General features: G+C 61.0%; 49 protein-coding genes and 1 tRNA gene (2 of these 50 only partly in view). 25 read left to right on the top strand and 25 right to left on the bottom strand.

Annotated features, from left to right (window positions below):
• The 3 genes from flgA to OKB77_RS03650 all read left to right on the top strand — a co-directional run.
• Nucleotides 1-481 carry the 3' portion of a flagellar basal body P-ring formation chaperone FlgA gene (gene flgA, locus OKB77_RS03660; protein WP_005334175.1) on the top strand. It extends 203 nt beyond the left edge of the window, so 481 of the gene's 684 nt are visible here — the last part of the coding sequence; its start codon lies beyond the left edge, outside the window; its stop codon occupies nucleotides 479-481.
• Between the two features lie 91 nt (nucleotides 482-572).
• Nucleotides 573-893 carry a flagellar biosynthesis anti-sigma factor FlgM gene (gene flgM / locus OKB77_RS03655; protein WP_005334177.1) on the top strand — a complete coding sequence of 107 codons (321 nt, stop codon included), beginning with the start codon at nucleotides 573-575 and terminating at the stop codon, nucleotides 891-893.
• Nucleotides 890-1,306, top strand: coding sequence for a flagella synthesis protein FlgN (locus OKB77_RS03650; RefSeq protein ID WP_040066163.1), 417 nt, complete (start codon nucleotides 890-892; stop codon nucleotides 1,304-1,306). Before flgM ends, OKB77_RS03650 begins: the two co-directional genes overlap by 4 nt.
• A gap of 36 nt (nucleotides 1,307-1,342) precedes the next feature.
• On the opposite strand, the gene yfcE is transcribed toward OKB77_RS03650, so the two are convergent.
• Nucleotides 1,343-1,885 carry a phosphodiesterase gene (gene yfcE, locus OKB77_RS03645; RefSeq protein WP_270816938.1) on the bottom strand — a complete coding sequence of 181 codons (543 nt, stop codon included), beginning with the start codon at nucleotides 1,883-1,885 and terminating at the stop codon, nucleotides 1,343-1,345.
• 10 nt (nucleotides 1,886-1,895) lie between these two features.
• Entirely contained in the window at nucleotides 1,896-3,533 is a 1,638-nt protein-coding gene (locus OKB77_RS03640) for a peptide ABC transporter substrate-binding protein (RefSeq protein WP_270816937.1), read from the bottom strand.
• A 156-nt stretch (nucleotides 3,534-3,689) separates the two neighbouring features.
• Between OKB77_RS03640 and OKB77_RS03635 the strand changes: the two genes are divergently transcribed.
• Nucleotides 3,690-4,589 (top strand): DMT family transporter, encoded by a 900-nt coding sequence (locus OKB77_RS03635; RefSeq protein WP_108542279.1) that lies wholly within the window; start codon nucleotides 3,690-3,692, stop codon nucleotides 4,587-4,589.
• Between the two features lie 19 nt (nucleotides 4,590-4,608).
• On the opposite strand, the gene rsuA is transcribed toward OKB77_RS03635, so the two are convergent.
• Nucleotides 4,609-5,301: a 16S rRNA pseudouridine(516) synthase RsuA gene (gene rsuA, locus OKB77_RS03630; protein ID WP_069555270.1), complete on the bottom strand. Its 693-nt coding sequence runs from the start codon at nucleotides 5,299-5,301 to the stop codon at nucleotides 4,609-4,611.
• Between the two features lie 168 nt (nucleotides 5,302-5,469).
• Between rsuA and OKB77_RS03625 the strand changes: the two genes are divergently transcribed.
• Entirely contained in the window at nucleotides 5,470-6,669 is a 1,200-nt protein-coding gene (locus OKB77_RS03625) for an HD-GYP domain-containing protein (RefSeq protein WP_270816936.1), read from the top strand.
• An 18-nt stretch (nucleotides 6,670-6,687) separates the two neighbouring features.
• Here the strand turns inward: OKB77_RS03625 and OKB77_RS03620 are convergent, their stop codons facing one another.
• Together OKB77_RS03620 and fsa are read right to left on the bottom strand one after the other, a co-directional pair.
• A complete protein-coding gene (locus OKB77_RS03620; protein WP_005344504.1) occupies nucleotides 6,688-6,867 on the bottom strand; it encodes a hypothetical protein in 180 nt (59 codons plus the stop codon).
• Between the two features lie 132 nt (nucleotides 6,868-6,999).
• Nucleotides 7,000-7,653, bottom strand: a complete 654-nt coding sequence (fsa, locus tag OKB77_RS03615) for a fructose-6-phosphate aldolase (protein ID WP_213389129.1) — start codon at nucleotides 7,651-7,653, stop codon at nucleotides 7,000-7,002.
• 128 nt (nucleotides 7,654-7,781) lie between these two features.
• Here fsa and OKB77_RS03610 point away from each other — a divergent pair, with 128 nt between their 5' ends.
• The 4 genes from OKB77_RS03610 to OKB77_RS03595 all read left to right on the top strand — a co-directional run bounded on the left by OKB77_RS03610 (nucleotide 7,782) and on the right by OKB77_RS03595 (nucleotide 13,934).
• Nucleotides 7,782-8,678 (top strand): glycyl-radical enzyme activating protein, encoded by an 897-nt coding sequence (locus OKB77_RS03610; RefSeq protein WP_159163280.1) that lies wholly within the window; start codon nucleotides 7,782-7,784, stop codon nucleotides 8,676-8,678.
• Between the two features lie 4 nt (nucleotides 8,679-8,682).
• On the top strand, nucleotides 8,683-11,115 hold the full coding sequence (locus OKB77_RS03605; protein ID WP_270816935.1) for a formate C-acetyltransferase/glycerol dehydratase family glycyl radical enzyme: 2,433 nt from the start codon (nucleotides 8,683-8,685) through the stop codon (nucleotides 11,113-11,115).
• A gap of 94 nt (nucleotides 11,116-11,209) precedes the next feature.
• Nucleotides 11,210-11,956, top strand: a complete 747-nt coding sequence (locus OKB77_RS03600; RefSeq protein WP_149153217.1) for a DeoR/GlpR family DNA-binding transcription regulator — start codon at nucleotides 11,210-11,212, stop codon at nucleotides 11,954-11,956.
• A 127-nt stretch (nucleotides 11,957-12,083) separates the two neighbouring features.
• Nucleotides 12,084-13,934: an extracellular solute-binding protein gene (locus OKB77_RS03595; RefSeq protein WP_270816934.1), complete on the top strand. Its 1,851-nt coding sequence runs from the start codon at nucleotides 12,084-12,086 to the stop codon at nucleotides 13,932-13,934.
• A 94-nt stretch (nucleotides 13,935-14,028) separates the two neighbouring features.
• On the opposite strand, the gene OKB77_RS03590 is transcribed toward OKB77_RS03595, so the two are convergent.
• A complete protein-coding gene (locus OKB77_RS03590; RefSeq protein ID WP_005334204.1) occupies nucleotides 14,029-14,421 on the bottom strand; it encodes a DUF2750 domain-containing protein in 393 nt (130 codons plus the stop codon).
• 159 nt (nucleotides 14,422-14,580) lie between these two features.
• Entirely contained in the window at nucleotides 14,581-15,129 is a 549-nt protein-coding gene (locus OKB77_RS03585) for a hypothetical protein (RefSeq protein ID WP_270816933.1), read from the bottom strand.
• A gap of 245 nt (nucleotides 15,130-15,374) precedes the next feature.
• On the opposite strand from OKB77_RS03585, the gene OKB77_RS03580 reads away from it, so the two are divergent.
• A complete protein-coding gene (locus tag OKB77_RS03580; protein WP_005334209.1) occupies nucleotides 15,375-15,623 on the top strand; it encodes a TIGR02647 family protein in 249 nt (82 codons plus the stop codon).
• Here the strand turns inward: OKB77_RS03580 and OKB77_RS03575 are convergent.
• The 11 genes from OKB77_RS03575 to OKB77_RS03525 all read right to left on the bottom strand — a co-directional run bounded on the left by OKB77_RS03575 (nucleotide 15,610) and on the right by OKB77_RS03525 (nucleotide 29,348).
• Nucleotides 15,610-15,915, bottom strand: a complete 306-nt coding sequence (locus tag OKB77_RS03575) for a hypothetical protein (protein ID WP_167564980.1) — start codon at nucleotides 15,913-15,915, stop codon at nucleotides 15,610-15,612. The two genes, OKB77_RS03580 and OKB77_RS03575, sit on opposite strands and share 14 nt — an antisense overlap.
• 90 nt (nucleotides 15,916-16,005) lie before the next feature.
• A complete protein-coding gene (locus OKB77_RS03570; RefSeq protein ID WP_005302803.1) occupies nucleotides 16,006-16,215 on the bottom strand; it encodes a cold-shock protein in 210 nt (69 codons plus the stop codon).
• 208 nt (nucleotides 16,216-16,423) lie between these two features.
• Nucleotides 16,424-17,524 carry a dihydrolipoamide acetyltransferase family protein gene (locus tag OKB77_RS03565; RefSeq protein ID WP_270816932.1) on the bottom strand — a complete coding sequence of 367 codons (1,101 nt, stop codon included), beginning with the start codon at nucleotides 17,522-17,524 and terminating at the stop codon, nucleotides 16,424-16,426.
• On the bottom strand, nucleotides 17,521-18,507 hold the full coding sequence (locus tag OKB77_RS03560) for an alpha-ketoacid dehydrogenase subunit beta (RefSeq protein ID WP_021231077.1): 987 nt from the start codon (nucleotides 18,505-18,507) through the stop codon (nucleotides 17,521-17,523). The genes OKB77_RS03565 and OKB77_RS03560 overlap by 4 nt, the downstream gene beginning before the upstream one ends.
• Nucleotides 18,500-19,588 carry a pyruvate dehydrogenase (acetyl-transferring) E1 component subunit alpha gene (pdhA, locus tag OKB77_RS03555; protein WP_270816931.1) on the bottom strand — a complete coding sequence of 363 codons (1,089 nt, stop codon included), beginning with the start codon at nucleotides 19,586-19,588 and terminating at the stop codon, nucleotides 18,500-18,502. The genes OKB77_RS03560 and pdhA overlap by 8 nt, the downstream gene beginning before the upstream one ends.
• Nucleotides 19,589-19,873: 285 nt before the next feature.
• Nucleotides 19,874-20,743 carry a hypothetical protein gene (locus OKB77_RS03550; protein ID WP_270816930.1) on the bottom strand — a complete coding sequence of 290 codons (870 nt, stop codon included), beginning with the start codon at nucleotides 20,741-20,743 and terminating at the stop codon, nucleotides 19,874-19,876.
• Nucleotides 20,740-24,729 carry an amino acid adenylation domain-containing protein gene (locus tag OKB77_RS03545; RefSeq protein WP_270816929.1) on the bottom strand — a complete coding sequence of 1,330 codons (3,990 nt, stop codon included), beginning with the start codon at nucleotides 24,727-24,729 and terminating at the stop codon, nucleotides 20,740-20,742. The genes OKB77_RS03550 and OKB77_RS03545 overlap by 4 nt, the downstream gene beginning before the upstream one ends.
• Nucleotides 24,730-24,854: 125 nt before the next feature.
• A complete protein-coding gene (dhbA, locus tag OKB77_RS03540; protein WP_201951563.1) occupies nucleotides 24,855-25,616 on the bottom strand; it encodes a 2,3-dihydro-2,3-dihydroxybenzoate dehydrogenase in 762 nt (253 codons plus the stop codon).
• Nucleotides 25,613-26,560, bottom strand: coding sequence for an isochorismatase family protein (locus tag OKB77_RS03535; RefSeq protein ID WP_201951565.1), 948 nt, complete (start codon nucleotides 26,558-26,560; stop codon nucleotides 25,613-25,615). Before OKB77_RS03535 ends, dhbA begins: the two co-directional genes overlap by 4 nt.
• Entirely contained in the window at nucleotides 26,557-28,203 is a 1,647-nt protein-coding gene (locus tag OKB77_RS03530) for a (2,3-dihydroxybenzoyl)adenylate synthase (protein WP_201951569.1), read from the bottom strand. The genes OKB77_RS03535 and OKB77_RS03530 overlap by 4 nt, the downstream gene beginning before the upstream one ends.
• Nucleotides 28,200-29,348, bottom strand: coding sequence for an isochorismate synthase (locus OKB77_RS03525; protein WP_270816928.1), 1,149 nt, complete (start codon nucleotides 29,346-29,348; stop codon nucleotides 28,200-28,202). The genes OKB77_RS03530 and OKB77_RS03525 overlap by 4 nt, the downstream gene beginning before the upstream one ends.
• A 266-nt stretch (nucleotides 29,349-29,614) precedes the next feature.
• On the opposite strand from OKB77_RS03525, the gene OKB77_RS03520 reads away from it, so the two are divergent.
• Entirely contained in the window at nucleotides 29,615-31,567 is a 1,953-nt protein-coding gene (locus OKB77_RS03520) for a TonB-dependent receptor domain-containing protein (RefSeq protein WP_150388806.1), read from the top strand.
• Nucleotides 31,568-31,693: 126 nt separating this feature from the next.
• The gene (locus tag OKB77_RS03515) at nucleotides 31,694-32,758 is read left to right on the top strand and encodes a 3-deoxy-7-phosphoheptulonate synthase (RefSeq protein ID WP_058056024.1); all 1,065 of its coding nucleotides are present in this window, start codon (nucleotides 31,694-31,696) and stop codon (nucleotides 32,756-32,758) included.
• 73 nt (nucleotides 32,759-32,831) lie between these two features.
• On the opposite strand, the gene OKB77_RS03510 is transcribed toward OKB77_RS03515, so the two are convergent.
• The 3 genes from OKB77_RS03510 to OKB77_RS03500 all read right to left on the bottom strand — a co-directional run bounded on the left by OKB77_RS03510 (nucleotide 32,832) and on the right by OKB77_RS03500 (nucleotide 38,513).
• Nucleotides 32,832-33,830, bottom strand: coding sequence for a LacI family DNA-binding transcriptional regulator (locus OKB77_RS03510; protein WP_058056023.1), 999 nt, complete (start codon nucleotides 33,828-33,830; stop codon nucleotides 32,832-32,834).
• A 177-nt stretch (nucleotides 33,831-34,007) separates the two neighbouring features.
• Nucleotides 34,008-35,909, bottom strand: coding sequence for a transglycosylase SLT domain-containing protein (locus OKB77_RS03505; RefSeq protein ID WP_201951575.1), 1,902 nt, complete (start codon nucleotides 35,907-35,909; stop codon nucleotides 34,008-34,010).
• A gap of 99 nt (nucleotides 35,910-36,008) precedes the next feature.
• On the bottom strand, nucleotides 36,009-38,513 hold the full coding sequence (locus OKB77_RS03500) for a putative bifunctional diguanylate cyclase/phosphodiesterase (protein WP_199415888.1): 2,505 nt from the start codon (nucleotides 38,511-38,513) through the stop codon (nucleotides 36,009-36,011).
• Nucleotides 38,514-38,881: 368 nt separating this feature from the next.
• Between OKB77_RS03500 and hpf the strand changes: the two genes are divergently transcribed.
• The gene (hpf, locus tag OKB77_RS03495) at nucleotides 38,882-39,220 is read left to right on the top strand and encodes a ribosome hibernation-promoting factor, HPF/YfiA family (RefSeq protein WP_005334257.1); all 339 of its coding nucleotides are present in this window, start codon (nucleotides 38,882-38,884) and stop codon (nucleotides 39,218-39,220) included.
• Between the two features lie 111 nt (nucleotides 39,221-39,331).
• Here the strand turns inward: hpf and OKB77_RS03490 are convergent, their stop codons facing one another.
• Nucleotides 39,332-39,841, bottom strand: coding sequence for a VC2046/SO_2500 family protein (locus OKB77_RS03490; RefSeq protein WP_201951582.1), 510 nt, complete (start codon nucleotides 39,839-39,841; stop codon nucleotides 39,332-39,334).
• Nucleotides 39,842-39,965: 124 nt separating this feature from the next.
• On the opposite strand from OKB77_RS03490, the gene OKB77_RS03485 reads away from it, so the two are divergent.
• Nucleotides 39,966-40,050: transfer RNA gene (locus OKB77_RS03485), tRNA-Tyr, on the top strand.
• A 176-nt stretch (nucleotides 40,051-40,226) separates the two neighbouring features.
• Here OKB77_RS03485 and tamB read toward each other — a convergent pair.
• Together tamB and tamA are read right to left on the bottom strand one after the other, a co-directional pair.
• Nucleotides 40,227-44,027 carry an autotransporter assembly complex protein TamB gene (tamB, locus tag OKB77_RS03480; RefSeq protein WP_201951585.1) on the bottom strand — a complete coding sequence of 1,267 codons (3,801 nt, stop codon included), beginning with the start codon at nucleotides 44,025-44,027 and terminating at the stop codon, nucleotides 40,227-40,229.
• 61 nt (nucleotides 44,028-44,088) lie between these two features.
• Entirely contained in the window at nucleotides 44,089-45,864 is a 1,776-nt protein-coding gene (gene tamA / locus OKB77_RS03475; protein ID WP_139429391.1) for an autotransporter assembly complex protein TamA, read from the bottom strand.
• 514 nt (nucleotides 45,865-46,378) lie between these two features.
• Between tamA and OKB77_RS03470 the strand changes: the two genes are divergently transcribed.
• The 10 genes from OKB77_RS03470 (at nucleotide 46,379) to mltB (ending at nucleotide 56,233) form a co-directional block, all read left to right on the top strand.
• Complete coding sequence (locus OKB77_RS03470) at nucleotides 46,379-46,753, top strand: hypothetical protein (protein WP_058056020.1); 375 nt, start codon at nucleotides 46,379-46,381, stop codon at nucleotides 46,751-46,753.
• A gap of 122 nt (nucleotides 46,754-46,875) precedes the next feature.
• Nucleotides 46,876-47,154: a peptidylprolyl isomerase gene (locus OKB77_RS03465; protein ID WP_005334269.1), complete on the top strand. Its 279-nt coding sequence runs from the start codon at nucleotides 46,876-46,878 to the stop codon at nucleotides 47,152-47,154.
• Nucleotides 47,155-47,333: 179 nt separating this feature from the next.
• Nucleotides 47,334-48,008, top strand: a complete 675-nt coding sequence (locus OKB77_RS03460; protein WP_201951589.1) for a DUF1499 domain-containing protein — start codon at nucleotides 47,334-47,336, stop codon at nucleotides 48,006-48,008.
• A gap of 25 nt (nucleotides 48,009-48,033) precedes the next feature.
• Complete coding sequence (locus tag OKB77_RS03455; protein WP_042080231.1) at nucleotides 48,034-48,615, top strand: carboxymuconolactone decarboxylase family protein; 582 nt, start codon at nucleotides 48,034-48,036, stop codon at nucleotides 48,613-48,615.
• A complete protein-coding gene (locus tag OKB77_RS03450; protein ID WP_201951592.1) occupies nucleotides 48,615-50,768 on the top strand; it encodes an FAD-dependent oxidoreductase in 2,154 nt (717 codons plus the stop codon). Before OKB77_RS03455 ends, OKB77_RS03450 begins: the two co-directional genes overlap by 1 nt.
• A gap of 17 nt (nucleotides 50,769-50,785) precedes the next feature.
• Nucleotides 50,786-51,994, top strand: coding sequence for an ABC transporter substrate-binding protein (locus OKB77_RS03445; RefSeq protein WP_201951595.1), 1,209 nt, complete (start codon nucleotides 50,786-50,788; stop codon nucleotides 51,992-51,994).
• A 77-nt stretch (nucleotides 51,995-52,071) separates the two neighbouring features.
• On the top strand, nucleotides 52,072-53,706 hold the full coding sequence (locus OKB77_RS03440) for an ABC transporter permease (RefSeq protein ID WP_201951598.1): 1,635 nt from the start codon (nucleotides 52,072-52,074) through the stop codon (nucleotides 53,704-53,706).
• 23 nt (nucleotides 53,707-53,729) lie between these two features.
• Nucleotides 53,730-54,380, top strand: coding sequence for an ATP-binding cassette domain-containing protein (locus OKB77_RS03435; protein WP_201951607.1), 651 nt, complete (start codon nucleotides 53,730-53,732; stop codon nucleotides 54,378-54,380).
• A 14-nt stretch (nucleotides 54,381-54,394) separates the two neighbouring features.
• A complete protein-coding gene (locus OKB77_RS03430) occupies nucleotides 54,395-55,036 on the top strand; it encodes a CDP-alcohol phosphatidyltransferase family protein (protein WP_201951610.1) in 642 nt (213 codons plus the stop codon).
• A gap of 105 nt (nucleotides 55,037-55,141) precedes the next feature.
• A complete protein-coding gene (gene mltB / locus OKB77_RS03425; RefSeq protein WP_100654094.1) occupies nucleotides 55,142-56,233 on the top strand; it encodes a lytic murein transglycosylase B in 1,092 nt (363 codons plus the stop codon).
• A gap of 48 nt (nucleotides 56,234-56,281) precedes the next feature.
• Here mltB and OKB77_RS03420 read toward each other — a convergent pair whose 3' ends face one another.
• Nucleotides 56,282-56,764, bottom strand: a complete 483-nt coding sequence (locus OKB77_RS03420; RefSeq protein WP_005334289.1) for a MarR family winged helix-turn-helix transcriptional regulator — start codon at nucleotides 56,762-56,764, stop codon at nucleotides 56,282-56,284.
• A 95-nt stretch (nucleotides 56,765-56,859) separates the two neighbouring features.
• Here OKB77_RS03420 and OKB77_RS03415 point away from each other — a divergent pair, with 95 nt between their 5' ends.
• Nucleotides 56,860-57,276: the start of a DMT family transporter gene (locus tag OKB77_RS03415; protein WP_201951613.1), read on the top strand. Its footprint extends 465 nt past the window's final position; only the first 417 of its 882 coding nucleotides appear in the window; it begins with the start codon at nucleotides 56,860-56,862; the stop codon falls past the right edge of the window.

Genomic DNA, 57,276 nt, shown 5'->3' with positions numbered 1-57,276 from the left:
TATCAGCTTACCAGCAAAAATGGAAATTCGCCGTAATACAACAGTTTACCTTAAATGTGAGGAAGAGAGGCCCTGGGACGTCTATCTCCCGGTGCGGGTCAGCATTCAAAAGCCCTATGTCACTGTGACCAACCCCATCGCCAAGGGGGACCTGCTGAGTGAAAGCCAGCTAGTGTTGGCCTATCAGGATCAGACCCTGATCCGCGGCGACTACCTGACTGACACAGCCCCTCTTGTCGGAGTACGCAGCAAGCGGGAGCTAAAACCTGGGCAACCCATCCGTTTGAGTCAGGTTTGTGTCGTGTGCAAAGGGGATCAGGTCACCCTGACGGCAGAAAATAGCAACTTCCAGATCAAAACCATGGCCCGAGCCTTGCAAGATGGCAGCTTCGGAGAGATCATCAAACTCGTCAATATTCGCTCCGGCAAAACCGTTGAGGGTAAAGTCAGTGCAGTAGGTGCCGTATCAGTCACTTTTTAAATCCGGATCCTTGACAACTTTTTTCTAAAGTTTTGATCTGCCGCACCGATAAACAGGTAAGCAAACCTTAAAGCAGACGAAGGTAACTAAAATGGCCATCAACAATATCAACAACTTGGCGAATAATCGGTTGCAAAATACCGCTAATAGCCAGGGGACAGGCAGCAAGTCAGTCACCTCATCGCCCGAAAACAAAGCGGCTACTGTCAAGCTGGACTCCGTCTCCTTGACCAGTGAGGCGCAACAATTGCAAAAGATGCAACAAAACCTCAATACCGCCTCGACAGGCAATGAGAGCAAGGTCGAACGGCTGAAAAAAGCCGTCGCGAGTGGCGAATATCAGGTTAACAGCGACGCGGTGGCCAAGAAGATGTTCAGTTTCGAGGCCAATCTGGACAAAGTTCTGGGATGATGGACTTACCTTCGTTACTGCACACCCAAGATGATTACCTCAGCCAGATGCAAGGCATTCTGGAAGAGGAGTTCAGCTTGCTCGAACAGCATCAGGCACTGGCCCTGCCCGCACTGACCGAGCGCAAACAGCAGTTGCTTGCTGCGATAGAAACTCTGGACAAGACACTGGCAGAGATGCCGGAACTGGCACTGCAGTTGGCAGCCTATCCCGACGAGATGGCACAGCTTCGTGCAAAACTGGATGCTTGCCAGGCACAAAATGATATCAACGGTCGCTTGCTTGAATTGAGCATCGTCTCAAACCGTCGTCTGGCAACCTTTCTGAGTCAGCTGCGCGATCGCAACAGCCTGACCTATGACGCCAAGGGCAACACTCGCTCTGGCACCCGCTCCTACGGTATCAAGGCCTGACATCTCTTATCAGGCCTTGCATTTTTGCACTCCGTTTTAACGCACCAGTCGCAACAACTCTCGCCCGTCCTCACACGCATTGACGCGCAGTACCCCGTCCTCATAGCTCCCGTAACTGGCAGGCAACTCGCCGCGCGGGAAACAGATCGACCCCGGGTTCATCAATACCCGCTCCCCCTGCCACTCCAGCACCGGCACATGGGTGTGACCGCTCAGGAACAGACTACCCGGCGGTAGCTGAACCTCGTCCGGGCGATAAAGATGGCCGTGGCTAACAAACCAGCGCCGCTCGTCGATCAGCAACTGGTTGTAGGGGGCGGTGATGGGAAAGCGCAACAGCATCTGATCTACTTCGGAATCACAATTGCCCCGCACCGCGATGATTTGCGGAGCCAACTCGTTGAGCCGATCGGCCACAGCGGCCGGGTTATACCCTTCCGGCAGAGGATTGCGCGGGCCATGGTTGAGCAGATCGCCGAGCAGCAGGTAGTGGTCGGGCTGCCAGGTGTCCAACCGTGACAGCACCTGATCCAGTGCCGTGATGCTGCCGTGAATGTCGGAAATAATGGCAAGTTTCATTAGGTGCTCCTTACAGCGGGCCGAAATAGAGATCCTTGGTGGCAATCGTCCCTTTCAAATTCTGGCTGGGCAGCCCTCGCAGCGCGGGATCGACCAGTCTCATCTGATTGTAATGATACACGGGGAGGATCGGCGCCTCCTCAAGCAGCAACTGTTCGGCATGCCGGTAGAGTTCAACCCGGCTCGCGCTGTCCAGCGTATTGGCAGCCTGCTCCAGCAACAGATCAAAGTCGGGATTGCAGTAGCCGCTCTCGTTGCGCAGATCCTGACAACGGAAGCTGCCCAGCATGGCTGATGGCTCCACGTAATCGCCAAACAGGAAGCTTCTGGCCACCTGGAAATCACCGCTATCCTTGGCCACCTGATAAGCTACCCACTCCAGACTGTTGAGGGTGACCTGTACCCCCAGCTTCTGCCACATGGCGGCAATGGCCATCGCCATCTGCTTGTGGGTTTCTGCGCTGTTGTAGGTAATGCTCAGCTTGAGTGGATTCGCACTGTTATACCCGGCCGCTGACAACAACGCTGCCGCTTTGGCTTGGCGGGTTGGCATATCTTCAAGCGCCACAGGCAATATCACCCGGGGGTAACCCGGCATCTCCGGCAACAGCGACCATGCCGCCTGTTCATCCTGCCCGCTCACCGATCCAATGAGCTGCTGTCGATCAACCGCCATGGAGAGCGCCTGACGCACCCGCACATCCTGCAGTTCGGGGCGCTTCAGATTGAACGCATAGAGATAGGTGCCAAACAGCGGCAAGCCCCACAGCCGCTCCGGAGATTCGCGCTTCATCTTCTGGTAATAGCCGAGGGAGACCTTGTTGGTGAGCTGGATTTCACCAGCCTCATAGCGCAGCCGTTCGGCATGTTGCGAAGTGATAGGCAGATAGGTGACCCGTCCGATACGGGTGTGAAGGTCATCCCAGTAGTGAATATTGCGCTCGGCTTCGATCCGCTCGTTTGGCGTCCAACTTGCCAGCCGGTAAGCACCATTGCTCACCAGCTTGCCGGGCTCGGTCCACTGCTTGCCAAATTTGGCTATCGCCTTCTGGTTGACTGGCACAAAGGGGCGCTGACTGATGAGTTGCAGGAAATAGGGAGCCGGCCGCTCCAGGGTGATTTTCAGGATCTGATCGCTTTGCGCTTCAATGCCCAGATTGCCGAGCTCCAGTGCGCCGGCATAGATGGATTGCGCATTGTTGATCCCCGTGGCCAGCAGCAATCCGGCAGAAGGAGAGTTGATGGCCGGATCGAGCAGACGGCGCCAGGCATAGACAAAATCAGCGGCCACCAGCGGCTCGCCATTAGACCACTTCAGTTGAGGGCGTAGGAAAAATCGCCACTCCAGCCCATCTTCACTCACCTCCCAGCGCTGGGCCTGAGCGGGGACGATATGCCCCTGCCCATCTTCGCTGACCAGCCCTTCAAACAGATCGACCAGCACGGCCTCCCCCGGAAAACCGGAGCGCACCAGCGCCGGATCCAGCGACTCCGGCTCGGCACCGTTGCCCTTTACCAAGGTTTGCCGATCGGCAAGCAAAGGCTGCTGCTCTACGGTGGTGGCATGGGCCAGGGGCCCAGCCAGCACGGCAAGCAATAGCGGGGAGAGCCAGCGTTGCGCCAGCTTGGGGAAGAAACCATACCTCATGACAAAACCTCGAATAACACCACTGCAGGAGGGGAAGGCCGACGGCGCGCCTGATGAATGCCTAATGCCGCTCTTGTTATCCCCGAAAACGCCCCGTATTGTATCGGGCTTGCCCGGGAGATGGAGTCTTTCGGGTTAATTTTTTCAGGAGTTTTTATGGGTTATGAGTGGCTGGCCCTCGCGTCGGCCAGTTTATGGGCAATTGCAGCGCTAATTTCGGTCAAACCGGCCCGTCATCTCGGCGCATTTGCCTACAGCCGCTGGCGCATGTTTCTGGTCAGCCTGATGCTCGGCACCATGAGTCTGCTCACCGGTGGCTGGCAAACCCTCACCGCAAGCGCCCTGCCTCTGCTCGCCATCTCGGGGCTGGTCGGCATCTTCGTGGGCGATACGGCGCTGTTTGCCTGCATGAACCGGTTGGGGCCAAGGCGCAGTGCCCTGCTCTTCTCCTGCCATGCGCTGTTTTCCGCCCTGCTTGGGCTATGGCTCTTTAATGAACAGCTGACGGGCTGGCGACTGCTGGGGGCCATGCTGGTCTTTGCCGGCGTGATGCTGGCAATCCTGTTTGGCAGACGCAGTAGCAGCAACGAGTGGGAGCAGATCCGTGGCAATCTGGCGCTGGGAATTGGCCTTGGCCTGACGGCGGCACTGTGTCAGAGCGTGGGAGCCATCATCGCCAAGCCGGTGATGATGAGTGGTGAGGTGGATGCGGTGAGTGCATCGGGTATCCGGATGGGCAGTGCCCTGCTGGCCCACTGCGTCCTTCGGCTGGGGCGCTTGCCGCTGGCCATGCCGCTCAAACCGGTCAATCGCCAGATCCTCGCCATGATTGCCACCAACGGTTTTCTGGCGATGGGGCTGGGGATGACGCTGATCCTAATGGCGTTGCGGCAGGGCGAGGTGGGCATGGTGGCCATTCTCTCCTCCACCACGCCGGTACTGCTGCTGCCGCTATTGTGGTGGCACTCGGGGGAGCGGCCATCCATTGCCGCCTGGGCGGGGGCACTGATTGCCACCCTGGGCACCGCGCTGGTGCTGGGCTTCAGCACTCACTGACACCCGGCACCATCCCAGATCAGAACAGGGCAATCTCCTCAACGGTCAGCTCGCGGTATTCACCGGGTGCCAACTCTTCATCCAGCGTCAGGCCGCCCACCCGCTCGCGATGCAAGCCAACGACCTTGTTGCCGATGGAGGCAAACATCCGCTTGACCTGATGGTACTTGCCTTCATGAATGGTCAGGCGGGCCTCGCACTCGCCTAGAATTTCCAGCTGGGCAGGACGAGTTTTATCGGTCTCGTTACGCAGGTAGACCCCTTCGGCGAACAGCGCGATCGCATCCGGGCTTACCGGATCGGCCAGCCAGACGTGATAGGTCTTGGCACACTCGTGACGCGGTGAGGTGATGCGGTGGGACCATTGACCATCGTCGGTCACCAGCACCAGACCCGTGGTATCGAGGTCGAGGCGACCCACTACGTGCAGCTTGCCCATCGCCGGTTCATCCATCAGGAAGAAGACGGTCGGGTGATCCGGATCCTCGTTGGAGCAGACATACCCTTCCGGCTTGTGCAGCATGAAATAGCGGTTGCGCTGCTCCAGCGTCAGCAGCACGCCGTCAAACTCGATCTGGCTCTGTTCATTGATATGAAAGGCGGGCTGCTTGACCACAATGCCATCCACCATGACCTCGCCCTGACGGATCAGTTTGCCTGCCAGCGAGCGGGTCAAATCGGAACAATCGCACAGAAATTTATCAAGCCGCATTCACAACCTCGGAGTCCAACAAGTAAAGGGGCGTCATTATATCGGGCGGGGGCGACAACGCCACTGTTAAGGGGTTGCCAATTATGACGAACTGGTCATCCGATGTTACACTTCTCCGGTGTGACCCATCCGAACGATACTCATAATAATAAGAGTCAGGAAGCCCTCATGAAGTCTCAAGCATCCTATCCCGTCATTCCCGTCAACCAGCTGAAACCCGGCATGTATGTCATTGCTATCGCCAGCCAGACAGGTGGGATGGAGATCGCCCAGATGGGCTTGGTGACCAGCGTGGCGCAAATTGCCAATCTGGTGCGTCAGGGGGTGCTCACGGTACGCATCGATCTGGCCCGCAGCAAGCTGGGCAGTGCCGAGAGTGACGCCGTTGCCTCCCCCGATCTCAATGCCAACAGCGCCCAGGTAGGGCGCCGTGCCAGTGCCAACGGCGAAGGACGGGAGCTTAAAATCCGCCGCCTCTATCAGGAAGCGCGCGAGCTGCAAGGCAAGTTCATTCGCCATCTCAAAGCGGGTGAACCCATCGACATCACCCCGCTGGCCGAAGTCGCCGAAGAGATGGTGGACACCATGTTCACCCACGGCGATGCCATGCTCTGTCTGGCCCGTATTCGCGCCAAGGATGCCTACCTGATGGAGCACTCCATGAACGTGGCCATTCTGCTGGCCAACTTCGGCCGCTATCTGGGACTGGAACGCAGCGTGCTCAAGGAGCTGACCCTGGGTGGCCTGCTGCACGACGTGGGCAAGATCATGACCCCGGACGAGGTGCTCCACAAACCGGGCAAGCTGACCGATGAGGAGTTCGCCATCATGCGTCAGCATGTGGTGCACAGTTACGAGATCCTCAGCAATACCCCTGGCATTACCCCCACCATGCTGGAGGTGGCCGCCAACCACCACGAGCGCCTCGATGGCTCCGGCTACCCGCAGCGACTCAAGGGGGAACAGCTCTCCCTCTATACCCGGATGAGCGGCATCGTCGATGTCTATGATGCCATCACTGCAGATCGGGTCTACAAAGCAGGTATGCAGCCGACCCAGGCCTTCCGCATTCTGCTCAAGGGGATCAATCAGCACTTTGATGCCGAACTGGTCACCAAGTTCATCAAGTGCATGGGAGTCTATCCGGTGGGAACCCTGGTACAGCTCTCAAACCAGCGCCTGGCTATCGTGATGCAGCGCAACGAGCAGCAGCCTCTCAAGCCGGTGGTCAAGGTGATCTATCACGCCACCCAGCGTCACTACCTCGACGTACAGTGGCTGGATCTGGCCAAGTCAGGGGTGCAGGAGAGCATCGAAAACACGGTCGACCCCAAAGAGTTTGGCATCAACCTCGCCAACTTCTTCTAAATCTCTCACCTCGGATATTCATGATTGGCGCTGGCTGTCGAGCCAGTGCCGGATCAGAAACTCCTCATCCAGCGGCGAGAGATCAAAACGCAGGCTGGCCTCTTCAATGGCGGCGATATCGTGCTGATGATGCTCGCTGAGCCAAAGCACCGCACGACGCAAATCTTCACCATGGGGGAGCAGCAGATGGTCGCTCATGGGATACCTCCGGTAGACTGCAGGGCGGCCAGCGAATGTAGCCACCTCTTTCCAGTCTAGTCGCTCAATCCCCATCACCCGCGCTTCTTCACCCTCCCCCTCTCAATCACGGCAATCAGCTTGTCACCGGGATCAGCGACCGAAGGCGCGCTGCCAATCCTGATCAAACTTCGCCAATGCCGCATCCACCGCAGGCACATTCAGCAACTGCTCGGCCACATCGAGCGGCAAGGTGATCGATTGGCAACCCGCCAGCAGGCAGTCAAGCGCCTGACGGGGAGTGCGGAATGACGCCGCCAGCACCTTGCTGTTCGGGACGTGCAGCGCAAGCAGCTGTTGCAGCTCCTGCACGGTGGCGATGCCATCGCCCCCCTGAGCATCCAGCCGGTTAACGTAGGGCGCGACATATTCCGCCCCCGCCACCGCCGCCAGCCAGCCCTGCAGCGGGGTATAGACAGCGGTGCCCAAGGTCGGCACACCGTTGGCTGTCAGGCTCTTGATGGCAGCCAGCCCTTCTGCGCACACCGGGATCTTGATCACCAGATCCGGGTCCAGCTCACGCAGAGCGAACGCCTCGCGCACCATCTCGGTTTCGGTTTTGGCCATCACCTGGGCAAACAGGCGCGCCTTGGGGCCCAGCACGTCGCGCAGGGCGGGCAGCAGCTCACAGAGCGGCAATCCCCCAGCGGCAGTAATGGAAGGATTGGTGGTGACACCGGCCAACGGCAGGATCCGTGACCAGCGACGCACTGCCGCCACATCGGCGGTATCGAGATACAGCTCCATCTCTAACTCCTTAACGGGATGTTCAATATGTCGCCATTCTAGCGATAAAACATCTGCAAATAGCTTGATCGAAATCAAATCAACTTTCGAATGAAAGCAAATAGAATGCAAATACAAAAGGAGGCGGTATGATTTTCGACCTGCAACGATATTCAACTCACGATGGCCCCGGCATTCGCACCCTGGTATTTCTCAAGGGGTGCTCGCTGGCCTGTCGCTGGTGTCAAAACCCGGAAAGCCGCTCTCCCAAGCCGGACATACTACTCGACCGGCGTCAGTGCATCGAGGGATGCCAGCTCTGCAGCCAGGCTTGTCCGGCAATCTTGCGTGACAGCGAGGGCATCCAGCTCAGGCGTTCTGCCCTCAAGGCCGATGATATGGAACGGCTGCGCGGCCTCTGCCCCAGCGAAGCGCTGCAGGTGTGCGGCCGGGATGAAACGCTGGACACCCTGATGGACACCATCCTGCGGGATCGCCCCTTCTTTGAGCGCAGCGGCGGTGGCGTCACCCTCTCCGGTGGCGAGCCGTTTATGCAGCCCGACTTTGCCGCGTCCCTGCTGGCCCGCTGCAAGGCCGAAGGGCTGCACACCGCGGTCGAGAGCTGCCTGCATGTGCCCTGGCATCAGATTGAGCCAAGCCTCCCCTCACTGGATCTGGTGCTGGCGGATCTCAAACACGTTGATAAAGAACGCTTCTTCCACTGGACCCGCGGCAAGGTGGAGCTGCCCATCGCTAACCTCAAACGCCTCGCCGAGCACGGCGTGCCGATGCAGATCCGGGTGCCGCTCATTCCCGGCTTCAATGCCGACCGCGCATCGATCAGCGCCATCACCGACACCGCTGCCAGCCTCGGCACGGTGCAGGAGATCCACTTCCTCCCCTACCACACCTTAGGCGTGGGCAAATATGCCCTGCTGGATCTGCCCTATCAGGCGCCAGAGACACCGCTCGAGGACCCCGATTTACTCCACTTTGCCCATGCATACGCCCAACGTCAGGGGCTGACCCCTGTGACCAGAGGATAAGATCATGACCCAGCTCGACCTCAATACCCTCAGCCCGCGGATCCGCGCCCACAAAGAGAGCCTGATCCACATCGTTCAGCCGCCGGTCTGCACCGAGCGTGCCCGCCACTACGCCGAGGCCTATCAGGCTCATCTCGCCCGGCCGCTGCCGGTGCGCCGCGCCCTGGCGCTGGCTCATCACCTCAAGGAGCGCACCATCTGGATCAAGCACGACGAGCTTATCGTCGGCAATCAGGCCAGTCAGGTACGGGCGGCCCCGCTCTTTCCCGAATACACGGTGAGCTGGATTGAGAAGGAGATCGACGAGCTGGCAGACCGTCCCGGCGCCAGTTTTGCAGTCAGCGAAACCGACAAGGAGATCATCCACGCCCTCACCCCCTTCTGGCGCGGCCAGACGGTGCAGGATCGCTGCTTCGGCCTCTTTACCGACGAGCAAAAAGCGCTGCTGGAGAGCGGCATCATCAAGGCCGAGGGCAACATGACCTCAGGGGATGCCCACCTCGCGGTCAACTATGAGGAGCTGCTCACGCTGGGTCTCGATGGCTTCAAGGCCAAGGTGGCCGAGCGCCGCAGTCGGCTGGATTTGGCGGATTGGACCGATCTGCAGCGCGAGCAGTTCCTGCACGCCGTCGCCATCACTCTGGATGCGGTCAGCGCTCACATCGGGCGCTACGCTGCCCTTGCCCGTGACATGGCAGCACAAGAATCTCGCCCCGAGCGCCGAAACGAGCTTGAGACCATCGCGCTCAACTGCGCCCACATCGCCCACCAGTCCCCCGAGACCTTCTGGCAGGCGCTGCAGCTCTGCTACTTTATCCAGCTCATCCTGCAGATCGAATCCAACGGTCACTCGGTGTCGTTTGGCCGGATGGATCAGTACCTCTACCCCTGGTATCGCCGCGAGGTGGAATTGTCGGAATCCCTGCCTCGGACGCACGCCATCGAACTGCTGCAAGGGTGCTGGCTCAAGTTGCTGGAGGTGAACAAGATCCGCTCCGGCACCCACTCCAAGGCCTCCGCCGGCAGCCCGCTCTATCAGAACGTCACCATCGGCGGCCAGAACTGGCGGGATGGTGCAGCCCATGACGCGGTCAATGGCCTCTCCTACGCGATTCTGGAGTCCTGCGGCCAGCTGCGATCCACCCAGCCCAACCTCTCGGTGCGCTACCATGCCGGGATGAGCGAGGATTTCCTCGACGCCTGCATTCAGGTGATCCGCTGCGGCTTTGGCATGCCCGCCTTCAACAACGACGAGGTGGTGATCCCCGAGTTCATCAAGCTCGGGGTGAGTGTGGAAGATGCCCACCACTACGCCGCCATCGGTTGCATCGAGACTGCTGTGCCCGGCAAGTGGGGCTACCGCTGCACCGGCATGAGCTTTATCAACTTCGCCCGCATCCTGCTGGCGGCGCTGGATGGCGGCCGCGATGCCACCACAGGCAAGGTATTCCTGCCCCAGCCCCAGTCGCTGCGAAACGGAAGTTTTGGCAACTTTGACGAGGTGATGGCCCGCTGGGATGAGCAGGTGCGCTACTTCACCCGCAAATCCATCGAGATCGACTGCGTGGTCGACAGCGTGCTGGAAGCTCAAGCCCACGACATCCTCTGCAGCACCCTGGTGGATGACTGCATCGAGCGCGGCAAAACCATCAAGGAGGGGGGCGCCGTCTATGACTGGGTCTCTGGTCTGCAGGTGGGGATCGCTAACCTCGGCAACAGTCTGGCAGCTCTGAAGAAACTGGTGTTCGAACAGAGGGTGGTGGATCAGCACGAGCTGGCTGCCGCCCTGGAGCAAGACTTTGCCGGGCTGGCGGGGGAGCAGCTGCGCCAGCGCCTCACCAATGCAGCCCCCAAATATGGCAACGATCTGGACGAGGTAGACATGCTGCTGGTACAGGCCTACCAGAGCTACATCGACGAGCTCAAGGGACTGCACAACACCCGCTTCGGCCGCGGCCCCATCGGCGGTACCTACTATGCCGGCACCTCCTCCATCTCCGCCAACGTGCCCTTCGGTGCCGCCACCATGGCCACCCCGGATGGTCGCCATGCCCGCACGCCGCTGGCGGAAGGGGCCAGCCCCTCCTCGGGGTCGGATCGTCTCGGCCCGACGGCAGTATTCAACTCCATCGGCAAGCTGCCCACGGCGGCCATCCTCGGCGGGGTGCTGCTCAACCAGAAGCTGAGTCCGGCGAGCCTTGAGAACGAGCGGGACAAGGCCAAGCTGATGAGCCTGCTGCGCACCTTCTTCGAGGTGCACAAGGGGTGGCACGTGCAGTACAACATCGTCTCGCGGGAGACCCTGCTGGCGGCCAAGGCCAATCCGGATCAGTACCGGGATCTGGTGGTACGGGTGGCGGGCTATTCAGCCTTCTTCACCGCCTTATCCCCGGATGCGCAAGATGATATCATCGCCCGCACCGAGCACAGTCTCTGACGGGGCGCACCCATGGCGCCAGTGACGTCATATGATTGGCAAGCCACCCCACGGGTGGCTTGCCGCTATCCACCACCTTGCATGTGAGCGCCCCATGAATCCACGCCACCAACTGATCCTCACTCTGGTCCATCAGGCTCGCAAGATGAGCGTGAGTGAACTCTCCCGACACACAGGTGTGTCTGAGGTGACGGTGCGCAACGACCTCACCGCGCTGGAGAAACAGGGATTGCTCAGACGGGTACACGGCTCGGCCATGGCGCTGGAGACCGATGACCCGGATGCCCGGATGAATATCAACTATCTGCTCAAGGAGCGCCTCGCCGAGCGGGCCGCCCAGCTGGTGGAAGATGGCGAGACGGTCTTTATCGAAGGGGGCAGCGCCAACGCCATGCTGGCGCGCCATCTGGCCCTGCACAAACGGGTCACCATCATCACCATCAGCAGCTATATCGCCCATCTGCTCAAAGATACCCAGGCTCAGGTGGTGCTGCTCGGCGGGCTTTTCCAGCATCAGAGCGAGAGCGTGGTGGGGCCGCTCACTCGCCTCTGCATCGAGCAGGTGCACTTCTCCAAGGCCTTTATCGGGGTCGACGGTTTTCATCCCGAGATGGGTTTTACCGGCCGCGACATGATGCGGGCCGATGTGGTCAACAGCGTGCTGGCCAAGGGGATGACCAATGTGGTGATCACCGACAGCAGCAAATTTGGCGCCATCCACCCGAGCCAGCTTGGCGCGCCGGGCCAGATCAACGTGCTGGTTACCGACGATGCCCTGCCCGCCCCCATGCGGGCAGCCATCGCGGCCAAGGGGATCACCCTGCACTGCGTTGCGGCCTAGGCCACCCGCTAATTCACGCTATTTCATTGACCTGACAGGATAAAATTTCCATGATGAGCCAGTCCCCATCGGGACTGACATCACCAGTGCGTGATCTGCAGGAAGCAGACTTCAGGAGAGCAAGGACATGCCATCGACCATCACCGCCGGGGAGCGCCGACTCTCCCCTATCATTCGCGCCACCGCCATCACCCTGGCCCTGTGCTGGAGCCCGTTTGGCTGGAGTGCCACGCTGCCCGCCGACTTGAAGTGGGAGAGCAACAACCAGGATCCTCTCTATGCCGATCCGGCCGCCAAGCGCGGCGGCACCTTTCGCACCTTTATGACCAGCTTCCCCCTTACCCTGCGCAAATATGGCCCCGACTCCAACGGCGGCTTTGCCGGTTACGTGCGGGAAACCAACCTGCCACTGCTGAGCACTCATCCCGTCACCGGCAACCCCATGCCGATGCTGGCAAACGAGTGGGCCTTCGGCGCCGACAACAAGACCCTCTATTTTCGCATCAATCCCAAGGCGCGCTGGTCAGACGGCCAGCCGGTCACCGCCGATGACTGGCTCTTTACCCTCAAGATGATGCGCAGCAAAGAGATCAACGACCCCTGGTACAACAACTACTACAGCACCCAGATAGCAGACATAACCAAGTTTGATGATCACACCTTGGCCATCACCAGCGGTACCGAAAAGAGCCGCCAGGATCTGCTCGAGTCACTGCCCATCAGCCCGGAGCCGAGCCACGCCATCAAGCTCACCGCCAACTGGGTCAAGGAGTACAACTGGAAGGTGTTGCCAGTCACCGGTCCTTATCAGATCGATCAGGTGAAAAAGGGTAAATCGGTCACCTTCAAGCGGATTGAAAACTGGTGGGGGGATGACGAGCGCTACTTCCAGCATCGCTTCAATCCTGCGCGGATCGAGATCAAGGTGCTAAGGGATCTGAACATCGCCTGGCAGCACTTCCTGCGCGGCGATCTCGACACCTTCCCGCTGGTGATGCCCAACTGGTGGCACGACAAGACCAAAACCGCGGAGTTCGAGAAGGGGTATATCGGGCGTACCTGGTTCTACAACCAGACCCCGCAATCGCCAATGGGGCTCTATCTCAACACCGCCGATCCGCTGCTGAATAATCGAGATGTGCGGCTCGGGATCCAGCATGCCCTCAACCTCGACAAGATGCTCACCACCCTGCTGCGGGGGGATTACCAGCGACTCAACAGTTATGGCTCAGGTCAGGGTGAGTTTACCAACAGCGAGCTCAAGGCCCGTCCGTTCGATCCCAAACTGGCACGGGAATACTTTGCCAAGGCAGGCTTTAACAAAGTGGGGCCGCAGGGGATTTTGCAAAACGACAAGGGGCAGTCACTGACCCTTGCCATCACCTACACCACCGCAGAGCATGCCCAGCGGCTCACGCTGTTGCGGGAGGAGGCTAAGAAGGCGGGGCTTAATCTGGAGCTAAACCTGATGGATGCCTCGGCCGGTTTCAAATCGATGCTGGAGAAAAAGCACCAGAGCGCCTGGATGGCCTGGGCTGGCAGCCGCTATCCCGCCTATTGGGAGTTCTTCCACAAGGTCAACGCCAACAAACCCCAGACCAACAACATCATGAACATCGATGATGACGCCATCACGGCCTTGGTGGAGCAGTATGACAAGGAGTTCGACTTTGCCAAAAAGGCGGCCCTGTCACGGCAGATCCAGCAGCGGCTCTATGAGCTGGCAAGCTTCGTCCCCGCCTATCAGGTGCCCTACACCCGGGAAGGGGCCTGGCGCTGGATCAAACTGCCAAAAGTACCAGCAACGCCCAAGAGCGAGCAGCTCTACTGGCCCCTCGGTGGCGACAACAGCGGTTACAGCTATGGCGGTCTGCTGTGGATCGATGAAGAGCTAAAAACCGAGACCAGGGCAGCCATCAAGAGTGGCAAGACCTTCCCGGCCGCGCCCATCATCGACACCACTTATCGCCAGCCCTGATTGCATCAGCCCATCGGCAAAAGTCCTTAAAACAAAAGACCCCGCCAGATAGCGGGGTCTTTGTTGGCAACCGGTGTTGCGAATAGCTCGGTGATCAGCCGCGTTTGGCCTGCTTCTCGGCAATGGCATCAGCCACGTCAGCCGGCTCCAGTACGATGCCTTCCTGATCCGGGGTCGGGAACACGGCAACACACAGCTCGTCCTGCTCCATACCGTCAACCCAGCGCTCCAGCCACACCTTCAGGGTGATGGACTGCGGCTTGCAATCGGCCCACTCACCTTCGGCCCACGCCTTGGCGTACTCCGGGTGCGGCCATACCGGGATGCAATCTTCATCGTCGGTGGTCAGCATCATGACGCCATGCTCGTCAGTCAGGACGAACAGCTCTTCATGCTCGACCAGCTTGCTGATGAAGTGATCGTAACGGTAATCAGCGTTCAGTTGCAGCGCGGCATTGCGCTCGGTGTCGCTCAGTTCATAGCTCATTGGCCAAGTCTCTCTCTCGATAAAGGGCGCCATGTTCACATCTTGTCGTCAGCTTGTCCAGCTTGCAGCCCCTTGGCACCGGATGGGGAGGGCAATGACGCCAATAAGGGTAGAGCAGCCTCCTCGATAACGAGACCGCCAGCTATCATGTTGCCCTTTTTACAACGCAGGGGTGATCAGCTCCACATCAGGCTGCTCGCTCAGCTTTTGCCGCAGCCAGTAGGCGGACTCCACCTCGACAAAGCAGAGCAGATCCCGGCCATTGGCCGCCATCGCCATCAGCTGCTCAAAACGCAGCTGTTGTTGCTGCTCCCAGGCGGCAGCAAGTTTGGCCCCGTGGGCTTCATCCACCACTTCACGACGTAGCTCGAACAGGTTATCGGTGATCGGGCTGTTGATCTTGGCGGCGGTGTGCCAGTACATCAGCAGGTTATCCATCATCTCGCTGTCGTAGTTGGCCAGCGCATCCAGCTCGGGTGTCTCACCGCTGTCGCTAGCGGCAAAATCACACCAGCCCGCATCGAGTGACGCCAGCTCATGAGCCCCCTTGGCATGCTTGCGCAACAGTGCAATGTCGGCCCCCTTGCGTGCAGGTAACCATACCTCGCCCTGATGGGCATCCAGCAGGGACGTCAACGAAGCAGCGGGGTAAACAGGAAAGCGGGTACAAAGTGAATGCAGCAGGGATACCAGAGTGATCTTGACCATGAGCGATACCTTGAACAGGGCGAACAGCCACCAATAGACCGTCCGATATAAAGAAGTGCCCTATCCTACCACGTTTGGTCCGGCTCGGCCCTTGGCGAAGCTGTCAGCCAACCATCTGATTACGCCGAAAAAAACAGCATTTGAAACGCAGCATCCAGCCAAAGATCAATAATTTGAGCCAGCGCCCACTAAAGTGGATCCGGGGATGTTAGTTTGCATACATCTTTAGCGTAAGGAGTAAATCCATGATTGGGATCGACCAGGTTTCTAACGAATTCGTGAACGATTTGAAAATACTGGCATGCTTTGATCCGGCCAACATGAGCCTGGGGATTAAATTACGCAGCGATATGTCTGAAGAGTTGTGCCAGGCGGCAGCCCGTCTGCATCAACAGGGGCTCATCAGCGCAGAAGATGGCGGCTATCTCACCCCATTTGGCATGACCATGGTTGAACACCTGCAACATCTGTTGGTCGCACTCAAACCGCTTTGACCGGCTGTGGTGCCCAGAGCGAAAAGTTGAGTAGCTCCCAGCGCTCCCCTTGGTGAAGATGACAGGCAAACAGCAAAGGACCTTCGGGTCCTTTTACTTTGCCATCCACCAGCCACTCCCCCTCCCTTTCAGGTACCAGTCGCGCATTTACCTCATCGGGTTGCAACGCAGCGCCCATCCGGACCTGGACAAATTGCTGGCAAATCACCTGCGCTTCCATCGCGGATTGAACCGGTACCGGCGCATCGGACGTCGGAGTCAAGGTGGCAGCAAGCAGGAGTGATAGCAGCATGATTCAGCACATAGGAATTAGTAGCAAAAGCCATATAAACAAAAAGCCGTGGCACCAGAGGTACCACGGCTTTCTTAAATTCTGTAAGAATTACAGAGCGGTTACGTTCTCAGCCTGCGGGCCTTTCTGACCTTGGGTCACAGAGAACTGTACGCGCTGACCTTCAGCCAGGGTACGGAAACCGTTACCTTGAATGGCGCTGAAGTGAACGAAAACGTCCGGGCCGTTTTCTTGCTGGATGAAGCCAAAACCTTTGGTTTCGTTGAAAAACTTAACGGTACCGGTGATCATGTTAGACATATCTTTTAAACCTGTATTCAAAATAATTACTTATGCTTTTCAGCGGGTAAAGCTCAAAAAACGGGATTAACTTATGAACAACAGGACAAGATGTGAAACATCGTATTCATTGACATAACTATCGCCCTTTCAAGCTGGTTTGGATTATACGTGGCTTTGTAGATTACGCAAACAAATTTGTGCCCTGCCAATGACAGGGCACAACCCCTTATAAGGTGGCTGCTTCCAACGCTTCGACCAGCGCTCTGAGAAAACGAGCCGCCTCCCCGCCAGTGCAGGCTCTGTGGTCAAATGTCATCGACAGCGGCAATGCCCTGACGGGACGCGCTTCACCGTGGATGAACACCACTTTTTCGAACAGTTTGCCTGCCCCTATGATGGCCACCTGCGGCGGCGTGACGATGGGGCTGGCATAACGCCCTGCAATGGCACCGAAGTTGGTGAGCGTAATGGTCGCCCCCTGCAACATCTCGCGCGGCACGGCGCGCGCCTTCACATCGGCGATCATCCGATCCAGCCCCTGCCGGATATCTGCCCCCTCCCGTTCGGCCACGTTCTCCATCACCGGCACATAAAGGCCATGCTTTGAATCCACCGCGATGGCTACATTGACCTCTTTGAACAGCCGCCGTGACAGGGTGTCACCATCAAACCAGGCATTCATCGAGGGCTCGGCGCGGCACGCCACGCCAATGGCCTTGATAAGGCGCACCGTCACATCCTCATCAGGCCGCCAGTGACGTAAATCCACCTCGTCGGTGATGCTGACCGGCACCACAGTCTGATGAGAGAGCTCCATCGCCTTGGCCATGGCCCGCCGCGACCCTTTGAGGAATTCGTTGCCACTGCTCTGCTGCGCCTCGAATGCCTGCTGTACATCCAGCTCGGTCACCATGCCGCCGCTGCCACTCCCCTTGATCCGCTCGATATCCAGACCCAGTTTTTGTGCCAGCAGGCGCACGGCAGGCATGGCTTGCACCAACGCGCCACCCGGGGCAATGGCTCCTACCACGAAGTGATCCTCGATATGTTGCTGATGGGCGCTCACCTTGCCCACCACTGTGCCATCATCTTCGCCCCCCTCGAACTCCACCAGTGGCGCACCGATATGGAGGATATCCCCCTCGGCGCCGCAGAGACGGGCAATCACCCCGGCTACCGGAGAGGGTACATCCACCAGCGCCTTGGCCGTTTCCACCGACAAGAGCACCTGATCGACCGCGACGGTATCACCGGCACTCACCTTCCATTCGACGATCTCGGCTTCGGCCAACCCTTCACCCAGATCCGGTAATTTGAAAAATTTCATAGCCACTGGTTCTCCATCAGCTGGTGAGCGGCATCGGCGATATCCTGCTCGGTGATGAGGTAATACGCCTCGTTACGATAGTAGGGGACGGCGGCATCCACCCCGGTCAACCGTTTGGGTGGCGCCTTGAGGCTGGGAAGTGCCTGCTCGGTCACCCGCGCCACAATTTCGGCCCCGACCCCGAAGCTGCCACACGCCTCGTGTACCACCAGTAAACGGCCGGTCTTGCGTACCGAGGTGAGGATGGTCTCCATATCCAGCGGCTTGATGGTGGCCAGATCCAGCACCTCGCACTGGATATCCTGCTCGGCCAACAGGTTCGCCGCCCGCATCACCTCCTGAATGCAGGCCCCCCAGGCCACTACCGTGATATCCCGGCCCGGTCGCAGGGTGAAACAGACATCCAGCGGCAGGCCGACACCGTCATCCACCACCTCGGATTTCATCGAGCGATAGATGCGGTCAGGTTCGAAAAACATCACGGGATCCGGATCACGGATGGCCGAGAGCAGCAAACCATAAGCGCGCCTCGGGCTGGAGGGGATCACCACCCGCAACCCCGGAATATGGGCAAACAGCGCCTCGACACTCTCGCTGTGGTGTTCCGGCGAGTGAATGCCAGCACCATACGGGGAGCGATAGACAAGGGGACAGGAGAGGCGGCCACGGGTGCGGTTTCGCATCCGCGCCGCCTGACAGATGATCTGCTCCATCCCGGGGAAGATGAAACCCTGAAACTGGAACTCAGCCACCGGCTTGAGCCCCTGGGTCGCCATGCCGACCGCCACCCCGGCGATCAATCCCTCGGCCAGCGGCGTGTCGATCACCCGCTTGAAACCGAACTTGTCGCGCAGGCCAACCGTGGCGCGAAACACCCCGCCGTTGACCCCCACATCCTCGCCCAACACCACCACATCCGGGTCGTGTTCCATCTCGTAGTGAAGGGCCATGTTGACCGCTTCCAGCAAACTGATCTCACTCATGGCCAACCTCCTGCTTCATCCCCTTGGCAATCACTCGCTCGCGCTGGGGCAAGAGTTCGGCGGGCAGGCTGGCGTAGTGATAATCGAGCATCGCCTCCGGTGGCTGGGGCGCCATCGCCTCATAACGGGCGACCGCCTGTTCTACCTCTCGGGCGGCGTCCGCCAGCAGGCTCTGCTCCTGCTCCTCATCCCACCAGCCCTGGCTGTGCATAAACTGGCGCAGCCGCTTGATCGGCTCTTTCGCCCAGGCGGCCTCGACCTCGGCCCCATCGCGATAGCGAGTGGCATCGTCGGCCGTGGTGTGATCGCCGAGACGATAACTGACCGCCTCGATCAGGGTCGGCCCCTTGCCGCTGCGGGCCCGCTCGACGGCACTGCGGGCGGCATCGTAGATCGCCACCACATCGTTGCCATCCACCTGCAGACTGCGCACCCCAGCGCCAATCCCCTTCTGGGCCAGCGTAGGAGCGCTCGATTGCAGTTTGCGTGGCACCGAGATGGCCCACTGGTTGTTGTTGACGATGATGACCATCGGCAGGTGCCAGACCCCAGCGCAGTTGAGCCCCTCCAGAAAATCCCCCTTGGAGGTGCCACCGTCGCCGATGGTGACTACAGCGACGCGCGGTTGATTACGCAGTTTGAAGGCAGAGGCAATACCGCATGCGTGGGTGATCTGGGTAGCGATGGGGACACAGATGGGGAGATCTTCAGAGGGAGTCCCATCGGGTTTGAGAAAATAACTGCCCCGCTCGTCACCGCCCCAATATTGCAGGTTTTTCTCCATCGGTACGCCCCGCACATAGAGGGTGGGCATGTCCCGATAGTAGGGGATGTAGACATCCTGCGGCTGCATGGCCAGACCAATGCCAATCCCCACGGCTTCTGCGCCGAGATGGGAGGGAAAAGTACCGAGTTTGCCGGTTCGTTGCAGCGCAATCGCTTTTTTGTCATAGCTGCGCACCATCACCATATTGCGGTAGAAGGTGTGCAGTATCGCCTTGTCCAGCCAGGTCGGTAAGGTGGCGACCGGGCACCCTTCCGCATCGAGGTAACGAAGGAAAGGGATGTCGACATGGGTCATAACTGGCTCCTTGCCGTTGTAGGCGTCACCGATGCTGGTGACACTTAAATGTAAATACCTTGTTAAATAAAAAGCAAAGGGATTTACTCAGGTAAGACCAGTAGAAACTTCTTTAAAGTAGCGAAGGAGCTGAATTTTCGGCGATGAGCGGCAAGGTATGCCGTAAATGGTGCAACTTTGCAGCACTGAACGCAGGATGCCAAATGTGAAAAAGGGGAGCCTTGCTCCCCCATTGAGTTGTTTCAGTTAGCTGTTACTTCTGTCAGGGGTTACTCCAACCAGCAGTTACGCCAGCCAGTGTTGCAGCTGGCGGGCCATGCCAACTGGCAGCAAGTGAGCGCGACTCAACAAGCGGCTGCGCCAGGGCTCGGCCAGCAAAGTCGGGCAAATTCGCATCTCCCGTCCCCGGTCAGCCACGCGCACCAACCGATCGATGAGGGTCTCCAGCGGCGGATGCTCTGGCCAGTGGGGATAGAGGTCAGCAGTTGTGATATCGGCCAGCTCGCACACTCGCTCCTCTTCCTCATCTCCCTTTCCATCAGCCATTGGCCAAGGGTGAAGCACCTGCAGCCAACCCGGCCGTGCGGCCTCCAGCAACTGGCCCAGCGTCGGCTGCGCAAAGTGGGGATCCCCTGCGACTTTGAGCAGATGGCGCGCCCCCGCCAGCACCACCACGCCGCGGGCGGGAAGTGCAAGAAGATCGTCGGCCAGCGCCTGATCCCGCCCACTGTTGTGTTGCTGCCATAGCTCCGGGCTCATCTCCTGCCACTCGAATAAGGGCTCGCAGAGATGCACCCGCAGCCGCACATGTTCGGGGCGCGCCAGATTGCTCTGGCGCAGAGCGGAAAAGAGAGCCGGAAACTCGGGGGCCATCCAGGCAGGAAAGGCGCAGGAGTCGAGCCAGACCGGATAGAGCCGGGCCAGCGTCAGCGGCTCATCCTGCCAGCTCTCCTCCCCCGTCAGCCAGGCATCGAGCAAGCCCTGATGGCGGCGATTGCCGCACTCCAGCACCAGATCGGTCATGATTCCCCAGAGCGCCGGATCACACAGCCAGGCGTGCTGGCGCCGGATAAAATCCGGGTGCCAATGCGGCTCCCCCAGCCCCACCAGCTTACCCGCCAGCAAGGCTTCCCGGATGGCGGCAACCGGGGTCATGCGTCCTCCTCCTGCCGGATGTGCGGTTGCTGCCCGACCCCATAGACCCGCTCACAAATAAAAGTGCCGATCTTTGCCAGCCAGTCGGGATGCACCATCTCCTGATGCAGGCAGGGGAAGCGCTCATAGCGGATTTCGCCTTTTGTCAGCGACGCCCAGCCGCGTCCATCCAGCCAGGGTTGGCGGGAGGCTGACGCCTCGATAAAGATGACGTCCCCGTGGTAGCAGTAATCGACCGGCTCACGGATCAGTCGGTTGTTGTGGCCAACCAGCTCAATCATGGCGCTCACCACCTGCTCGTCGAGCATGGCCAGCGCACTCCCCTCCGCCCCCAGCCGGGCCACTACCTCGTCGCGAGTGAGAGAGTCGAGCGCCTCGTCCGCAACCGCAATCCCCCCCATCCGCAGCAGCGCATCGAGCATCCGCTGTTCGTCGGGCAACGGCTGGGTCTGCCACTGCTGACAGGGGTAGGCATCGAGCAGCAGCACCATGGCAACCTCCTGTCCCTGCTCTTGCAACATGGCGGCCATCCGATGCACCAGCATGCCCCCGAGCGACCAGCCGAGCAGCCAGTAGGGCCCCTCGCTCTGTTGACGACGCAGCTCGGTCACATAATCGAGCGCCAGCTCGTCGAAACTGGCGGGCAGCGGCGCATCCGGCTGACAGAGCGCCCGCGCCTGCAGGGCATAGACGGCCATGTCGGTCGGCAGATGGGGCACCAGTGGCGCATAACACCAGCCGAGCCCCCCTGCGGGGTGGACGCAAAAGAGGGTGGGGCACGATGTGCCAGACTGCGCACCATGCGCCCGCAGGGGCAACAGCATGGGCATGGCCTCCCGCTCGCCGCCAAGACGACGCGCCAGCTGGGCTGGGCTGGGCGCTTCGAACAGGCTGGCCAGAGTGAGACCCTGTCCTATTGATTCCTCAATACGCACCACCAGCTGCGCCGCCAGCAGGGAGTGGCCGCCGAGGGCAAAGAAGTTATCGTCGGCGCCGACCCGCGCCAGCCCCAGCACCTCGGCGAAGAGGCGACAGAGCCGCTCTTCCAGCAGGGTTTTCGGCAGCGCCTGACCCACCGCCGACGCTATATCAGGCAGCGGCAGTCCCTTGCGATCCAGCTTGCCATTGGGGGTGAGTGGCAGCTCAGCCAGGTTTACCAGGAGCCCCGGTACCATGTAATCGGGCAAGGCTGCGCCAAGGGTGGGTACCAACTCGGTCAGCGTCAACTCGCTGCTATCTGCGGCCACCACGTAGGCCACCAGACGGCGATCGCCGGGGGCAAATTCGGGGGCCAACACTACCGCCTGCGCCACTCGGGGATGGCGCAGCAGCACCTGCTCGATCTCCTCCAGTTCGATGCGCTGGCCACGGATCTTCACCTGAAAATCGAGGCGCCCCAGATACTCGATGGCGCCATCCTCGCGCCAGGCGGCCAGATCGCCGCTGCGATAGAGCCGTCCCGCTCCGAAGGGGTTGGCAATAAAGCGCTCGGCGGTGAGCTCGGGCTGGCCAAAGTAGCCCTCCGCCACCTGTACGCCGCCGATCCAGAGCTCCCCCGCGACACTGGGGGGCACCGGCTGCAACCAGGGGTCGAGAATGTGGATGCTGGTATTCCAGACCGGATAGCCGATGGGCACGCTTGTCACCGCCTCGTCTGCCCGGCAGGGATACCAAGTGACGTCCACCGCCGCCTCGGTCGGGCCATAGAGGTTGTGCAGAGGGGCGGAGAATGTCCCATACCAGCGCTGCACCAGATCCGCGGACAGCGCCTCACCGGAGCAGAAGACCTGCCGCAGGGCACAGCAACGGGCTGGCTCGGCTTGTGCGACGAAGATCTGCAGCATGGAGGGGACAAAGTGCAAGGTGGTGATCCCGGCCTGCTCAATCAGCTCGGCAAGGTAGGCGGGATCCTTGTGGCCGCCCGGTTTGGCGAGCACCAGCCGCGCCCCGGTCATAAAGGGCCAGAAAAACTCCCAGATGGAGACATCGAAACCGGCCGGGGTCTTTTGCAGCACCCGATCCGCCGGTCCGATGGGATACATGTGCTGCATCCAGAGCAGCCGGTTGACGATGGCGCCATGGCTCACCACCACCCCTTTGGGGCGACCGGTCGAGCCGGAGGTGTAGATGATGTAGGCCGCATCTTCCGGTTTGGGGGCTGGCAGATCACAAGGTGCTATACCCGCCACGTCTATCGTCGCCAGCTGCTCTGCCACACCGGGGGCATCGAGGCAGACAAGTGGCGCCGCCACATCGAGCGGCATCTGAAGCGTATGGCTGGTCAGCACCAGCGCAGGATCGCTGCTGGCGAGAATGTAGCCGATCCGCTCCGCCGGATAGTCCGGATCAACGGGCACATAGACGGCACCTACCGCCATGATGGCCTGCTGGGCGAGAATAAGCTCGGGAGAGCGCGGGATCACCACCGCCACCCGGCTACCGGGGCCCACGCCCCTCCCTGCCAGATAGCTGGCCAGTTGGCGGGTACGCTGGCGCAGCTCGGCCACACTCCAGCGCTCGGCACCACACTCCAGCGCGATGGCGCTCTGATCCGCCGCCGCCAGCCCTTCGGCCAGCAGTGCGCTCAGGGTGGTGGTCGGCAACGGATAGTCGGTCTGGTTCCAGCGCACTAGCTCAGCCTGCTCACAGGACAGCAGCAGCGGCAAGCGCACCGCCAGGGCCTCGTCACCCGCCTCACTCCAGGCCGCCAGATAAGCTACCAGCCGGGCCAGATGACGTTCACTCTCCTGTTGGCTGAAGCACCCCTGACGGGTTTCGAGGGTCAGGGTCATAGCGCCTGCCTCCTCGGCAAAGTAGAAGGCGCACTCCTCCACCGGCCCCGCCGCCAGCACCTGCACCTCGCCACGAACCTGGTTGTGCCCTTCACCAAAGCTGAGGGTACGGGCAAAGGGCATCAAATTGACCTGAGGGCCAAACAGCGGCTGACCCGGCTGACGCTGTTGCAACCACTCCTGACGGCAGCCCTGATGACGGCGCAGGGCGGCAAATTGCCGCTCGACCTGTGCCAGCAACTCCCCTACCCGGCTGGTGCCGCTCAGCTCGATGCGCAGGGGCACCACATTGACCTTCATGCAGGGGGTATCGGCCGCCGCTGAGCCCAGCCGCCCCATCAGCGGAATACCCAGCACCACCTCGCCAGCGCCACTCATCCGCTGTACATAGCTGGCCACTGCTGCCAGCAGCAGGCTGTAGGGGTGGCAGGCCGAGCGACTCGCCCGCTCTACCAGTGCCTGCCACTGGTGGCCAGCCAGCCGCTGTTCAAGACGATATGTGGGGCCCGGCCCTTGCGCCGAACGTCGGGAGAGCGACGCAGGACTCTCCACCCCGGCCAGCTGCTGCACGAAGAAATCGCGATCCCGCGCGGCGCGCGGCGAATCCTGATAAGCCGCCTCCTCGGCCAGCAACTCCTGCTGGGTCGCATAGTGGCAAGGTGCTGGCTGCTCACCTGCACAAAGCGCCTCATACCAGCTCACCACCCGCTGGCAGAGCAAACTCAGGCCAAAGCCGTCGATGGCGATATGGTGCACGGCAATAAACCAGGCCCACTGCCCCTCACCAAGGCGATAGAGGGTGGTGGCAAACAGCGGCCCCCCAGCCAGATTGAAGGGGACGGCCAGCTGCGCACGCATCTCGGCCTGCGCGGCCGCGAGCGGGTCAGCTTCGCTGCGCAGATCCCGCTCTGCCAGCTGCCAGCAGGCGGGGATGGCCACCATCTGCGGGCCATCGGCGGTGGCCACAAAGGCACAGTGCAGACCGGGGATCTCGTCGATGGTCTGGCGCACAGCGCGGGTGAAGTGATGGGGAGCCAGCGCCCCCTCCAGCAGCCAGTACTCGCCGGTATTGCAGGCGGGGCTCTGCGGGTATTTTTGCTGGGCAAACCAGATGCCCGCCTGAGCGGTGGTTAGCGGCCAGCGCGGGTGCTCACCGCGCTGGTGGGTGGCGCGCATCGCCATTGTCTGTTCCATGGGAATGTCCTTGCGCAAACATCGGGCGGGCAGCGGCTTGCCCCTGCCCGCATGGCTGAAAAGCGAGGAGGAAAGGCCTCCTCCATAAAGAGAGTGTCACGCCTGCCAGATCGGCAGCACGTGGGCTAGCCCCCCAGGGTGGCACCGCCATCGACCACCAGATCCTGCAGGGTGATATGGCTGGCGGCATCGGAAGCGAGAAACAGCACGCAGGCAGCCACCTCGTCGGGGGTCCCAAGTTTGCCAAGGGGGATCCCCAGCTTGAACTGCCCGGGCAGGCCCGCGATGGTACGTATCTCCCCTTCGCGCTGTTCCCCCTCCTGCCACATGCCGTACAGCATCGGGGTACGGGTCGAGCCCGGTGACACCAGATTGCAGCGCACCCCATAGGGGGCGAGTTCCAGCCCTGCCGTTTGGGTGAGACTGGTCAGCGCCGCCTTGGAGGCGCCATAGATGCCCATCCCCACTCGCGGCACCCGACCGGCATTGGAGGAGACATTGACGATGGCGCCCCTGCGCCGTCCCTGAAACCAGGGGGTCAGGGCCCGCATCAGGTAGAAGGGGGCGAAGGTGTTGATGGCGAAGGTGCGCTGCAAGAGGGCGTCATCCACCTCATCGAGCCTGCCGGTCGCCAGTACGCCAGCGACATTGACCAGCACATCGGGCCCCAGCCCCTCGTCCAGCAGCTGCTCGCAGCAGCGGGTCACGGCCTCGCTGTCGCTGACATCGATCACCACTCCCTTCACGTTGCCGGGCAGCGCCTCGGCCAGTTGCAGATCGAGCGCCACCACGCTGGCCCCCGCCTCGGCAAAGGTGCGCGCCACCGCATGGCCAATTCCCTGCGCCGCACCGGTTACCCAGACGGTTCTGCCTTGCCACTCGCTCATGGGGTGCACTCCGGTTCGCTGACGTGCTCTTCGTTGACTTGATGAGCAGTTGCCTGACTAACATTGGCCTGACTGACATTAAGCTGACGGGAGAGGAGCGCCCACCAGTGAGCCAGGGTCGGCGTGCGGGCCAGCTCGGCCAGCTCCACCACCAGCCCCTGCTGACGCCACTCTTCCACCAGCCCCATCACCGCCAGCGAGTCGAGGCCGTAGTCGAGCAGATTGTCATCCTCGGTGGGCTGCTCCTGCTGCATCTCGGCGGGCAGCCGCGCCAACACCTGAGCACGCAGCGACTCGCGAGTCAGGGGGCGTTTGCTGGCCGCCATCACCTCGGCCACGGTAATCACCCGACCGGCATTGCGGCTGACGTAGGAGAGCGCCAGCAGGTGATCCTCGCGGGAGAAGTCGGCGATGGCATCTGCCACCAGGAAGGGGCGAATATCGCGCATAAAGGCATCGACCGCCGTCTGCATCACCCCGATATGGCCGTAGATGCCGCAGATCACCAGCTGATCTCGCCCCCATTCGGCCATCAGCTCGGCCAGCGGTGAACGGCAAAAAGCGCTGTAGCGCCACTTGGTCAGCACCGTATCCTGCGGCTCGGGGGCCAGCGCCGGAACGATGGGTTGACGCTCGGGCGAGCGGGTCAACCCCGGCCCCCACATGTCGTTGAGCAGCGCCCGATCAGCCTGACTCTGCTCGGCGGGCTGGGCGGTATAGACCACCGGCATGCCAAGAATACGCGCCTGACGGATCAGGGCAGCGATATGGTCGATGACCTGATTGATCAGCGGATTGCCCGGCCCGTAGAAGTCGACGAAATAGTGCTGCATATCGTGGACCAGCAAGGCGGCGCGGCCCGGTTCGAAGGGCCAGTTCACCCGCCCGGTGGGCAGCTCCTCGGCGGTGGGCAGCGGATAGGCGGCGAGGGATTGAATGGTCATGCACACTCCTTGGCGAGCTGCTTGCGCAGCGTCTGTTTGTCTATCTTGCCGACCGGGGTGTGGGGCAGTTGCTCCACCAGCACCAGGCGATCGGGCAGTTTGTAATCGGCTACCCCCTGCTCGCGCAGGAAACGGCGCAAGCGGGGCAGATTGAGGGGCTCGCGGCACATCAGAAAGGCGCAGCTGCGCTCCCCGAGCATGGGATCGGGCATGGCGATCAGCGCCGCCTGCCGTACCTCCGGGTGGGTCAGCAACAGCTCTTCAATTTCGAGGGCGTCGATCTTCTCCCCACCCCGGTTGATCTGATCCTTGTTGCGCCCCACCACCATCAGATGGCCGCCGGGCAAGCGGCAGACCAGATCGCCGGTGCAGTAGAAACCGTCCCGATCGAAGGCACGCTGATTGTGGGCATCAGCCTTGAAGTAGCCGCGAAAGGTGTAGGGGCCACGCGTCCAGAGCTCGCCGCACTCACCATCGGGCAAGGGGCGCCCGTCGCTATCCCTCACTTCCACCTCGTCGCCCGGGCTCATCGGACGGCCCTGGGTATTGACGATGTGCCACTGGTCATCCTCGATGCGGGTGTAGTTGACCAACCCCTCGGCCATGCCGAAGACCTGCTGCAAGCGGCAACCAAGGCGGCTCGCTACCGCATCGGCATGAGCCGGGCTGAGGCGCGCACCGCCCACCTGCACACACTCCAGAGAGGTCTGCGGATAGTGGCTGGCCGCCTCCAGCCAGAGCGCCAGAGCCGGTGGCACCAGCGCCGCCCAGTTGACCTGATGGCGTTGCACCAGCGGCAGACAGGTTGCGGCGGAAGGATCCTTTGCCAGCACCACGCAGCCACCGGCATAAAACACCCCGAGTGCCCCGGGGGAACTCAGGGGAAAGTTGTGGGGCGCTGGCAGGGCGCAGAGATAGATCACCCGCTCATCCCAACCGCACACCGCTACGCTCTGGCGCACGCTGTAGCCATAGTCATCGTGGGTACGGGGGATCAGTTTGGGGGTGCCGGTGCTGCCGCCGGAGAGCTGGAAAAAAGCGACTTGATCGGCCGGGGTAGGAGTTGGCGCGATAGCCGTCAGCGGCGAACCATCAGCACGGGCTATCGGGTCAGGCTGACACCATGCAAATCCTGACTGAAGATCGGAGCCTTCAGCCTGCTCGAACAGCAGTGTCTGGCAGGAAGGCGATACCAGCTCATCAAGGGCCACGAGGCTCCCCGCTTCACCGGCAAAGCCGGGATGGGAGGGGCTGAGTACCAGCAAGGCGGGCTCAATCTGGCGGGCAAAGGCCACCAGCTCGCGCCGCTGATGACTGTAGAGGGCATGCACCGCCACCACGCCGCAGCGGATCAGGGCAAACCAGCAGATATAGAACTCGGCGCAGTTGGGCAACTGCACCAGCGCGGTATCGCCATGGCCCAGCCCGCGCGCGGCCAGCCGCGCCGCCAGCGCATCGACCTCACGCTTTAACTGGCCATAACTGAGGGTTCGCTCGCCGCAGATCAGGGCCGTGCGCTCGGGATAACGTTCGGCAGAGTCATCGAGCAGGGCGGTGAGCGGTTGTCCGCGCCACCACCCTTGTGCCCGGTAGTGGGCTGCCAGCTCGGCGGGCCAGGGGGTAAAGGGCACCAGCGGCTTCATGCGGTTACCTCCGGCTCCCGGCTTTCGAGGCCAAACGCCCGCAGCATGGTGCCGAGCTTGGCGGCGGTCTCCTGCCACTCCGCTTCCGGCGAAGAGCCCACCACCACCCCGGCGCCGGCATAGAGCCGCAGTTGCCTGCCGGCCAGCACGCCACAGCGGATGGTAACCACCCACTCGCCATTGCCGTCGGCATCCATCCAGCCGACGGCGCCGCAGTAGAAGCGGCGTTCGTACCCCTCAAGCCGGGAGATGGCCTGACGCGCAGCCGAGAGCGGCGTGCCGCATACCGCCGGTGTCGGGTGCAGCGCCAACGCCAGTGCCAGCACGGGAGAGGGTTCATGGAGCCGCCCGGCGATACGGGTCGAGAGGTGCCACATGGTAGGAGTGGCGATCACCTGCGGCTCCGGGGGAACATCCAGCTCGCGGCAGAAGGGAGAGAGGGCCGCAGCGACTGCATCGGCCACCAGCGCATGTTCATAGCGATCCTTCTGGGCCCCCAGCAGTTCGGCACTAGCTGCCTGTTGATCGGAAAACGTGTGGCGCGGACGGGAGCCCGCCAGTGGATTGCTCACCACCGCCATCTCGCTGCGCGATACCAGCAGCTCGGGGCTGGCGCCAAGCAGGGTCTCTCCCTCAGGCAGCGGGATCTGGAACACATAGGCGCCCGGATTCTGGGCCAGCAGAGAGCCAAAGGCGTGTGCGGGGGAGGTCTGCTCTGCGCTCCGCACGTCGATGGCGCGCGACAACACCACTTTCTCAAGCTGGCCCTCACTGAACTGCTGCAGCGCTGCCCGCACAGCCCCCTGATAGTGGGCAGAGCCGGTCACTTCACTCACCTCGCCACGAAGCTGGCAACAGCGGGCGGGCAACAGCGCATCCCTTGCGACCCACTGCGATTGCGCCGGGATCACCAGATGCCAGGGGGATTGGGTATCAAACGGAATGGCGCCGATGGCGATGGGATTGACCATCCCCTGCTGGCGCAACTGACGCAGATGGGCGAGCAGCTTCTCCGGCGGGATGCCGGTAAAACTGTCGTGAATACCGGAGGCGACCAGAACCCTGTCACCGCTGGCAAAACAGCACACTTTATCCAACCCGACCGCTGTGGCGGGCCACTCTCCTTCCAGTGCATGGTCACACATGACGGTGCTACTCCTTGGAATAAATCACTGCCTGACAGGACTTAAAGTGAGTCATTTGACTCACCAGATATCAGGGTGAACGGCATCCTAACAAGGAGCGACAAAGCGATCAATACAAATGAGAATCAATTTCATTAACTTCTTTTTAGTCAAAAGAAGGTGACGAACGAAACTGAACTTCGCCGATAAAAAAGAGTTGCGATCGGAGCAAATTCAACTTGATAATGATAACGCTTATCATTTGAATGTTATGGAAGATGTAGATAATGAAATCCTCAACCTCCCGTTTTATTGCTCCCAGCCTGCTGGCTACCACCATCGTCACTCTGCTGACCCAGCAAGCCATCGCCGCCAGCAACGCGCCTCAAGCCGACGAGGTGATCACCGTCACCACCACGGCGCACAATACCCGCTCGGCACCGGCCTCCATCTCGGTCATCACGGCCGAACAGATCGCCGCCGCGCCGGTCAATGACCTTGCAGACCTGCTGCGCCACGAAGTGGGCATTCAGGCTGAAGCTGACACCAATGGCCGCAGCGATATCGGCATTCGCGGCATGTCCGGCAAGTACACCCTGGTACTGGTGGATGGCAAACGCCTCTCCTCCTCCAATGCCCTGTGGCGCGGCGGCAACTTCGACAATACTCCCGTGCCCCTTGGCATGATCCAGCGGGTCGAGGTGATCCGTGGTCCCATGTCAGCACTTTACGGCTCCGATGCCATCGGTGGTGTCATCAACATCATCACCAAGCAGCCGGGCAAAACCTGGCAAGGGGCGGCCGATGCCGACTTCAAGGCCATCGAGGGCAAGGATGGCGGCGATCAGCACAGAACCAACCTGGGCTTTACCGGCCCGCTGACCGATAACCTGCTGATCCGGATGAACGGCGAGGTGTATGACCGTCAAGCCTGGACCCCCACCGAAGCTGCTGACGGCATCCCCCTTATCGAAGCCAAACAGACCCGCAACTTCGCCTCCACCCTGAGCTGGCTGGTGGATGAGCAGCAGCGCTTCGAGCTGGATTACCTCTACAACCAGGATGAGCGGCCTCTCGATATCTTCCGCAAAACCGGCAACAAGGTGCACAGCCGCCAGCAGCAAAACGATCGCAACCTGTTTGGGCTGACCCACAAGGGGAACTGGAGCTGGGGTGACACCACCGTCATGGCCAACTATGAAAGCTCCCAAATCGATGATTTCAATACCAGCTACTCTGCCCCGCAGCAGCGGGAGCTGGAAGAGAACACCTTGACCCTCAAGGGCTATACCAACCTGGCGCTGGCCAACCACTACCTGACCCTGGGTGGTGAATATCTGGATCGGGAGCTGGTGGATGCGGTGAGCTACAAGGATATCGGCGGCAAGGAGAGTCACTCTCAGGAGGCGCTGTTCGCCCAGGATGAAATTGGCCTGACCGACAGCCTGACCTTCACCTTGGGCGGCCGTTACGATCACCACGAGATCTACGGCAGCCACTTCACCCCGCGCGGCTATCTGGTCTATGAGATGAACGATGTGGTGACAGTGAAAGGCGGTGTCAGCCAGGCCTTCAAGGCACCGGCACCACACCAGTACTCCAACGGTTACAGCATCGAGAGCTGCGGCGGCAGCTGCCGCATCTATGGCAGCGACAAGGTCAAGCCGGAAACCAGCACCAACTACGAGCTGGGTGTCATCGCAGGAGAAGGGATCTGGGAAACCAGCGCCACCCTCTTCTACTCCGACATCGACGACATGCTCACCTTCAAACAGCTGCCGAACTCCACTGACCGCACCTGGTACAACCTGGAGAAAGCCACCACCAAGGGGTTGGAGCTGACCGGCAAGCTCGATCTGACCGACAATATCAACCTTGGCGCCAACTACACCTATCTCAAGGCGGAAGGCGATCAGGGTCAGGCTCTGCCCGAGCGCCCGGAGCACAAGGCCAACGCCAAGATCACCTGGCAGGCCACCGAGCGGGTCAATGCCTTTGTCGGCACCACCTACACCGGCACCCAGTTTGCCGAGCAGACCGTCAACAAGGTTGTCGTACTGCACAAGCTGCCCAGCTATCAGACCTTCGATCTCGGCACCGGCTTCAAGGTCACCGAGAACTTTGACCTGCGACTGGGGATCAACAACCTGACCGACGTGCGCCTGCAAGAGAAAGACACCGTCTTCCAGAACGTCGAACCGGGTCGCAGCTACTACGTCAGCGGCTCAGCCCGCTTCTAAGGTAGCCAAGGCCGATATAACAGAGCGCGGGCCCATGCCCGCGCTCTGTTAACCAAGAGAATAAGGGGAAGATCCCCACTGGACAGCAAAGAGCATGCAGATTTCCATTTGTCATCAGGATCGCTCATGTTCACCTCACTTCTGAATGCTTCACCCCTTGCCACCCTGCCCACCCCTGACGAGATGTTAAAGGCCAGACCCTGTCCGGCACGGCTCGCTCGCCAGATCGCTCGCAGCCGCCAGCAAGCCCGCCATATTCTGCAGGGAGAGGATGATCGCCTGCTGCTGGTGATCGGCCCCTGCTCCATTCACGATCCGGCAGCCGCCCGCGACTATGGTGGCCGGCTCGCTGAACTGCAGGGCCAATACGGGGAGCAGCTGCAACTGGTAATGCGCACCTATTTCGAAAAGCCGCGCACGACGCTCGGCTGGAAAGGATTTATCTTCGATCCCGACCTTGATGGCAGCGATCAACTGGAAAAGGGACTAACCCAGGCCCGGGAGTTACTGTTGGCGCTTGGACAGGAAGGGCTCGCCTGTGCCACCGAATTTCTCGATCTCACCAGCATGCTCTATCTGGGGGATCTCATCAGCTGGGGTGCCATCGGCGCCCGCACCACCGAATCCCAGCTCCACCGCCAACTGGCCTCGGCCCTTCCCTGCCCCATCGGTTTTAAAAACGGTACCGATGGCAATATCCGGATCGCGGTAGAGGCGATCCTCGCCAGCCGGGCAGCCCACCTCTATACCCAGCCTTCCGGTGATGGCCAGCTGGCACTGGTGCGCAGCCATGGCAACCCCGACTGCCACCTGATCCTGCGCGGTGGCCGGCAGCCCAACTATCAGAGCTGTCATGTGGCAGAGGCTGGAGACTTGCTGCGCCAACAGCATCTGTCACCCCGGCTGATGATCGATTGCAGCCACGGCAACAGCCAGAAGCAGCATGCCCGCCAGCTGCTGGTTGCCCGTGACATTGCCAACCAGCTGGGTGCAGGTAGCCATGCCATCGCCGCCATCATGGTGGAAAGTTTTATCTGCGAAGGGCGTCAGGATATCGGCAACAAACCGCTGCGCTACGGCCAGTCGGTCACCGATGGCTGCATCAGCTGGGAGCAGACGCGGGTAGTGCTCGATACCCTTGCCGAAGGGGTGGAAGCGCGCCGCCAGCAGCGCATTGCCCTAGCGGGGTAAACCGGAACTCGCCTGTGGTAGATAAAGATATGGCCCCGACGGGGCCATATTGCTCTGAACCTCTCGCCGCACATCAGGCGACTGACTCACGCTCCACCAGCTGGGCTTCAAACTTGAGCGCCAAACCGTCTACCGGCTTGTGATCGAGCAAGCGCAGCGCCAGCTCGGCAGCGCGGCTGCCCATCTCCTCGATGGGGTAGCGAACCGTGGTGAGCTTGGGATAGATGTAGCGGGCGTAGGGGATATCGTCGAACCCCACCACCGATACCTGCTGCGGGATCTTGTAACCCCGCTCCAGCAGGCAAGAGATCGCCCCCGCCACCATACCGTCGTTGAAACCGAGCACGGCAGTGAACCCGACACCACGGGCCAGCAGTTCACTCATCGCCACATAGCCGCCATTTTCGTCGGCATAGGCGCGGCTAACGAGTGCAGGATCAAAGGCGATCCCGGCTCTCGCCAGAGTTTGGGTGTAACCGGCCATCCGCTGCTGACCATCGACAAACTCTTCATCATCAGAGGTGATAAAGGCGATGTTGCGATGACCGGCATCCAACAAGTGCTGGCACGCGGTGGTGATCCCCGCCTGGTTATCGAGCCAGACGCAGCGATCTTCGGCGCCCGGCACCTGACGGTTGATGAAAACGATGGGGGTAGAGCCTGCCGCCAGCTCGCTCAGCTCCTCGTCCGGAAGCGCCTTGCTGTGGAGGATCAGCGCATCGCACTGGCGCTGCAGCAGCGCCTGAATGGCGTGACGCTCGCGCGCGATATCGTGGTTGCCAGACATGACGATGGTGAACTTGTTGGCCTGATCGACCATGGTTTCGATGCCACGCATCATCTGGGCAAAGAAGGGGCCGCCGCAGAGGTCGCCAACCAGCACGCCAATGCAGTTGGAACGCTTGCTGACCAGTGCCTGGGCAAAACTGTTGGGTCGAAAATTCAGTTCCTTCATGGCCGCCAGTACGGCCTCACGCTTTTCCGGTGCTACCTGTGCCGTGTTGTTGATAACCCGCGACACGGTGGAGATAGACACATTTGCCAGCTGAGAAACGTCTTTAATCGTTGCCACTATCCATTCCTTTATTGTGGGGGAACCTGTCGGTGCCGACGCCCGAGTATACCCTGCGGCCTGATGCAATTCCCGGAGCCAGGTCACCAGGCATGTTTCCTTTGGTAACAAAACCTTACCCGATGATACCCGGCAGCAGGGAAATTTGAAAACAGGGGCCGGCTGGCGGCCCCCGACTCAATAGGCGTGATTGAGCTCCCGCTCTGACATAAAGCGCAGCGGCTGCTGCAGCTTGTGCTGATAGATAAGATCGAACGACAACACGTTTTGCACGTAGTTGCGGGTCTCCTTGTAGGGGATGCTCTCGACCCACACGTCCATCGGCTTGTTGTCACTCTGCTCTCGCCAGCGTTTTACCCGTCCCGGCCCGGCGTTGTAGGCGGCCGCCGCCAGGATCCGGTTGCCGTCATATACATCCAGCAAGCGCTTGAGATAGGCGCTTCCCAGACGAATATTCATCGTCGGATCAAACAGTTGTTGCTCGTTGCGATAGGGCACCCCCAGCTTGCCTGCAGTCTCTTTGGCAGTAGCAGGCATCAGCTGCATCAGACCGCGCGCGCCCACCGGCGACTGGGCCAGCGGATAGAGGGCACTCTCCTGACGGGAGATGGCATAGAGCAAACTGGTGTTCATGGTGCGCTCTTGCGCCATCTGGGAGAAGGTGCGCTTGAGCGGCAGCGGGAAGCGCAGGTCGAGGGCATCCCACGCCTCGGCGCGAATGCTGGCGAGAATGGCCAGCTCGTGCCAGCCCTGATTGAGGGCGATATGACCAAACTCGATGCGCTGGGTCACCGGATTGCGATCCATGTTGTGGATCCACTCCGAGCGGGCCGCTGCAATCTCGTTCATCGACAATAGCTCGCGCACCCGCAACAGGAAGGGCCAGCGCTGGCTGGCCGTCCGCCAGTCCGGTACATGCTTGACGCTCTGGTTCTTGATACGATAGGGCACACCGGTGCGCTGGGCCGCCATGAAACCGTAGAAACCACGCAGGTTGGCAGTCTCCAGATAGAGATCCCGCGCCGGTTTTTGCTGCCCCTGCACCTCAAGGGAGCGCGCCATCCAGTAGCGCCAGCGATCCTCTTTCTGACGGGCCATCGGCATCATCTTCACCCAGCCGGAGAGGCCACGCCAATCCTGCTCCCAGATGGCCAGTCGCGCCCGCAGCTCGGTAATGTCGGGATCCGCCAGCTTTTTCACCGTGCTGTCGACCCAGCTGCGCTGGGCCATGGAGCGATCCAGCAGCAGGCGGCGGGCAATGGCACGCTCTACCGGTTTCACCTCGGCTTGGGTCAGGCCGAAACGGCTGCGAAACAGCGCAAGCTGGCGCAGCACCGACTCCGGCTCCTGATTGGCATAGCGGGTCAAACCGAGGGAGAGCAGCTTGCGGGAATAGGGATTGCTGCTGAAATAGGCCGGGTTCATCGCCTTGGCTGGCTGCTCGAACAGGGTCACCATCTGATCGCCATAGCTCTGCAAGCCGCTACCCAGGGTCGCGCCAAGGTGGCGGATCAGATTGGGGTTTTCCGCCTCGAACGCCAGCGTCATCCGCTGCCAGATCTTCTCCTGAGTTCGCTGACCGGATGCCTGCCACAGCTGAAATAGCGGGGAGCAGGCATCGGGGCGCGATTGACCGCTCATCCAGATCTTGCCCGCCCCCTGCAACGCTTCTTTCGGCTTGCCGGTGTAATAGAGCGCCTGATAGTGCATGCAGAGCAGATCGGTGGAGCTCGGCTTGGCCGGATAGAAGCGCAGGAACTGCGACCACTGCTGGCTCTGGGCCAGATAGGTCAGATAGCTGCGCTCCAGCCGGTTGGACTGGGGGGTATCTCCATGCTGGCGGATAAAGCGGGTCACATCGTTGTAATCCGCCGCCCCCGGACGAAAGGCGAGCTGATAGTAATCGAGGTAAGGGAGCAGGGGGTAATGGGTCAACTGGGCACGAATTTGCTGGAAACGGGCCTGATCATTGGCCCGTACGGCGTCATACGCCTGACGGTAGAGCGTCTGGTCGGCAGTCTGCGCCATCAGGGTCGGCACAAACAGAGCCGACAAAACAATTCCCCATACAGCTTTCACTGAACATCTCCATTGAGGGCAATACACCGCCCGGTGGCGGTGGGTCTACTGCCTCTCATTCTACCCGTTGTCGGGCAGCGCTACAGCGGGGAGCAGGGACTATTTTTCTGCCTCGCTCAGCTGCATTTCGCGCAGTTGCTCAGGTCTGGTCAGCCGCTGTACATATTTCTCCAGATAGGGCACCGGCAGCGGCTTGGAGGCGAGATAGCCCTGATAGAAACTGCACCCCTGCGCCTTGAGAAACTCCAGTTGCTGGCGGGATTCCACCCCTTCCGCCGTGACGTTGAACCCCATATGGCGCGCCATGGCGATCACCGCCTCGACGATGGCCATGTTGTCGCCATCTTTCGGGATGTCCTGAATGAAGGAGCGGTCGATCTTGAGCTCATCGGCAGGCAGCCGCTTGAGGTAGCTCAGGGAGGAGTAACCGGCGCCAAAATCGTCGATGGCAAAGCTGATGCCGAGCTCCTTGAGCTCGGTCATCTTGCTGATGGTGTCCTCGGCATGACCCAGCACCACGGACTCGGTGATCTCCAGATTGAGGCAGGCCGGATCCATGCCGGTTTGCGCCAACACATCGTGGATCCGCTCGACAAAATCGGTGGCATGGAACTGCTTGGCACTGACGTTGACCGAGATCTGCGGAATGTGGATGCCGTTTTCCTCCCACAGCACATACTGGGCGCACGCCTCGTGCAGCACCCAGTTGCCGATATCGACAATCAGGTCCGTCTCCTCGGCGATGGGGATAAATTCGGCCGGCGAGACCAGCGAGCGACCGGCTGGCTGCCAGCGGATCAGCGCCTCGACACCAATGATATCGCCGCCATCGACCATATGCTGGGGCTGATAGTAGAGGGTCAGCTCTTGCTGGCTGAGGGCGTTGCGCAATTCGTTGTGAATGAGCAAACGGCGATCCGCCTGCTGCTGCATCGAGGCATCGAAGAAGCGACGGGTCTTGCGGCCAGCGGACTTGGCCTGATACATGGCGGTATCCGCCTGCTTGAGCAGATCATCAACCCCCTGCTCCCGATCCGGAAACAGGGTAATGCCAACGCTGGCGCCGATGTGCAGCACCTGCCCCACATAGGTATAAGGAGCGGCAATCTCCGTGATAAGCCGTTCGGCAATGATATCAGCCTGCATCTCCGCCTGGGGCGGGCTGGCCGAGAGCGATGGCAGCAGCAACACAAACTCGTCACCGCCGAGACGGGCCAGGCAATCTCCTTGCCGCACCAACCGTTTGAGACGGGCGGCGACCTCCTTGAGCAGCCAGTCACCGGTGGCATGGCCGAGGGAGTCGTTGATGGTCTTGAAGTGGTCGAGATCGATAAAGAGCAGCGCGCCAATCAGACCGTCGCGGGTCGCCTCGTTGAAGGTCTGCACCAGAGTCTCGTGGAGCTGACGGCGATTGGGCAATCCGGTCAGCTCGTCGTAATAGGCGAGATCCTGAATGCGTCGCTCGGCAGCCTTGCGCTCGGAGATATCCTCGAAGCAGATGACAAAGTGGCTGATCACCCCTTTTTCATCCTGCACCGGTGTCACTATCTCCCACTGGGGATAGGTGTGACCATCGACATGGCGACGCTGGGTCTCCCCCTGCCAGCGGCTGAGGGTATTGAGCTCGTAGCCGAGCCCCCCCAGATTGGGCCAGAGATCCTCTTCCAGATGCAGGCCCAGCACCGACTGGCTGTCAAAGCCGGTGATCTGGCTGAAGGCGTTGTTGACCCGCAGGATCTTGAACCCCGGATCCGTGATGATGATCCCTTCGTGGGTCTCGAATGCAACGGCAGAGAGCCGCATCTGGGCATCGGATTGCAGACGCTCCAGCTCGGCCACCATCCGTACCGAGAAGGTATTGAGCACCGAGGTGAGGTTACTGGTATCTGCCGGGGCCGAATAGAGCAGCGCCAGATGGCCCAGAAGTTGGCCCCTGGCATCAAACAGCGGCTGACCATAATAAGTCTGCCCGGCCGCCAGCCAGGGTTGATACTCCTGCGACTCGTCGATCACCTCGAAACAGATGGCCCCCTGCTTATAGAGCTCCTGACAGGGGGAGCCCGCCAGCGGGTAGTCTTTAAGCGACAACCCATCGGCAGCCAGCACTTTGACCCGGTCGGCACCGCACAACTCCCCCACCCAGACCGCATCCACCTTGAGAATATGAGCCAGCTGGCTGACCAGGGTATTGAAGAAATCGAGCCCGGTGCGGGCAGAGAGCGCCTGCGCCAACTGGGTGAGCAGGGTGGTTTGCAGCAACGGCAAAGAGAGGTTGAGAGAGGAGACCGCACTGTTGGCGGTATCAAGAGGGGCCAGCCAGCCACAGCAGATCTGCTGGGTAGGCACAAACTGACCGCTCCAGAGCACATGGTTGAGCTGCCCCTGATCATCTTTCAGATGACCGATGAACTGTTCAGGCAGATGTGATTCATGAAGCCGGACAAGAAAGTCGGCAAAGCCTGCCTCATCTTCCGGTAACAGGCGAGCGGCCCAGGGATGATTGCCCTCCCCTTGCCACTGCTGGTAGGCCCCCTGATCAGAGAGACTCCACTGATCATGTTGCCGATCGAAAAACCACATGACTTGCGTGGCCTGCTGCTTCATTTACCACTCCAACACAACAACCAACCACGTTTGATGTCCAATCAGGCATAGCAACGCCCCCAGCATCCGCTCATCAGATCAGAGGTTGCGAGGGAAGAGTACAAACATGCGATATCAAGCAGTGGAAACCGGACATGAGGTCGACACGAAGTGCTGCCAAGAAGGGACAGAAACGATCCTATTCCCGTCATACTGCCTGCCAGTTTCATGGAGCTCAAGCTGTTTTTGGCACGAAACCGGAAAAGATCACAATTTATAAGTTGCTGAATAGCCAAGGGAAGGTTATGTGACATAGATCACATTCCAATCTTTACCAATGAGTAATCTGAAGATGAAGACACAAGCAAGTCGACCCGAAGGGGGCCAATATGAAAATCGAAATTACCAGCAAAATCATCGACATCACCCCGGCTATCCGCGAGCGCATCGAATCCCGTTTTGAAAAGCTCGAACGTCTTCAGGTGCCTCTCATCACACCCCATGTGATTGTTTCCAAAGAGCGTCTGATGTTCACTGTCGAAGCCAGTGCTGGCATCCCCAACGGCAAATTGTTTGCCCAGGCAGAGCATGAGGATCTCTACGCCGCCATCAACGAACTGGGGCAAAAACTGGAGCGCCAACTCAACCGTCACACCGAAAAGCCGATTGCCCGTCGTGCCAATGCCGCGCTCAAAGAGCAGCCGCAACCAGATGAAGCTGACGCTTGATTGCATGCCGCAAGGCTAAAAATTCTAAAGAGCATAAAGGCGGGGTTACCCGCCTTTTTGTTGCCTGTGATTTGCCGACAAGCATCGCGTTACACCAGTGAACAGGCGCCATCAACTGAGCCAGTGCAACCGGGTATCCACCCCCTCTTGCAAACGATCGAGGATCGGCAGCAATACCAGCGGATCCTCCTGCCTCGGCACATCGGCCAGCTTTCCTTGCAACCGCTCCCGCGCCAGCGGCGACAGGTTGTCGTAGACAGCCTCATCCAGCAGCGGCTGTTTGACCGCCAGCGGCGGTGTTTGCAGCGCCAGCCAGAGCCGCACATCCACCATGCTTCCCCCCTGCTGCAGCCGCTCATTGATGGCACTGCAGTCACTCCCCGCCCCTTCAGCCACCAGCACCTCTGCCGGTCTCAGCGCAAAGTGCATACGCCAGTCACGGCTCTGGGGAGTGGCCGCCGGTTTGGCATCAAACCAGGGCTGCTCCTCCACCGCATCGGTCAGCAGGGCCAGATGCAACCGGAAATCAGCCCGATCCCCATGCTGCAGGTCACGGTTGAGGCGCTGCCCCAACTGGCCCTCATCAACGAGCAGGTGATTACGGATTGAACTGGGCAGCATGAGATAACTCTCGAAAATGGCGATTTCACTGGTTATCGGCCACAAATCCAATTCTTTTAATGGAAAAATCCTGTTTGGGGGTTCACAAAACCGGAAGATCTGTTAGTATGCGCCTCGCACTTGTGGAGGGGTTCCCGAGCGGCCAAAGGGATCAGACTGTAAATCTGACGGCTCTGCCTTCGAAGGTTCGAATCCTTCTCCCTCCACCATCATTCAGAAAACCCGGCTTGGCGCCGGGTTTTCGCATTTTTGGCCCATCGCAATTCATTCTCCCTCTGCACTGCCAACCTTTATCACGGCTTGCCCGCGGCCGATCGCGCAATACAAAACGGGAGGCCTGCGCCTCCCGTTTAGATTCATATCAGCCCTGTTACGGGATGAAGCGTTACAGAGTAAAGCGATAGAAGATATCGACCGCCTGAGCCACCCCGCTCATCGCCTGCAGATAGAGCCGTGGCAATACCTCGTAGCGCAGCTTGAACTCGGCGATGGGGCTGAAGACCCCGACCCCGTACTGGAACTGCAGGCCCGGCAGCAGATATGCAGACAGCGTCACCTGGGTGTTGTCACCACTGCCCGCGGTATCGAGGGAGACATCGCTCATCCCGAGCGACTCGCCGATACTCGACACCACGCCGTTGGCCTGACTCACCGCACCGGCCACCAGCAGACCGTTGAAACCGCCATCCTCACCTCCGGTCTGCAACCCTTTGCCGCGCAGCAGATAGGAGAGCTGTTCCGACTGCGCCATCTGCGGTTCTGAATAGACCGTGATTTCAGGCTTGCTGGCAGGGCCGGTCACCCGCACCCCGACCGTCACCTGACCTTCTATGGTATCGGGATCCCGGTTGGCCTCGATGTTGAGGAACGGCCGATCCAGCGGACCGGAGAAGAGGATCCGCCCCTCCTTGATGATGAGGTTCTGACCATAGGCCTTGAAGCGGCCGTTGGTCAGCACCAGCTGACCATTGCCAGCCAGCGGCTTCTCGGGATCCTGACGGATATTGAGGCCACCGGAGACATCGGTCTTCAGCCCCATGGCATCGAGCTTCACATCGTTGCCAAGGCAGATCGCCACCTTCATCGCCAGCGGCAGGCTGGCCTGCTTGGGAGCCGGGGGCAGATCGTCATAGACTACTGTCACATCGTCGGAGACCGCCACCGCCGAATCCGGCAGGCTCTTGACTAGAATGCGCGCCCAGGGAATATCCACCTGACCGGTAATGCGGGTCTCCTCACCCAGCGACACCGCGATATCGGGCGAGACTCTGACCCGACCCATGCCCGGATATTGCGCTTCCAGATCCTTGCCCTGGATGGTGAGACTGCCGCTGACCGGCATCTTGGCCCAGCTGAGCCAGCCGCCCAACGCAAGCGGTCCCTTGCCCACCAGCATGGAGCCATCGAGCTCGGCGCGGTTACCTTCGATCTTGAGGCGGGTCACCAGCTTGGTCAGGGTCACCATGTCGGAGTGGGTCTGCACTTCACCGTCACGCAGGTTGAGCTGGCCAAACAGCAGGGGAGCCGCCAGGGTGCCGTCGAAGCGGGCATCGGCGGAGATGATCCCTTGCAGGGAGCGCACCTCAGGGATCAGCGGCGCAAAGGTATTGAGCTTGAGATCGTCAAACTTGAGCTGACCACCGAGCAGACCGCGACCGGCGGGCTCCTTGATCAGCAGATCGGTATCGATATTGCCGATCTGTTTGGAGGCAAAATCGAGGCGAATGGCCGCCTGCTGCCGCTCGAAATCAAGGGCCAAAGCCAGCTGCTGATAGTCGGTCTTGAGGCCATCGGCCACAAAAGTGCCCGGCGTGGTGCGCACCACCGCATGCAGGGTCGGCTGATTACCACGCCAGCTGGCGCGGCCATCGGCCGAGAGCATCGCTTGCCAGCGGAAGTTGTCCGGCAACCAGGGGCGTAGCCGTTTGAGATCAAACTCGCTCAGGGCAAACTCCAGGGTGCCCTGAGCAGCGGAGACCTGACTCCCCTTGACGCAGAGGCTAGCCCCTTGGGAGCCGAGGCAGAGATCCCCCATCGCCAGCCGCTGACGCGGCAGATCGAGATCCAGCGCCCAGGGGGAGCTCAAGTCCCAACGGCGCAGCGGGGTTTTCAGCCGCAACTCGGAGAGCGCCCCGCGCCAGTGATCCCCGCGCACGCCGCCACCCAGTTTGAGGTTGGCCGCAACAGGGTCACCCTTCATGGTCAGGGTCAACAGATGCTGACCGATATCGCCGCTGAGGTTCAGGGCAAGCTGGCTGAGCTTGGTTTCGCCCTGTTTCAGCTGCGCCACCAACAACGAGAGCTCACCGGCCGGTTTGGCGCCGATCACCGCATTACCCTTGAGACTAATGCCCTTCAGGTCGGTGCCGGCATAGTAGAGCCGCTCGGAGGCCAGATCCGCATCGATTTTTGGCGTCTGCTGATTGCCAGTGACCTTCACCTGTCCCTTGATATCCCCTTTCAGGCCGGGATAGATGCCCCCCAGCTGGGGAGCCTGCAGGTTGGCATCGAGCTTCCACTGGGCGCTGCTGATACTGCCCTTGGCCTGCAACTGGTTGGGGCCACTTTGCAGCGAGAGCGCCGGGATCAGCCACTCCATCTTGTCGTTGCCGCTAAGCTCCCCCTTGAGGGCCAGCGGGTACTGGTTGAGTTTGCCATCCACCTTGAGCTTGGGCAGTTTCAGCTCCCAGTGGCCCGCTTCGTTCATCACGAAACGGCTCTCCAGCTCACCGGCCAGCGTCCCTTTCAGCTCGGGCAGCAGCTCGGCCGGATTGATCCCCTTGAACAGGGTGGTCCCCTGCCACTCGATCCCCTTGTTCCAGGCGAGCTTGCCATCGAGCTTCAGCTCCCCCTTGAGGGCATTGAGCAGCAAGGCGATCTTGCTGAGCCGCTCCAGATCCCCCTTCCCGTCCAGCGCAAGCTTGAAGGGGGGGACATAGGTCCCCTTGCCGGAGGTATTGAGGGCAAACTGATAGCCGGAGAGCTTGCCCTTGGCGGTCAGGCTCCCCTTGTCCAGCCGATAGCTCGGCTCATCTTTGGCGGGCTTGTGAAGAGGCCAGCCAAGGCTCTTCCAGTCGAGGGCCAGATCAAAAGGCAGATCCGGGTCGAGAGCGGCCAGCGAGCCCTTGAGATTGGCTGCAATCGGCCCCTTGGCAGACAACGCCAGCCCCAGCTTGCCGACCGAACCGCTCAGCGCCAGCATGGCCTGCTCACCCTGCAGCTCGCCATCCAGCAGCCCCTTGCGGGCCTTGGCATCCAGGGTCACCGCCAGCGGGTAGTCGTCACTGAGCTGGATATGGCCCTTGAGCACCAGGTCAGCCATAGCGTGGCGCAGCGAGAGCTCGCGCACCTCGATGCGATCGTCGGCAGCAGTGGCCGACAGCAGCAGCTTGTCGAGCCCTTCGATCAGCTCGCCCTGCTTATATTGCACCCGGGTCGCGCTGACCCCTTCCAGCTGGATGGGGAAAGGAAGATGAATGGCGGGCAGGAGAATGGGGGCAGCCTTTGCCGTGTTCGCAGCAGGCGTCCCTTTACCCTGTTTGGCTGTCTCGGCGCTGGCCTTGTCGTTGCGCGCCACCGCAGTTCCGGCTTGCTTCTCGTTAGCGGCCGGCTGTTTGGCAGATTTGGCTGTGCTGGCGGGTGCCGCGTCATCCAGCGTCACCGTCAGGTTATCGAGCACCGGGCCGCGTACAATCAGCCCCTTGCGGTTGAGGGTGGCGCCGATATCGAGGGACCCCAGGGTCACTGCCACGCCGGGCACCACCAGATCGAGATCGGCCACCTTGAGGCTGTCGACCTGGATCTTGAGTGGCAGCGGGCGCCAGACAAAGGGTTCGGAAGGCTCTTCCGGCGCAGGTTCGGAGTCGGCTACCTTGACCACCGGATGGGTCACCGCCAGGGATTTTATCCAGAGCTTGCCCTGCAGCAACTTGCCCAGATCCCAGTCGAGCACGGCGCGATCCACAGTGACATCCACCAGCTCATCCTGCCAGCCGGCCCCTTCCAGGGTCCAGCCATAGCCAAGCTGACCGGCCACCAGCTCCCCCTTGAGGGAAGGCAGCGCTCCCTTGGCCTGTTGCCACAACCACTTGTTGCCCTGATGGGTAAAGCCCAGCAGGCTGACGCCGATGAGCAGCAGGAACACCAGCCCCATCAGCCAGAGAAAAATGCGTTTTAGCCAGATCACAATGCAGACCCCCGCGCAAGATACAGCCGCAGCGGCCAAAGAAAAAAGCGTTTAGACAACATCATAATTCAGGCCCCAATGCGAAATGCAGCCGCAAGGGCTTGTCCTCCTCCGATACCCCGACCGCCAGATCCAGCCTGACCTGACCGATGGGGGTGACCCAGCGCACACCGACGCCGGTACCTATTTTCCAGGGCTCGCTGTAATCGGTGGTGGAGGTGCCGCCATCCACAAACATGGCCCCCAGCCACTTCTCGCTGAAGCGGTAGTTGTATTCCAGACTGGCCACGCTGGTGTAGCGGCCACCGGTCAGCTTGCCATCCGGCCCGGTGGGGGAGATGCTCTCGTAACCAAAGCCGCGCACCGTCTGATCGCCACCGGTAAAGAAGCGCAGAGAAGGCGGCACCAGCGAGAAGCTGTCACCTATGATGGCCCCCTGCTCGGCCCGCATCAGGAATCTGTGGTTATCGCCAAGAGTTCGCAGCCACTTGCTGCGCCCCCACACCCGCATAAAGCTGATGTCGGAACCCCATCTGGGATCGGAGAACTCCAGCGTCAGCTGCTGGCGATCCCCCCAATCGGGCACCAGGGTGCCACGCACCCGCAACCGGGACCAGGAGACCCCGGGGATCAGCAGCAAGCTGTTCCCCTCGTCGGCACCCTGGGTATAGATCTCGTTCTCCAGCCGGATAAAGACGTCCCGATCCCAGCTCTCCGGCCGCCGCGTCCAGCGGTGCACACCGATAGTGGTGAGATCGGAGCGGGTATCGTTGTTGTCCTTGTACTGGTAGCCGGTCTGGATGGAGTAGTAGTCCCGCAGCGGGTTACCCACCGGGATCTGGTAGTCGAAGCTGAGCTCTGCCTCCGGCGCCGACACCTTGGCGGTGGCAAACAGGCGGTGGCCGTAGCGGTTGACCCAGGGCTTCTCCCAGGTGGCACTCATCCGCGGCCCTACGTCGGTGGCATAACCGATACCGGTCTCGATTTCGTGATCGACCCGGTTATCCAGCGTCACCGCGATGGGCACCCGATAGTTGCTCGCCTCGCTCAATACCGGCTTGATATCGACCTGACGGAACAGCTTGGTGGAGGAGACATCCTGTGACATCTCGGCCAGACGGATGGCGAGATAGGGGTCGCCGCTCTTGATGTTGATAAGCGGGCGAATAAGGTGAAGCGCTTCGGGGGTGGCATCGTAGCGGATCTCGCCAAAACGGTAGCGATGGCCCGATTCGAACAGAATAAAGATCTCCGCCGTCCCCTTGTCCGGGAACACCTTGACCTGACTCTTGCTCAGCTTGGCATCAAAGTAACCGCGGGCCAGCCCGAGGCTGCCGAGATCCGCCTTGATGGATTCATATTTGGCGTGGTTGAGGGGCTCGCCCTCTTTGAGGGGCAACTTGTCCAGCAGGGCGCTGTAGAGCTCGTCGCTGCCCGCATCCCCCTCCAGCAGAATATCGAGGCGGGAGACGATGACCGGCTCCCCTTTGTCCACCTCAATCACCACTTTGGACGGGGTTTTCTTGTCGCGACTCAGAGTGATTTTCGGCTGGTAGTAGCCATAAACCTGCAGCGCCTTTTGCACGCTCTCGGTGATTTTGGCGCGGGCAGGACGATACTGGCGCTCCTGATAGACCGGCAGGGCATTGAGGTAGGCTTCAACGTTATCCTTGTTCTCCCCTTTCAACCCCTTGACCTGATAGGTGAGCTTGGCGGCAAACGCGGGCGAAGCCAGCAGCGACAGCAACAGGCCCACCCCTAGTACCCGCAGGCCGCGGCGAAACGCAGGGCCGGACAGTAAACGCCCTGCCAGCAGGGATGAAATGCATCCTGTCAAAGGTCAATATTCCTGAATCTGTGGTGAAGGGAACCAGCGCCCTTTCGGGCCAACCCCGAATGCGGCGCAGCACGCCATGCAGTGCATGGCCGTGACACAAAAATGCGCGCCAGAAAAATGGCGAACCTTATCCTAACATAGGCATCGGCCAGCGACAGCGCGGTGCCATTGGCAAATTCGCCATATCTTTTAAGAGGTTGACCACAAATCACACATTTTGGTGACAATGACGCCGCCCGCTTTCCCGATGGAAGCGAATTGACCTGCCCTGAATAAGGCTCACCCCACCATCAGGCACCATTTGTCACCTCTCCTCCTCTCTTTACCAGCAGAAACCCACCACGACAGAGTTTGTCGGCATCACCCCACCCTCACCGTTTAACAGGCCCGGCACACACCAAAGCCCGCCGTAGCGGGTGATTAAGAATTGCTCGTTCAGCACAATCGAATTATCCCGCTGCCTTTGCAGCCGCCCCTCCCTCACACTTGAAGCATCAACTGAAGGAGACACATCATGCATGCACGTAGCGAACAGATGGCTGACTATATTGCCGATCGTCTCGAGTTCATCACCTTTCTCGCCTGTTGCAGCGCCCTGCTGGCCCTGCTGACCGGCATGAGTGGTCAGCAGGCGCTGGCTTTTACCGCCCTGAACCTGCCGTTTGGCCTCGGCATTCTGCTGGCGATGGCGATGCTGGCCCCCCTGCCCGTCCACTGGCGGCTGCCGGGCATCACCTTGCTGCTGGCAGGTTGCGCCCTGATGACCCTGCAACTGGGGGGAGAGTGGCTCAATCCGCTGGCCATCTGGAGCCTCTACGCCCTGCTCGGTCTGGAGATCATCTGGCAAGCGCGTCCCCGCGCCATGCTGGCCACCCGCGCTCGCCAATAATACGGCCGATAAAGGGCGGCTGTGATGGCTGACGCCGGTGGCAAATTGGGGTACTCTTGCGCCCCCATTTGCTACCACCCTTGGCGTTAACAACCTTCGCCATTACTCCCAGGAGCGCCCCGATGAAAAAAGCCTGTGCCCAGCACATTCTGGTCAAGACCGAAAAACAGTGTCTGGAGATCAAGGAGAAGATTGAGAAGGGAGCCGACTTCGGCCAGATGGCCAAGCGCTTCTCCACCTGCGCTTCTGCAAAACGCAGCGGCGATCTGGGGGAGTTCAACAAGGGGGACATGGTCAAGCCCTTTGACGATGCCGTCTTCAAGGGCGAACTGCTCAAGGTGCTGGGGCCGGTGCGCACCAAGTTCGGCTTTCACCTGATCAAAGTGCTCTATCGCAACTAAGTCATCGCAACTGACCATCTTATCGGTGAAGCTCCCCTCAGGCGGGCTTCACCTCCCTCTGCATTCCCCTCGCAAAACTGGCCAAAACCACGCCAAACTCTCATCAATTTACTAACGTTATCAGGCAATTAAGTTTATCCTTCTCGGCATTGTCCACATTCGACGATGGATCCCGTGCTATGCCCCGCTCTTGCTTGTGGCCCCTACTGGCCTGGTTACTCCCGCTCGCTGGCGCCCTCGGCAGCCGCTTTCATCTCTGGCCCTGGTGGATCGGTTTTGCGATCTGTCTCATCGGAGCCCTTGTCTCCCTGATCTTACTGGTACGCCTGCCCTGGAGCCGCAACCGCTATGCCAGCGGCCTTGGCGCCTTGCCACTGCTGCTACCGCTGACCTTTGTGGCACAGGCGCTGCGCATGCCGCTGATCAACGATGTGAGCACAGATCCCTACAATCCCCCCCAACTGCGCTGGGCGGCAGAGCTCAGAACGGCGCAGGATCTGCCAATAAATAGCGCACCGCTGAAAGCAGTTGAGGCAAAACCCGGTCCTCTCTTTACCAGGGCCTCTCCTGCCGAAGTGCTGATTGAAGCCAACGAACTGATGCAGGAGCTGGGCTGGCAGGTACGACCCAGCCCCGACGGTCTGGATGCGGTGGTTACCACCGGCTGGTTCGGCTTTCAGGATGATGTGGCGCTGCGGGTCTTTGCTGGCCCCAAAGAGACCCGCATCGATATGCGATCAGCCTCCCGTCAAGGGCAAAGCGATCTGGGCACCAACCGGGCGCGGATCGAGGATTTCCTGACCCGCCTGAATGAGCGGTTGGGCCAAGCCTACAAACCCAATTTGAAACCGTAAGTGTGAAACAACAAGAAGGTAACTGATGCGCGTTGAGGTCAAACCCGACCGGGAATATGCCTGGTTTATCCGCCCCTTTTTCTGGCTGCAAAAGCGCAACTATGGTCAGGTGCTTATTCCGGGTAAGTGCTGGGGCCGCTCGCCGCGCCTCTTTGCCGCCGTCGCCACCCTCTACGGCGTCATCAACCGCAAGCGCTCCCCCATCGATCCCGTGCTGCGCTCGCTGGTGACGGTGCGGGTCTCCCAGCTCAACTGGTGTCGTTTTTGCGTCGACATCAACGCCATGACCCTGGTAAAGAGAGCCGGCTCCAGCGAGAAGGTGGAGGCGCTGGCCAACTGGCGCGAAAGCCCCTTGTTCGACGAGCGGGAGAAAGCGGTGCTCGACTATACCGAAGCGATGACTGGCCTCGATGGGGTGAGCGATGAGCAGGCAGCCCGCCTCAAGCCCTGGTTCGACGACGACGCTATGGTGGAGCTGACCGGCCTTATCGCATTCCAGAACATGTCGGCCAAGTTCAACGCCGCCCTCGATATCGCGCCGCAGGGCTTCTGCCAGCTGCCGGTGCAACCGGAACGCTCCGCCAAGCCCGACAGCAAGGACGCCTGATGAACCGGACCCGCCTGCTGCTTGCACTGGTAATGGGGGGCCTTATCGGCGCCTTTTTTGCCCTCGATCTCGGTCGTTACCTCACTCTGGACGCCTTGCAGGCCCAGCAGGCGGCAGTGGCGCAATGGGTCGACAGCCACTTTGTCTCGGCCAGCCTGCTGTTCGTGCTTATCTATGTGCTGAGCACCGCTCTCTCCCTGCCCGGCGCCAGCCTGCTCACCCTGGGTGGCAGCGCGGTGTTCGGCGTCGCCTGGGGGCTGCTGCTGGTCTCCTTCGCCAGCACCCTAGGCGCAACCCTGGCCTTTCTCAGCGCCCGTTTTCTGCTGCGCGACTGGGTCACCGCCCGCTTTGGTGACAAGCTGGCCACCTTTCAGTCCGGCATGGCGAAGGAGGGGGCCTTCTATCTGCTCAGCCTGCGCCTCATCCCCATCTTCCCCTTCTTTCTGGTCAATCTGCTGATGGGGCTCACCCCCATCAGAGTCAGCACCTACTACTGGGTAAGCCAGCTTGGCATGCTGCCCGGCACCTTCGTCTATGTGCTGGCGGGCAGCGAGCTTGGCCAGTTAACCAGCACCGGCAATATCCTCTCCCCCGGCCTGATGGTCGCGTTGACCCTGCTGGGGCTGATGCCCTGGCTGGTCAAAAAATTGACCGCACACCTTGCGCAGCGGCGCCTGCTCACCCCCTACCGCAAACCCGCTCGCTATGACTACAACCTGCTGGTGATAGGTGCCGGTGCAGGTGGGCTGGTCACCAGCTATATCGCGGCGGCGGTGAAGGCCAAGGTGGCGCTCATCGAGAAACACAAGATGGGGGGCGATTGCCTCAACAGCGGCTGCGTCCCCTCCAAGGCGCTGATCCGAAGCGCCCGCTTTGCCGCAGAGCAGCGTAAAGCCGACGAGCTGGGCTTTAGCCCAAGCCAATCCCGCGCCGATTTTGCCGCCGTGATGGAGCGGGTGGCTGAGGTTATCAAGGAGGTCGAGCCCCACGACTCCATCAAGCGCTATCAGGGGCTTGGAGTGGAATGCATCGAAGGAGAGGCGCGGCTGATCTCTCCCTGGGAGGTGGAGGTTAACGGCCAGCGCCTCGCCAGCCGCCATATCGTCATCGCCACCGGCGCCCGACCGCTGGTGCCCAAGCTGCCGGGGCTGGATCAGGTGCCTTACCTCACCTCGGATAGCCTCTGGCAGCTGCGCACCCCGCCGCGCCGCCTGCTGGTGCTGGGCGGTGGCCCTATCGGCTGCGAGCTGGCCCAGAGCTTCGCCCTGCTCGGCATTCCCGTGACCTTGATGGAACTCTCGGAGCAACTGCTGCCCCGCGAAGAGAGAGAGGTCGCCGATGCGCTGGCCGGGCAGATGAGCCGCGATGGCGTGCAGCTACTCACCGGCTGGCGCGCCGAACGAGCCGACTATCTGCCCGCAGCCAAGGGGGATCTCCCCATCCGGCTGCAACTGCGCCGGGGCGATGAGACACAGGTGGTGGAAGGGGATCAACTGCTGCTAGCACTGGGTCGGGTCGCCAACGTGAGCGGCTTCGGGCTCGAAGCGTTGGGGGTCGAGCTTGCCCCCCGCGGCACCATCGCAGTCGATGGCTTCCTCACCACCAACTTCCCCAGCATACTGGCGGTGGGAGACGTAGCAGGCCCTTACCAGTTCACCCACTTTGCCGCCCATCAGGCCTGGTATGCGGCAGTAAATGCCCTGTTTGGCCAGTTCAAGCGCTTTCAGGCCGACTATCGGGTCATTCCGGCGGCCACCTACACCACGCCGGAGATTGCCCGGGTTGGGCTCAATCGCAAGGAAGCCGAAGCGCAGAAGATCCCCTTCGAGGCGACCCGCTTTGAGCTGGCTGAGCTGGATCGCGCCATTGCCGATGGCGAGCGCCACGGTTTTGTCGAGGTGCTGACCGTGCCGGGCAAGGATACTATCCTTGGCGCCACCATAGTGGGCACTCACGCCGGTGAGCGGATCGCCGAATTTGTGCTCGCCATGCGCCACCACCTCGGCCTAGGCAAGATCCTCGGCACCATTCACGCCTATCCCACCCTGATGGAGGGTAACAAATATGTGGCGGGTGAATGGAAACGGGCCCACCAGCCCACTCGGATGCTGGCGTTGCTGGCCCGTTATCACCGCTGGCGCCGTGGCGCCTGACAATCAGGGAAACATTTATGCTCAAGCCATTCTCACTGCTCGGCTCACACCTCAACTCTCGGCTCAAACAGCGGCTAAATGCGCTGCTGTGCACCCTGCCACTGCTCGCCAGCGGCCCGCTGTTAGCCACCCCTGATGACAACTGGCAACAGACCCTTGAGGAGGCGAAGGGGCAGACCGTCTACTTCAACGCCTGGGGCGGCAGCCCGGAGATCAACGCCTATCTGGTGTGGGCCGGGCAGGAGCTGGCGCGCGACTATCAGGTCAAGCTGGTGCAGGTGAAGGTGGATGACATCGCCCAGAGCGTCAGCCAGCTGCTGGCCAACAAGCAGGCGGGCAAGCAAGCTGGCGGCCCCATCGACCTGCTCTGGGTCAACGGCGAGAACTTCAAGGCGCTCAAGGAGCAGGGACTGCTCGGCGCCCCCTTTACCGCCGAGCTGCCCAACATGGCGCTGGTAGACAGCAGCCTGCCGGTGAGTGAAGACTTCACCCTGCCGGTGGAAGGGCTGGAAGCCCCCTGGGGCATCGGCCAGCTCAATCTGATGGTCGACACCGAAGAGGTCACCAGAGCGCCCACCTCGGCTGCTGCCCTGCTGGCGTGGGCCAAGGCCCATCCCGGCCGCTTCACCTATCCCAAGCCGCCCCAGTTTCACGGCTCCAGCTTTCTCAAGCAGATCCTGCTGGAATTGACGCCGGCTCCCGCCCCTCTCTATCGGGAGGCGACCGATAGAGAGTTCATCAGGATCACAGCTCCGCTCTGGGCCTGGCTCGATGAGCTGCATCCGGCACTCTGGCGCAAGGGCAAACTGTTCCCCACCAGCGCCGCCGAAACCCGCCAACTGCTTGATGATGGCGAACTGGCCATGGCTATCAGCTTCAATCCGCAGGAGGCGCAGAGCGCCGCCCAGATTGGCGCCCTGCCCCCCAGCGTGGAAGCTATAGCCATGGAGAAAGGGGCGCTCACCAACAGCCATTTTCTCGCCATCCCCTTCAACGCCAGCGCCCGTGCGGGTGCCAAGGTGGTGGCCAACTTCCTGCTGAGCCCGGCGGCGCAGGCGCGCAAGGCCAATCCGGCCTTCTGGGGAGATCCCAGCGTGCTGCGGGCCGATGCCCTGCCTGATCCCGCCAAAGGGCAACCGGCACTGCGCTTCAAAGCAGTGGCCGAGCCTCACCCCAGCTGGCAGCTCAAGCTGGAAGCGGCCTGGGCCGAGCGTTACGGTCACTGATGAGTGCTGCTGGTCACCAACTTGCCCTCTCCCGACCATGGCGCCGGTTGACACACCACCCAAGTATGAGTACGGGGATGGCGGTCATTTATCTGGCGCTCTTCGTCATCCCTCTGCTGGCAGGGCTGTGGCAACTGCTGGTGGAGGGGATGACCGCCTCTCATCTTGCCTTGCTGCTCGCCCAACCCGGTCTTTGGCACTCCGCTGCGCTGAGCCTGTGGATTGGCGCCGCCTCAACCCTTGGCAGCCTGCTGTTGACCGCCCTGCTGCTGGCCCACAGCAACAGCCGGGCTTTCGGACTGCTCCGTCGTCTGCTCTCGCCCATGCTGGCCATGCCCCACGTCGCCTTTGCCATCGGCTTTGCCTTTCTGCTCGCCCCCTCCGGCTGGCTGCTGCGGCTCGTCTCGCCAGCGCTGACCGGGTTTGAACTGCCCCCCGATTGGCAGACCATTCGCGACCCTTGGGGGCTCGGGCTGATTGCACTGCTCGTTCTCAAAGAGACCCCCTTTTTGCTGCTGATGGCGATGGCCGCACAGCAACCCATCCAGCTGGCACGCCAGCAGTGGCTGGGGGCAAGCCTTGGCTTCAGCGCCCCCCAGATCTGGTGGCGTCTGCTGCTGCCAGCGCTCTGGCCTGCCCTGCGCCTGCCCATCTATGCGGTGGCAGCCTACGGAGTGGCGGTGGTGGATCTCGCCCAGCTGCTCGGGCCCGATGCCCCCGCCCCGCTGGCGGTGCGGTTGTGGCTCTGGTATCAGGACCCGGATCTACTCTGGCGCGGTGCTACCGCCAGCGGCGCCCTGCTGCTGCTCGCCATCACGGCGCTGCTGATCGCTCTGTTCAGATTACTGGAGTGGCTTCATCAAGAGGTGGGCAAAGGCTGCTGGCTCGATGGCAAACGGGCGGCGCCCCATCCCCTTGCCAACCGCCTCGCAGCAGGCTCTGCATTCACTCTGATCACCCTCAATCTGGCGGTGCTGGCGGCGCTGCTGCTCTGGTCGCTGGCGCGCCGCTGGCCCTTTCCCGCCCTCTGGCCCAGTCAGTGGAGTGGTCACTACTGGCTGGATCTGCTGCCAACCCTGCTGCCGCTGCTGGCAACCAGCGCACTGCTGGCGCTGGTGAGCGGCTTGCTGGCACTGATGATGGCGGTGTGCAGTCTGGAGGCACAAGCCGGCCGCCGCCCCTGGCCACTCTGGCTTATCTGCCTGCCGCTGTTGCTGCCACAGGCAAGCCTGCTGTTTGGTATCCGGCTCGGGCTGGACTGGCTTGCTCATGACTCGATAAGTAGAGGCATTGGCTGGGGCTGGGTGCTCTGGAGCCAGCTGCTGTTTGTCTTTCCCTATGTCTATTTGTGTCTGCATGGCCCCTATCGCCAGTTCGATCCTCGGATCACCCAGAGCGCTCTGCTGCTGGGGGCTACGCCATGGCGAGCCTGGTGGCAGGTCAAAGCGCCGCTGCTGGCGCGCCCGCTGCTGTTTGCCTTCGGCGTCGGGGCGGTGGTGAGTTTGGCCCAATATCTGCCGACTCTGCTCTTTGGCGCAGGCAGAGTGGTCACCATCACCACCGAAGCGGTGGCCATCGGCAGCGGCCTCAACCGGCGGCTGGCGGGGCTCTACGGCCTGCTGCAACTGCTGCTGCCGCTCGTTATCTATCTGCTGGCACTCTGGCTGCCGACGCGGATCAATCCGGCGCTCAAGGGGGGCGGCTCACGATGAACTCTCAAGATGGAAACAGCCATATGCTGAGCACCACGCCTCTTCGGCTTTACCTTGATGAAAATCTGCTGCTTTCGCTGCCCGCCCTGCAAGTGGCCCCCGGCGAGGTATTGACCCTGATGGGCCCAAGCGGCTGCGGTAAAAGCTCCCTGCTAGCGGGGCTGGCTGGAGTACTACCGAGCGCGCAGACAGAAAATGGCCCGATCCGGCTGGAGGGGGAGATAAGGCTCGGCGAGCGGCCACTAAACACCTTGCCTGCGCAAGCGAGGCGCATCGGCATGCTGTTTCAGGATGACCTGCTGTTCGACCATCTGACGGTGGCGGAGAACCTGATGTTCGGCATGCCAGCGACCATCAAGAGAAAACACGCACGGCGGGAAAAGGCACTGACCGCATTGGCACAAGTCGCGCTGGCGGATCAGGCTGACAAGCTGCCGCACTTGCTGTCAGGGGGTCAGCGGGCGCGGGTCAGTCTGCTGCGGGCACTGTTGGCGGAACCCGACGCCCTGCTGCTGGACGAGCCCTTCTCCCGCCTCGACAAGCCGCTGCGGGCCGCCTTTCGCGAGCTGGTGTTCGCCCAGATCAAGGCGCTGGCTATCCCCGCTATTCTGGTGACCCACGACGCAGACGACGCGCCGGGCACCATACTCCACCTCACCGAGTCCTGTTTTTAACCGAGGAGTTCACCTTGTTTGATCGCCACCTGATCCCCGTGATCCGCAGCCCCCTCACCCAGCTTGCCAAACCGCTCTGCCGTGCCGGGGTCAGTGCCAATCAGGTGAGCCTCACCGGTTTTGCCATCGGCATGCTGGCGCTACCGCTGCTGGCCTTTGGCTGCTATCAGTGGGCGCTCGCGGCCATCCTGCTCAACCGCTTGTTGGACGGGCTCGATGGCGCCGTGGCGCGGGAAACCGGCATCACCGACTGCGGCGGCTTTCTCGACATCACCCTCGACTTTATTTTCTACGCCGCCGTGGTGCTGGGCTTTGCCCTCGCCGCCCCCGCCAATGCGCTACCCGCCGCCACCCTGCTGTTTGCCTTTATGGGCACTGGCTCGAGCTTTCTGGCGTTTGCCATCATGGCGGGCAAGCGGGGCATCGACAATCCGGTTTACCACCACAAATCCCTCTACTATCTGGGTGGCCTCACCGAGGGGAGCGAAACCATCGCCCTCTTTGTGCTGATGTGCCTGTGGCCAGCCGCCTTCGCCCCGCTCGCCTACGGCTTTGCCCTGCTCTGCGCCATCACCACCCTGACCCGACTCTGGAGCGGCTACCACACGCTACGTCACCCCCAGCGCGAAACAGCACAGTCCTCACAGAAGGGCTAATCCATCGCACGATGAATTGGCGGCAAACAAGGCGCACGGAACACTTGCACGGGGATGGCAATGTTTTACCATGACGGCACTTTTATCAGTCTCTTTGAGAACCCTATGCGTCGCCTTGCCTCTCTTCTCACTCTGTCGTTATTCCCCCTGCTCGGTGGCTGCAGCAGCGCCCCAGCGCCAAAGCCCGTGGTCGTCCCCCAGCCCAAGAGCGCCTTTATCAATCAGGCGCCATCAAGCAAACCCGTTTATACACAAGGGGTTAGCAAGGGGGACTTCGCCAATCGCCCCAACGTGGATCGGTTCGTCCAGAAAATGGTCGAGAAGCACGGTTTTGACAACGCCCAGCTGCATCAGGTGCTGGCACAGGCAGAGCGTTACGACTGGATCATCCGCCTGATGGATGCCCAGGCGCCGACTACCGCCAAGCCCACCGGCCCGACCGGCGCCTGGAACCGCTATCGCGCCAAGTTCATCACCCCAGACAACGTACAGAACGGCGTCAACTTCTGGCGTGAATACGCAAGCGAGCTGAACCGGGCGGAGCAGATCTACGGGGTGCCGCCCGAGATCATCGTCGGTATTATCGGGGTCGAGACCCGCTGGGGCCGGGTGATGGGCAAGACCCGCATTCTGGATGCACTGGCCACCCTGGCGTTTGATTACCCGCGCCGCGCCGAGTTCTTCACGAGCGAGCTGGAAGCCTTCCTGGTGATGACCCGCGACGAGGGGATGGATCCCACCGAACCCAAGGGCTCCTATGCGGGCGCCATGGGCTACGGCCAGTTTATGCCCTCCAGCTTCCAGCGCTATGCGGTGGACTTTGACGGCAACGGCCACACCAACCTGTGGGATCCGGTGGATGCCATCGGCAGCGTCGCCAACTACTTCAAGGCCCATGGCTGGGAGAAAGGCCAACCGGTGGCGGTGCGCGGTCAGGGCCAACTGCCCGGCTATGAACACGGCTTCCAGACCCGCTACCCGGTGGCCACCCTGCGCCGCGCAGGGCTCACCCCCACCAGCAGCCTGGGCAACCACAGCGAGTCGAGCCTGCTACGCCTCGATGTCGGCACCGGCTACCAATACTGGTACGGTCTGCCCAACTTCTACACCATCACCCGCTACAACCACAGCACCCACTACGCCATGGCGGTGTGGCAGCTGGGGCTGGCGGTGAAAGAGGCCAAAGGCGGTTACTGAGTCAAGCACTGATTTGCCAACAAAAACGGGCCTGCTGGCCCGTTTTTGTTATTCGTTTTCCAGCAACCAGCGTTTGAGCAGTGCCGCTAACTGAGCCTGCTCCGCCTCGGTCAGTGGCGCCAGCAGGCGACGCTCGTTGGCCACGTGCAGCTCAACCGCTCGGTCGATAAGCGCTTTGCCCGATTCAGTGAGGCAGACCAGCAGGCTGCGCCGATCGCTAGGCGCCGCTTGCCGCTCTATCAGTCCCCGCTCGGCCAGCTTGTCGAGCCGAGCCGTCATGGCACCCGAACTCAACATGGCCGATTGGTAGAGCACTGTCGGCGTCAGTGGCTCACCCGACCGACGCAGGGTCGCCAAAATGTCGAAGTCCGTGCCAAGCAAGCCGCACTCCTTGAGCTCTTCACTCACCTCACGACCGGCAATTGCCGCCATCCGGGCTACCCGACCCAACACCCCCATAGGAGAACAGTCGAGATCCGGTCGCTGCCGGGCCCACTGAGCCAGCAGCAGGTCTACATGATCTGATTCCATCGCCAACTACTTATCTTTATACCGAGATACTTGATGATAAATCAATTTGGAGCTAATTTATCTTCACTTAAAGATACTTTATGAGAAGATAAATAATGCCAATGCTGATCGCCTTGCTGGCTCCACTGCTGTGGGGCAGCACCTATGCTGTCGTCAGCCTCTACCTGACTGACTACTCACCCTACTGGGTTGCCGTATGGCGGGCACTGCCTGCCGGGCTGCTCTTGTTACTGTTGCATCCGCGCATGCCGCCTCTGCCCTGGGGCAAGCAGTTCCTGTTGGCGTTTTGCAACATTACCGCCTTCTTCGCTTTGCTGTTTGTGGCGGCCTTCCGGCTGCCGGGGGCAGTAGCAGGTACACTTGGTGCCACCCTGCCGCTGGTGCTGATGCTACTGGCCTGGTTGCAAGATGGCACACGACCGAGCCTGAAATGGCTACTGCTGGGATTGATGGGGTTGGCTGGGGTATTACTGTTGCTCAACCCCTCTGCCAATCTGGATCCTGTCGGAGTT

The organism is Aeromonas sp. Y318-3 (assembly GCF_027706185.1).
Taxonomy (GTDB): Bacteria; Pseudomonadota; Gammaproteobacteria; order Enterobacterales; family Aeromonadaceae; genus Aeromonas; species Aeromonas veronii.
Note: the sequence above shows the minus strand (reverse complement) of the source record. Positions and strands in the feature narration are given on the sequence as shown.

Excerpts from the sequence above, each read along its gene's own strand:
- mltB (WP_100654094.1), top strand. The coding sequence starts at position 55,142 with ATGCGTCGCCTTGCCTCTCTTCTCACTCTGTCGTTATTCCCCCTGCTC.
- OKB77_RS03550 (WP_270816930.1), bottom strand. The coding sequence starts at position 20,743 with ATGACCCCGGTTGCCGCCATCCGGGAAGCCTTGCTGGCGGGTAAGCTG.
- OKB77_RS03570 (WP_005302803.1), bottom strand. The coding sequence starts at position 16,215 with ATGTCTAACATGATCACCGGTACCGTTAAGTTTTTCAACGAAACCAAA.
- OKB77_RS03470 (WP_058056020.1), top strand. The coding sequence starts at position 46,379 with ATGCATGCACGTAGCGAACAGATGGCTGACTATATTGCCGATCGTCTC.
- OKB77_RS03590 (WP_005334204.1), bottom strand. The coding sequence starts at position 14,421 with ATGAGCTATGAACTGAGCGACACCGAGCGCAATGCCGCGCTGCAACTG.
- OKB77_RS03650 (WP_040066163.1), top strand. The coding sequence starts at position 890 with ATGATGGACTTACCTTCGTTACTGCACACCCAAGATGATTACCTCAGC.
- OKB77_RS03530 (WP_201951569.1), bottom strand. The coding sequence starts at position 28,203 with ATGAAGCCGCTGGTGCCCTTTACCCCCTGGCCCGCCGAGCTGGCAGCC.
- dhbA (WP_201951563.1), bottom strand. The coding sequence starts at position 25,616 with ATGAGCGAGTGGCAAGGCAGAACCGTCTGGGTAACCGGTGCGGCGCAG.
- OKB77_RS03625 (WP_270816936.1), top strand. The coding sequence starts at position 5,470 with ATGAAGTCTCAAGCATCCTATCCCGTCATTCCCGTCAACCAGCTGAAA.
- OKB77_RS03435 (WP_201951607.1), top strand. The coding sequence starts at position 53,730 with ATGCTGAGCACCACGCCTCTTCGGCTTTACCTTGATGAAAATCTGCTG.
- OKB77_RS03445 (WP_201951595.1), top strand. The coding sequence starts at position 50,786 with ATGCTCAAGCCATTCTCACTGCTCGGCTCACACCTCAACTCTCGGCTC.
- OKB77_RS03490 (WP_201951582.1), bottom strand. The coding sequence starts at position 39,841 with ATGCTGCCCAGTTCAATCCGTAATCACCTGCTCGTTGATGAGGGCCAG.
- OKB77_RS03455 (WP_042080231.1), top strand. The coding sequence starts at position 48,034 with ATGCGCGTTGAGGTCAAACCCGACCGGGAATATGCCTGGTTTATCCGC.
- OKB77_RS03520 (WP_150388806.1), top strand. The coding sequence starts at position 29,615 with ATGAAATCCTCAACCTCCCGTTTTATTGCTCCCAGCCTGCTGGCTACC.
- OKB77_RS03545 (WP_270816929.1), bottom strand. The coding sequence starts at position 24,729 with ATGGAACAGACAATGGCGATGCGCGCCACCCACCAGCGCGGTGAGCAC.
- OKB77_RS03515 (WP_058056024.1), top strand. The coding sequence starts at position 31,694 with ATGTTCACCTCACTTCTGAATGCTTCACCCCTTGCCACCCTGCCCACC.
- OKB77_RS03640 (WP_270816937.1), bottom strand. The coding sequence starts at position 3,533 with ATGAGGTATGGTTTCTTCCCCAAGCTGGCGCAACGCTGGCTCTCCCCG.
- OKB77_RS03620 (WP_005344504.1), bottom strand. The coding sequence starts at position 6,867 with ATGAGCGACCATCTGCTGCTCCCCCATGGTGAAGATTTGCGTCGTGCG.
- OKB77_RS03610 (WP_159163280.1), top strand. The coding sequence starts at position 7,782 with ATGATTTTCGACCTGCAACGATATTCAACTCACGATGGCCCCGGCATT.
- flgM (WP_005334177.1), top strand. The coding sequence starts at position 573 with ATGGCCATCAACAATATCAACAACTTGGCGAATAATCGGTTGCAAAAT.
- OKB77_RS03580 (WP_005334209.1), top strand. The coding sequence starts at position 15,375 with ATGATTGGGATCGACCAGGTTTCTAACGAATTCGTGAACGATTTGAAA.
- OKB77_RS03500 (WP_199415888.1), bottom strand. The coding sequence starts at position 38,513 with ATGAAGCAGCAGGCCACGCAAGTCATGTGGTTTTTCGATCGGCAACAT.
- OKB77_RS03565 (WP_270816932.1), bottom strand. The coding sequence starts at position 17,524 with ATGAAATTTTTCAAATTACCGGATCTGGGTGAAGGGTTGGCCGAAGCC.
- OKB77_RS03575 (WP_167564980.1), bottom strand. The coding sequence starts at position 15,915 with ATGCTGCTATCACTCCTGCTTGCTGCCACCTTGACTCCGACGTCCGAT.
- OKB77_RS03450 (WP_201951592.1), top strand. The coding sequence starts at position 48,615 with ATGAACCGGACCCGCCTGCTGCTTGCACTGGTAATGGGGGGCCTTATC.
- rsuA (WP_069555270.1), bottom strand. The coding sequence starts at position 5,301 with ATGCGGCTTGATAAATTTCTGTGCGATTGTTCCGATTTGACCCGCTCG.
- OKB77_RS03585 (WP_270816933.1), bottom strand. The coding sequence starts at position 15,129 with ATGGTCAAGATCACTCTGGTATCCCTGCTGCATTCACTTTGTACCCGC.
- OKB77_RS03595 (WP_270816934.1), top strand. The coding sequence starts at position 12,084 with ATGCCATCGACCATCACCGCCGGGGAGCGCCGACTCTCCCCTATCATT.
- OKB77_RS03465 (WP_005334269.1), top strand. The coding sequence starts at position 46,876 with ATGAAAAAAGCCTGTGCCCAGCACATTCTGGTCAAGACCGAAAAACAG.
- OKB77_RS03600 (WP_149153217.1), top strand. The coding sequence starts at position 11,210 with ATGAATCCACGCCACCAACTGATCCTCACTCTGGTCCATCAGGCTCGC.
- pdhA (WP_270816931.1), bottom strand. The coding sequence starts at position 19,588 with ATGACCCATGTCGACATCCCTTTCCTTCGTTACCTCGATGCGGAAGGG.
- OKB77_RS03440 (WP_201951598.1), top strand. The coding sequence starts at position 52,072 with ATGGCGGTCATTTATCTGGCGCTCTTCGTCATCCCTCTGCTGGCAGGG.
- OKB77_RS03525 (WP_270816928.1), bottom strand. The coding sequence starts at position 29,348 with ATGTGTGACCATGCACTGGAAGGAGAGTGGCCCGCCACAGCGGTCGGG.
- hpf (WP_005334257.1), top strand. The coding sequence starts at position 38,882 with ATGAAAATCGAAATTACCAGCAAAATCATCGACATCACCCCGGCTATC.
- OKB77_RS03535 (WP_201951565.1), bottom strand. The coding sequence starts at position 26,560 with ATGACCATTCAATCCCTCGCCGCCTATCCGCTGCCCACCGCCGAGGAG.
- OKB77_RS03635 (WP_108542279.1), top strand. The coding sequence starts at position 3,690 with ATGGGTTATGAGTGGCTGGCCCTCGCGTCGGCCAGTTTATGGGCAATT.
- OKB77_RS03560 (WP_021231077.1), bottom strand. The coding sequence starts at position 18,507 with ATGAGTGAGATCAGTTTGCTGGAAGCGGTCAACATGGCCCTTCACTAC.
- OKB77_RS03460 (WP_201951589.1), top strand. The coding sequence starts at position 47,334 with ATGCCCCGCTCTTGCTTGTGGCCCCTACTGGCCTGGTTACTCCCGCTC.
- fsa (WP_213389129.1), bottom strand. The coding sequence starts at position 7,653 with ATGGAGCTGTATCTCGATACCGCCGATGTGGCGGCAGTGCGTCGCTGG.
- OKB77_RS03605 (WP_270816935.1), top strand. The coding sequence starts at position 8,683 with ATGACCCAGCTCGACCTCAATACCCTCAGCCCGCGGATCCGCGCCCAC.
- OKB77_RS03420 (WP_005334289.1), bottom strand. The coding sequence starts at position 56,764 with ATGGAATCAGATCATGTAGACCTGCTGCTGGCTCAGTGGGCCCGGCAG.
- yfcE (WP_270816938.1), bottom strand. The coding sequence starts at position 1,885 with ATGAAACTTGCCATTATTTCCGACATTCACGGCAGCATCACGGCACTG.